The organism is Leisingera sp. ABM4_101, from assembly GCF_056158725.1.
In genome coordinates this window covers 820286-874643 of record NZ_JBSWTV010000002.1, presented here as the reverse complement: position 1 = coordinate 874643, position 54358 = coordinate 820286, and the positions used below count along the sequence as shown (strand labels likewise).

Annotated in this window: 58 protein-coding genes and 1 pseudogene (2 of these 59 cut by a window edge); 37 read left to right on the top strand and 22 right to left on the bottom strand. The window is 61.3% G+C overall.

Going from position 1 to position 54358, the window contains the following annotated elements:
- Together ACXAEK_RS05265 and tdh are read left to right on the top strand one after the other, a co-directional pair.
- Window positions 1–273 carry the 3' end of a glycine C-acetyltransferase gene (locus ACXAEK_RS05265; protein WP_475040271.1) on the top strand. 912 nt of this gene lie to the left of the window's left edge, so the window shows 273 of its 1185 coding nt (coding positions 913–1185); its start codon lies off the left edge, out of view; its stop codon occupies window positions 271–273.
- Between the two features lie 17 nt (window positions 274–290).
- Window positions 291–1319 carry an L-threonine 3-dehydrogenase gene (tdh, locus tag ACXAEK_RS05260; RefSeq protein ID WP_475045198.1) on the top strand — a complete coding sequence of 343 codons (1029 nt, stop codon included), beginning with the start codon at window positions 291–293 and terminating at the stop codon, window positions 1317–1319.
- 134 nt (window positions 1320–1453) lie between these two features.
- On the opposite strand, the gene ACXAEK_RS05255 is transcribed toward tdh, so the two are convergent.
- From ACXAEK_RS05255 to ACXAEK_RS05245, 3 genes are all read right to left on the bottom strand, one after another.
- Window positions 1454–2182, bottom strand: coding sequence for a metallophosphoesterase family protein (locus tag ACXAEK_RS05255; protein WP_475040270.1), 729 nt, complete (start codon window positions 2180–2182; stop codon window positions 1454–1456).
- Window positions 2183–2293: 111 nt separating this feature from the next.
- Window positions 2294–3889: a phosphoglycerate dehydrogenase gene (gene serA, locus ACXAEK_RS05250; RefSeq protein WP_475040269.1), complete on the bottom strand. Its 1596-nt coding sequence runs from the start codon at window positions 3887–3889 to the stop codon at window positions 2294–2296.
- Between the two features lie 163 nt (window positions 3890–4052).
- Window positions 4053–5234, bottom strand: coding sequence for a phosphoserine transaminase (locus ACXAEK_RS05245; RefSeq protein WP_475040268.1), 1182 nt, complete (start codon window positions 5232–5234; stop codon window positions 4053–4055).
- 279 nt (window positions 5235–5513) lie between these two features.
- On the opposite strand from ACXAEK_RS05245, the gene serB reads away from it, so the two are divergent.
- From serB to ACXAEK_RS05225, 4 genes are all read left to right on the top strand, one after another.
- Complete coding sequence (serB, locus tag ACXAEK_RS05240; RefSeq protein ID WP_475040267.1) at window positions 5514–6389, top strand: phosphoserine phosphatase SerB; 876 nt, start codon at window positions 5514–5516, stop codon at window positions 6387–6389.
- Between the two features lie 259 nt (window positions 6390–6648).
- Window positions 6649–6969 carry an ArsR/SmtB family transcription factor gene (locus ACXAEK_RS05235; protein ID WP_475040266.1) on the top strand — a complete coding sequence of 107 codons (321 nt, stop codon included), beginning with the start codon at window positions 6649–6651 and terminating at the stop codon, window positions 6967–6969.
- Window positions 6966–7403 (top strand): SRPBCC family protein, encoded by a 438-nt coding sequence (locus ACXAEK_RS05230; RefSeq protein ID WP_475040265.1) that lies wholly within the window; start codon window positions 6966–6968, stop codon window positions 7401–7403. Before ACXAEK_RS05235 ends, ACXAEK_RS05230 begins: the two co-directional genes overlap by 4 nt.
- A 34-nt stretch (window positions 7404–7437) precedes the next feature.
- Complete coding sequence (locus ACXAEK_RS05225; protein ID WP_475040264.1) at window positions 7438–7758, top strand: YciI family protein; 321 nt, start codon at window positions 7438–7440, stop codon at window positions 7756–7758.
- Window positions 7759–7801: 43 nt separating this feature from the next.
- On the opposite strand, the gene ACXAEK_RS05220 is transcribed toward ACXAEK_RS05225, so the two are convergent.
- Window positions 7802–8800, bottom strand: coding sequence for an asparaginase (locus ACXAEK_RS05220; protein WP_475040263.1), 999 nt, complete (start codon window positions 8798–8800; stop codon window positions 7802–7804).
- 193 nt (window positions 8801–8993) lie between these two features.
- On the opposite strand from ACXAEK_RS05220, the gene ACXAEK_RS05215 reads away from it, so the two are divergent.
- The 3 genes from ACXAEK_RS05215 (at window position 8994) to rlmN (ending at window position 11317) form a co-directional block, all read left to right on the top strand.
- A complete protein-coding gene (locus ACXAEK_RS05215; RefSeq protein WP_475040262.1) occupies window positions 8994–9524 on the top strand; it encodes an invasion associated locus B family protein in 531 nt (176 codons plus the stop codon).
- Between the two features lie 101 nt (window positions 9525–9625).
- Window positions 9626–10021, top strand: coding sequence for a lysozyme inhibitor LprI family protein (locus ACXAEK_RS05210; RefSeq protein ID WP_475040261.1), 396 nt, complete (start codon window positions 9626–9628; stop codon window positions 10019–10021).
- A 108-nt stretch (window positions 10022–10129) separates the two neighbouring features.
- Window positions 10130–11317 (top strand): dual-specificity RNA methyltransferase RlmN, encoded by a 1188-nt coding sequence (gene rlmN / locus ACXAEK_RS05205; protein ID WP_475040260.1) that lies wholly within the window; start codon window positions 10130–10132, stop codon window positions 11315–11317.
- Between the two features lie 42 nt (window positions 11318–11359).
- Here rlmN and ACXAEK_RS05200 read toward each other — a convergent pair whose 3' ends face one another.
- Window positions 11360–12601, bottom strand: a complete 1242-nt coding sequence (locus ACXAEK_RS05200; protein WP_475040259.1) for a type I secretion protein — start codon at window positions 12599–12601, stop codon at window positions 11360–11362.
- A 330-nt stretch (window positions 12602–12931) separates the two neighbouring features.
- On the opposite strand from ACXAEK_RS05200, the gene ACXAEK_RS05195 reads away from it, so the two are divergent.
- On the top strand, window positions 12932–13141 hold the full coding sequence (locus ACXAEK_RS05195) for a hypothetical protein (protein ID WP_475040258.1): 210 nt from the start codon (window positions 12932–12934) through the stop codon (window positions 13139–13141).
- A gap of 30 nt (window positions 13142–13171) precedes the next feature.
- On the opposite strand, the gene ACXAEK_RS05190 is transcribed toward ACXAEK_RS05195, so the two are convergent.
- Window positions 13172–14020: an LOG family protein gene (locus ACXAEK_RS05190; protein WP_475040257.1), complete on the bottom strand. Its 849-nt coding sequence runs from the start codon at window positions 14018–14020 to the stop codon at window positions 13172–13174.
- A gap of 161 nt (window positions 14021–14181) precedes the next feature.
- On the opposite strand from ACXAEK_RS05190, the gene ACXAEK_RS05185 reads away from it, so the two are divergent.
- The 4 genes from ACXAEK_RS05185 (at window position 14182) to ACXAEK_RS05170 (ending at window position 18307) form a co-directional block, all read left to right on the top strand.
- Complete coding sequence (locus ACXAEK_RS05185; protein WP_475040256.1) at window positions 14182–15102, top strand: threonine/serine dehydratase; 921 nt, start codon at window positions 14182–14184, stop codon at window positions 15100–15102.
- A 49-nt stretch (window positions 15103–15151) separates the two neighbouring features.
- Window positions 15152–15751 (top strand): GntR family transcriptional regulator, encoded by a 600-nt coding sequence (locus tag ACXAEK_RS05180; protein ID WP_475040255.1) that lies wholly within the window; start codon window positions 15152–15154, stop codon window positions 15749–15751.
- A gap of 118 nt (window positions 15752–15869) precedes the next feature.
- Window positions 15870–16697 carry a 2,3,4,5-tetrahydropyridine-2,6-dicarboxylate N-succinyltransferase gene (gene dapD / locus ACXAEK_RS05175; RefSeq protein WP_475040254.1) on the top strand — a complete coding sequence of 276 codons (828 nt, stop codon included), beginning with the start codon at window positions 15870–15872 and terminating at the stop codon, window positions 16695–16697.
- Window positions 16698–16939: 242 nt separating this feature from the next.
- Window positions 16940–18307 carry a formimidoylglutamate deiminase gene (locus ACXAEK_RS05170; RefSeq protein WP_475040253.1) on the top strand — a complete coding sequence of 456 codons (1368 nt, stop codon included), beginning with the start codon at window positions 16940–16942 and terminating at the stop codon, window positions 18305–18307.
- Here the strand turns inward: ACXAEK_RS05170 and ACXAEK_RS05165 are convergent.
- On the bottom strand, window positions 18304–18837 hold the full coding sequence (locus tag ACXAEK_RS05165; RefSeq protein WP_475040252.1) for a HutD/Ves family protein: 534 nt from the start codon (window positions 18835–18837) through the stop codon (window positions 18304–18306). The genes ACXAEK_RS05170 and ACXAEK_RS05165 overlap by 4 nt on opposite strands.
- Window positions 18838–18957: 120 nt before the next feature.
- Between ACXAEK_RS05165 and ACXAEK_RS05160 the strand changes: the two genes are divergently transcribed.
- Window positions 18958–19305 carry a hypothetical protein gene (locus tag ACXAEK_RS05160; protein ID WP_475045196.1) on the top strand — a complete coding sequence of 116 codons (348 nt, stop codon included), beginning with the start codon at window positions 18958–18960 and terminating at the stop codon, window positions 19303–19305.
- A gap of 9 nt (window positions 19306–19314) precedes the next feature.
- Here ACXAEK_RS05160 and ACXAEK_RS05155 read toward each other — a convergent pair whose 3' ends face one another.
- The 3 genes from ACXAEK_RS05155 to ACXAEK_RS05145 all read right to left on the bottom strand — a co-directional run bounded on the left by ACXAEK_RS05155 (window position 19315) and on the right by ACXAEK_RS05145 (window position 23127).
- On the bottom strand, window positions 19315–20331 hold the full coding sequence (locus tag ACXAEK_RS05155; RefSeq protein WP_475045194.1) for a transporter substrate-binding domain-containing protein: 1017 nt from the start codon (window positions 20329–20331) through the stop codon (window positions 19315–19317).
- 146 nt (window positions 20332–20477) lie between these two features.
- Window positions 20478–21551: a Hint domain-containing protein gene (locus tag ACXAEK_RS05150; RefSeq protein WP_475040251.1), complete on the bottom strand. Its 1074-nt coding sequence runs from the start codon at window positions 21549–21551 to the stop codon at window positions 20478–20480.
- Window positions 21552–21555: 4 nt separating this feature from the next.
- Window positions 21556–23127 carry a Hint domain-containing protein gene (locus ACXAEK_RS05145; RefSeq protein WP_475040250.1) on the bottom strand — a complete coding sequence of 524 codons (1572 nt, stop codon included), beginning with the start codon at window positions 23125–23127 and terminating at the stop codon, window positions 21556–21558.
- A 330-nt stretch (window positions 23128–23457) separates the two neighbouring features.
- On the opposite strand from ACXAEK_RS05145, the gene dapE reads away from it, so the two are divergent.
- The 3 genes from dapE to rnr are packed head-to-tail and all read left to right on the top strand — an operon-like array spanning window position 23458 to window position 27513.
- Window positions 23458–24609, top strand: coding sequence for a succinyl-diaminopimelate desuccinylase (gene dapE / locus ACXAEK_RS05140; protein WP_475040249.1), 1152 nt, complete (start codon window positions 23458–23460; stop codon window positions 24607–24609).
- A gap of 6 nt (window positions 24610–24615) precedes the next feature.
- A complete protein-coding gene (locus ACXAEK_RS05135; protein WP_475040248.1) occupies window positions 24616–25188 on the top strand; it encodes a TIGR04282 family arsenosugar biosynthesis glycosyltransferase in 573 nt (190 codons plus the stop codon).
- 51 nt (window positions 25189–25239) lie between these two features.
- Window positions 25240–27513: a ribonuclease R gene (gene rnr / locus ACXAEK_RS05130; protein ID WP_475040247.1), complete on the top strand. Its 2274-nt coding sequence runs from the start codon at window positions 25240–25242 to the stop codon at window positions 27511–27513.
- Between the two features lie 31 nt (window positions 27514–27544).
- On the opposite strand, the gene ACXAEK_RS05125 is transcribed toward rnr, so the two are convergent.
- Window positions 27545–27967, bottom strand: a complete 423-nt coding sequence (locus ACXAEK_RS05125; protein WP_475040246.1) for a DUF1801 domain-containing protein — start codon at window positions 27965–27967, stop codon at window positions 27545–27547.
- A gap of 82 nt (window positions 27968–28049) precedes the next feature.
- Here ACXAEK_RS05125 and ACXAEK_RS05120 point away from each other — a divergent pair, with 82 nt between their 5' ends.
- Both ACXAEK_RS05120 and ACXAEK_RS05115 read left to right on the top strand, forming a co-directional pair.
- Window positions 28050–28814: a helix-turn-helix transcriptional regulator gene (locus tag ACXAEK_RS05120; RefSeq protein WP_475040245.1), complete on the top strand. Its 765-nt coding sequence runs from the start codon at window positions 28050–28052 to the stop codon at window positions 28812–28814.
- An 11-nt stretch (window positions 28815–28825) separates the two neighbouring features.
- The gene (locus ACXAEK_RS05115) at window positions 28826–30154 is read left to right on the top strand and encodes a lytic murein transglycosylase (protein WP_475040244.1); all 1329 of its coding nucleotides are present in this window, start codon (window positions 28826–28828) and stop codon (window positions 30152–30154) included.
- Window positions 30155–30279: 125 nt separating this feature from the next.
- On the opposite strand, the pseudogene ACXAEK_RS05110 reads toward ACXAEK_RS05115, so the two are convergent.
- From ACXAEK_RS05110 to ACXAEK_RS05085, 6 genes and pseudogenes are all read right to left on the bottom strand, one after another.
- Window positions 30280–31125: pseudogene (locus tag ACXAEK_RS05110) on the bottom strand (ABC transporter permease); the annotation flags it as partial.
- A gap of 14 nt (window positions 31126–31139) precedes the next feature.
- Window positions 31140–32411, bottom strand: a complete 1272-nt coding sequence (locus tag ACXAEK_RS05105; protein ID WP_475040243.1) for an ABC transporter permease — start codon at window positions 32409–32411, stop codon at window positions 31140–31142.
- A gap of 90 nt (window positions 32412–32501) precedes the next feature.
- Window positions 32502–33602, bottom strand: a complete 1101-nt coding sequence (locus ACXAEK_RS05100) for an extracellular solute-binding protein (protein ID WP_475040242.1) — start codon at window positions 33600–33602, stop codon at window positions 32502–32504.
- Between the two features lie 76 nt (window positions 33603–33678).
- Window positions 33679–34779 carry an ABC transporter ATP-binding protein gene (locus ACXAEK_RS05095; protein WP_475040241.1) on the bottom strand — a complete coding sequence of 367 codons (1101 nt, stop codon included), beginning with the start codon at window positions 34777–34779 and terminating at the stop codon, window positions 33679–33681.
- A gap of 370 nt (window positions 34780–35149) precedes the next feature.
- On the bottom strand, window positions 35150–36544 hold the full coding sequence (locus ACXAEK_RS05090; RefSeq protein ID WP_475040240.1) for an aspartate aminotransferase family protein: 1395 nt from the start codon (window positions 36542–36544) through the stop codon (window positions 35150–35152).
- A 66-nt stretch (window positions 36545–36610) separates the two neighbouring features.
- Complete coding sequence (locus ACXAEK_RS05085) at window positions 36611–37297, bottom strand: GntR family transcriptional regulator (RefSeq protein WP_475040239.1); 687 nt, start codon at window positions 37295–37297, stop codon at window positions 36611–36613.
- A gap of 142 nt (window positions 37298–37439) precedes the next feature.
- On the opposite strand from ACXAEK_RS05085, the gene ACXAEK_RS05080 reads away from it, so the two are divergent.
- The 5 genes from ACXAEK_RS05080 to ACXAEK_RS05060 all read left to right on the top strand — a co-directional run bounded on the left by ACXAEK_RS05080 (window position 37440) and on the right by ACXAEK_RS05060 (window position 42785).
- Window positions 37440–38528: a polyamine ABC transporter substrate-binding protein gene (locus ACXAEK_RS05080; protein WP_475040238.1), complete on the top strand. Its 1089-nt coding sequence runs from the start codon at window positions 37440–37442 to the stop codon at window positions 38526–38528.
- A 117-nt stretch (window positions 38529–38645) separates the two neighbouring features.
- Window positions 38646–39773, top strand: coding sequence for an ABC transporter ATP-binding protein (locus ACXAEK_RS05075; RefSeq protein WP_475040237.1), 1128 nt, complete (start codon window positions 38646–38648; stop codon window positions 39771–39773).
- A complete protein-coding gene (locus tag ACXAEK_RS05070) occupies window positions 39773–40654 on the top strand; it encodes an ABC transporter permease subunit (RefSeq protein WP_475040236.1) in 882 nt (293 codons plus the stop codon). The genes ACXAEK_RS05075 and ACXAEK_RS05070 overlap by 1 nt, the downstream gene beginning before the upstream one ends.
- Window positions 40651–41466 (top strand): ABC transporter permease, encoded by an 816-nt coding sequence (locus ACXAEK_RS05065; RefSeq protein ID WP_475040235.1) that lies wholly within the window; start codon window positions 40651–40653, stop codon window positions 41464–41466. Before ACXAEK_RS05070 ends, ACXAEK_RS05065 begins: the two co-directional genes overlap by 4 nt.
- Window positions 41466–42785 (top strand): NAD(P)/FAD-dependent oxidoreductase, encoded by a 1320-nt coding sequence (locus ACXAEK_RS05060; RefSeq protein ID WP_475040234.1) that lies wholly within the window; start codon window positions 41466–41468, stop codon window positions 42783–42785. Before ACXAEK_RS05065 ends, ACXAEK_RS05060 begins: the two co-directional genes overlap by 1 nt.
- On the opposite strand, the gene ACXAEK_RS05055 is transcribed toward ACXAEK_RS05060, so the two are convergent.
- Genes ACXAEK_RS05055 through fliK form a run of 3 tightly spaced genes read right to left on the bottom strand, consistent with a single transcriptional unit; the run spans window position 42758 to window position 46326 of the window.
- Window positions 42758–43630, bottom strand: coding sequence for a phosphotransferase (locus ACXAEK_RS05055; RefSeq protein WP_475040233.1), 873 nt, complete (start codon window positions 43628–43630; stop codon window positions 42758–42760). The genes ACXAEK_RS05060 and ACXAEK_RS05055 overlap by 28 nt on opposite strands.
- A 52-nt stretch (window positions 43631–43682) precedes the next feature.
- Entirely contained in the window at window positions 43683–44360 is a 678-nt protein-coding gene (locus ACXAEK_RS05050) for a FlgD immunoglobulin-like domain containing protein (RefSeq protein ID WP_475040232.1), read from the bottom strand.
- Window positions 44361–44364: 4 nt separating this feature from the next.
- Window positions 44365–46326 carry a flagellar hook-length control protein FliK gene (gene fliK / locus ACXAEK_RS05045; RefSeq protein ID WP_475040231.1) on the bottom strand — a complete coding sequence of 654 codons (1962 nt, stop codon included), beginning with the start codon at window positions 46324–46326 and terminating at the stop codon, window positions 44365–44367.
- A gap of 128 nt (window positions 46327–46454) precedes the next feature.
- On the opposite strand from fliK, the gene ACXAEK_RS05040 reads away from it, so the two are divergent.
- The 5 genes from ACXAEK_RS05040 (at window position 46455) to flbT (ending at window position 48983) form a co-directional block, all read left to right on the top strand.
- Entirely contained in the window at window positions 46455–46748 is a 294-nt protein-coding gene (locus ACXAEK_RS05040; RefSeq protein ID WP_475040230.1) for a rod-binding protein, read from the top strand.
- A complete protein-coding gene (locus tag ACXAEK_RS05035) occupies window positions 46741–47100 on the top strand; it encodes a flagellar biosynthesis protein FlgN (protein WP_475040229.1) in 360 nt (119 codons plus the stop codon). Before ACXAEK_RS05040 ends, ACXAEK_RS05035 begins: the two co-directional genes overlap by 8 nt.
- A 202-nt stretch (window positions 47101–47302) precedes the next feature.
- Window positions 47303–48127: a flagellin gene (locus tag ACXAEK_RS05030; protein ID WP_475040228.1), complete on the top strand. Its 825-nt coding sequence runs from the start codon at window positions 47303–47305 to the stop codon at window positions 48125–48127.
- A gap of 77 nt (window positions 48128–48204) precedes the next feature.
- Window positions 48205–48576, top strand: a complete 372-nt coding sequence (flaF, locus tag ACXAEK_RS05025; protein ID WP_475040227.1) for a flagellar biosynthesis regulator FlaF — start codon at window positions 48205–48207, stop codon at window positions 48574–48576.
- Between the two features lie 2 nt (window positions 48577–48578).
- Window positions 48579–48983 carry a flagellar biosynthesis repressor FlbT gene (gene flbT / locus ACXAEK_RS05020; RefSeq protein ID WP_475040226.1) on the top strand — a complete coding sequence of 135 codons (405 nt, stop codon included), beginning with the start codon at window positions 48579–48581 and terminating at the stop codon, window positions 48981–48983.
- Window positions 48984–49145: 162 nt separating this feature from the next.
- Here flbT and ACXAEK_RS05015 read toward each other — a convergent pair whose 3' ends face one another.
- Window positions 49146–49388, bottom strand: a complete 243-nt coding sequence (locus tag ACXAEK_RS05015) for a hypothetical protein (RefSeq protein WP_475040225.1) — start codon at window positions 49386–49388, stop codon at window positions 49146–49148.
- Between the two features lie 449 nt (window positions 49389–49837).
- A complete protein-coding gene (locus ACXAEK_RS05010) occupies window positions 49838–51166 on the bottom strand; it encodes a FliI/YscN family ATPase (RefSeq protein ID WP_475045192.1) in 1329 nt (442 codons plus the stop codon).
- Between the two features lie 88 nt (window positions 51167–51254).
- On the opposite strand from ACXAEK_RS05010, the gene ACXAEK_RS05005 reads away from it, so the two are divergent.
- The 7 genes in view from ACXAEK_RS05005 to flgA are tightly spaced (at most 22 nt apart) and all read left to right on the top strand, a layout consistent with a single transcriptional unit that may run on beyond the window.
- Window positions 51255–51644 carry a FlgB family protein gene (locus tag ACXAEK_RS05005; RefSeq protein ID WP_475045190.1) on the top strand — a complete coding sequence of 130 codons (390 nt, stop codon included), beginning with the start codon at window positions 51255–51257 and terminating at the stop codon, window positions 51642–51644.
- Window positions 51645–51655: 11 nt separating this feature from the next.
- Entirely contained in the window at window positions 51656–52048 is a 393-nt protein-coding gene (flgC, locus tag ACXAEK_RS05000; RefSeq protein ID WP_475040224.1) for a flagellar basal body rod protein FlgC, read from the top strand.
- Window positions 52049–52070: 22 nt separating this feature from the next.
- Entirely contained in the window at window positions 52071–52367 is a 297-nt protein-coding gene (gene fliE, locus ACXAEK_RS04995) for a flagellar hook-basal body complex protein FliE (protein ID WP_475040223.1), read from the top strand.
- Window positions 52368–52370: 3 nt separating this feature from the next.
- Entirely contained in the window at window positions 52371–52643 is a 273-nt protein-coding gene (locus ACXAEK_RS04990) for a flagellar biosynthetic protein FliQ (RefSeq protein WP_475040222.1), read from the top strand.
- On the top strand, window positions 52643–53359 hold the full coding sequence (locus tag ACXAEK_RS04985) for a flagellar hook-basal body complex protein (RefSeq protein ID WP_475040221.1): 717 nt from the start codon (window positions 52643–52645) through the stop codon (window positions 53357–53359). The genes ACXAEK_RS04990 and ACXAEK_RS04985 overlap by 1 nt, the downstream gene beginning before the upstream one ends.
- Before the next feature lie 10 nt (window positions 53360–53369).
- Window positions 53370–54155 (top strand): flagellar basal-body rod protein FlgG, encoded by a 786-nt coding sequence (gene flgG / locus ACXAEK_RS04980; RefSeq protein WP_475040220.1) that lies wholly within the window; start codon window positions 53370–53372, stop codon window positions 54153–54155.
- On the top strand, window positions 54155–54358 hold the 5' end (the start) of the coding sequence (flgA, locus tag ACXAEK_RS04975) for a flagellar basal body P-ring formation chaperone FlgA (RefSeq protein WP_475040219.1). Its footprint extends 219 nt past the window's final position; the window shows 204 of its 423 coding nt (coding positions 1–204); the start codon lies at window positions 54155–54157; its stop codon lies off the right edge, out of view. The genes flgG and flgA overlap by 1 nt, the downstream gene beginning before the upstream one ends.

Genomic DNA, 54358 nt, shown 5'->3' with positions numbered 1-54358 from the left:
TACTGGCGCGCGGGGCTGGAAGGCTTGGGCTTTGACCTGCTGCCGGGTGAGCATCCAATCATCCCGGTGATGCTGGGCGAGGCGCAGCTGGCGCAGGATATGGCAGCGCGGCTGTTTGACGAGGGCGTCTATGTCTCCGGCTTCTTTTTCCCGGTGGTGCCGCGCGGCCAGGCGCGGATCCGGACGCAGATGAATGCGGCGCTCACCAAGGAAGAGCTGGACCGCGCGCTGGCGGCATTCGGCAAGGTTGGCAAGGAACTGGGAGTGATCTGATGAGCCGTCCGAACACGATGAAGGCGCTGGAGAAAAGCCATCCCAAGGAAGGCCTGTGGATGGTGCAGGCGCCGGTGCCGGAGATCGGCCCCGACGAGGTGCTGATCAAGGTCAGGAAGACCGGTATCTGCGGCACTGACATCCACATCTGGAACTGGGACGAATGGGCGTCCCACACCGTGCCGGTGCCGATGATCACCGGCCATGAGTTTGCCGGCGAGATTGTCGAGATCGGCCGCAATGTGGAGGATCTGCAGGTCGGCCAGCGCTGCTCCGGCGAGGGGCATCTGATCAAGACCAACTCGCGCCAGAGCCGGGCCGGCAAGTTCCATCTGGACCCGGGCACCCGCGGCATCGGGGTGAATGAGCAGGGCGCCTTTGCCCAGTATCTGAAACTGCCGGCCTTCAACGTGGTGCCGCTGCCGGAGGATATCCCGGATGAGATTGGCGCCATTCTCGACCCGCTGGGCAACGCGGTGCATACGGCGCTGAGCTTTGACCTGTTGGGCGAGGATGTGCTGATCACTGGCGCCGGGCCCATTGGCATCATGGCGGCGGCGGTGGCGAAACATGCCGGCGCGCGGCATGTGGTGATCACCGACATCAACCCGGACCGGCTGGCGCTGGCGGAACATGTGGTGCCGGCGGTGCGCGCGGTGAACGTGGCGCAGGAAGACCTGCAGGATGTGGTGCACGAGTTGGGCCTGAAACAAGGGTTTGACGTCGGGCTGGAGATGTCCGGCAATCAGGCGGCGCTGGACCAGATGGTAGAGGCGCTGGTGATGGGCGGCAAGATTGCCCTGCTGGGCATTCCGCCGGGCAAATCGCCGGTGGATTGGAGCCGCATCGTGTTCAAGGCGATCACCATCAAGGGGGTCTACGGGCGCGAGATGTTCGAGACCTGGTACAAGATGATTGCGATGCTTCAGAACGGGCTGGATGTGAGCCGGGTGATCACCCACCGGTTCGGTGTTGATGAGTTCGCCGAAGGCTTTGCCGCGATGAAATCAGGCTCCAGCGGCAAGGTGGTGCTGGACTGGACGTAAAGCCACGTTAAGGGGGCTTTGCCCCCTCGCGCCTTCCGGCTGGGCTTCGCCCGTTCGGGTCTGAAATGATCCCCCGGATCATTTCCGGGACGACCCTCACCCCCAGAGTATTTCCAGAAAGATGAACAGGCGGATCAGAGTTCTAGCGGCACCCTGCCCGCTTCGGTCAGCAGCCAGCAATCGCGGCCTTCGAACACCGCCGCGGTGAGCGGGCGGCCGTAGCCGGCGCCGCTGTCGAGGTTGATGCGGTTGCCATAGTGGCTGGGCTTGTCCACGGGCGTATGGCCATGCACGATCAGCTTCGGATGCGCGCCGGTGTGATCGTGGAACGGCTGCCGGATCCAGACCAGGTCATTCTCATGCTGCTGGGCAAGTGGCACTCCGGGACGTATCCCGGCGTGCACAAAGGCGAGCTCCGGCGTCTCGTGCATTGCCGGAAGACTGCGCAGGAATTCGGCGTGCGGCGCCGGAATCACTTGCTTGGCCCTGGCGTGCAAATCGTCGAGCCGGGTGCGGTCTTCGAAGGTCAGGCCGTAGCTGGCCAGGGTCTCAACCCCGCCGATCCGCTCATGCAGCCAGTGGTAGCCGATCAGCAAGTGCGGGTCATGGCGGGGCGTGTCCTCCATGAACCATTCAAACATGCGGTCGTGGTTGCCCTTGAGGCAGATCCAGTTGCGGCCCTCGGACTGGCCCTGCATCAGCCGTTCGATCACGCCGCGGCTGTCCGGGCCGCGGTCGGTATAATCGCCGAGGAAGACAATGCGGGCGTCCGCGCCGCCGTCGGCCTCGATCCGCTGCAGCGCGTCTTCGAGCATGGCGAGCTGGCCGTGGATGTCGCCGATGGCGTAGATAGGGCTGGTCATATCAGGATCCTTTGCCGGGAAGGCAGCGCAAGTGAAGAAAACGCCGCCCTTATAGACGGGCGGCGTTTCCGATTGAACCATTTACATGTTCAGCGCTTGACCCGGCCGCACTCAGGCGACGTCGAACTCCAGCGGCTTGATCTGGTTGAACAGGCCGGTTTCCGCCAGCTGGGCGCGGGCCTCGGCCGGGACCGGCTCATCCACGTAGAGCAGCGCGATGGCTTCGCCGCCGGCCTCGGACCGGCCCAGAGTGAAGTTGGCGATATTGACGCCGTGGCCGCCCAAGGTATGGCCAAGGGTGCCGATGATGCCGGGCACGTCCTCGTTGGTGGTATAGAGCATATGAGCGCCCACATCCGCCTCAATGTTGATGCCTTTGATCTGGATAAACCGCGGCTTGCCGTCGGAGAACACCGTGCCCGCAACCGAGCGTTCGCGCTTGGACGTCACCGCGGTCACCTTGATGTAGCCGTCAAAGGAGCCGGATTTGTCCTGGTTGGTGGTGGAGATCTGAACGCCGCGCTCCTTGGCGACCACAGGTGCGGAGACCAGGTTCACCTCCGGGTTGGAGCGTTTCATGATGCCGGCAACAACCGCGCAGTTCAGCGCGTCCAGGTTCATGCCTGCGGCGACACCGTCGTAGAGGATGTTGATCGCCTTGATCGGCTCATCGGTCATCTGGCCCACAAAGCTGCCCAGGTGGTCGGCCAGCTTGATCCAGGGGCCCATGACCTTGGCTTCCTCAGCCGTGACGCTGGGCATGTTGAGCGCGTTTTCAACCGCGCCGGTCAAGAGGTAGTTGGACATCTGCTCGGCCACCTGCAGGGCGACGTTTTCCTGCGCCTCGGTGGTGGCGGCGCCCAGGTGCGGGGTGCAGACCACGTTCGGCAGGCCGAAGAGGGCGTTTTCCTTGGCCGGCTCAACCGAGAAGACGTCAAAGGCGGCGCCTGCCACATGGCCGGAGGTCAGCAGTTCCGCCAGCGCGCCCTCGTCCACCAGGCCGCCGCGGGCGCAGTTGATGATACGCACACCCTTCTTGGTCTTTTCCAGGTTCTCCTTGGACAGGATGTTGCGGGTCTGGTCGGTCAGTGGCACATGCAGGGTGATGAAGTCGGCACGCGCCAAGAGCTCGTCCAGTTCGACCTTTTCGACACCCATCTTGTCGGCCTTATCGGTGCTGAGGAAGGGATCATAAGCAATCACCTTCATCTTGAGGCCGCGGGCACGGTCGCAGACGATGCCGCCGATATTGCCGGCGCCAATCACGCCCAGGGTCTTGCTGGTCAGCTCGACGCCCATGAACTTGGACTTTTCCCATTTGCCGTCATGGGTGGAGGCGGAGGCCTCCGGCAGCTGGCGGGCAACCGCGAACATCATCGCAATCGCGTGTTCGGCGGTGGTGATCATGTTGCCGAAGGGGGTGTTCATCACAATGACGCCGCGCTTGGAGGCGGCTTCCTTGTCGATGTTGTCGGTGCCGATGCCGGCCCGGCCGATCACCTTGAGGTTTTCGGCATTCTCGAGGATCTTTTCCGTCACTTTGGTGGCGGAGCGGATGGCGAGGCCGTCATACTGGCCGATGATTTCGGCCAGCTTGTCCTTATCCTTGCCCACGTCGGGCAGGAAATCGACGTCGATGCCGCGGTCGCGGAAGATCTGGACGGCGGCCTCGGACAGTTTGTCGGAGATGAGTACTTTGGGAGCCATGGGTTTGGTCCTTTATGCGGGATGCCTGCAATAGGCACGGGAGAGGGTTCCGGCCGGCTCGTATGAGCCGCATAGGGCAGATCGCGGCCGCGGGTGGGTGCAAAGCGCCCGCCCTAGGAGGCGGCCAGGCGCTGCCCGGCGTGCCGCCGGGCGGGACGTTTGATCAGGCCGCTTCAGTCTGGGCGGCGATCTCGGCCTCAAAGGCCCATTTGATCCAGGGCATCAGCGCTGCCACGTCGGCGGCCTCCACCGTGCCGCCGCACCAGATGCGCAGGCCCGGAGGCGCGTCGCGGTAGGCGCCGATGTCATAGGCCACGCCTTCGTTTTCGAGGCGTTTGGCCACGGCCTTGGCAAAACCGGCACCGTCCTGAATGCGTTCGTCGGTGAACTTGAGGCAGACAGAGGTGTTGGAGCGGTTTTCCGGCTGTTCGGCCAGGAAGGCGAGCCAGGGGTTATCCTGCACAAAAGACTGCACCGCGGCCAGGTTGGCGTAGGCGCGTTCGCGCAGGCCTTCCATGCCGCCGATCGAGCGGGCCCAATCGAGTGCCAGCAGATAGTCCTCCACCGCCAGCATCGAGGGCGTGTTGATGGTGGCACCCTGAAAAATGCCGTCGATCAGCTTGCCGCCCTTGGTCAGACGGAAGATCTTGGGCAGCGGCCAGGCGGGGGTGTAGCTTTCCAGCCGTTCGACCGCGCGGGGGCTGAGGATAATCATGCCGTGGGCCGCCTCGCCGCCCAGCACCTTCTGCCAGGAGAAGGTGGTCACATCCAGCTTGTCCCAGGGCAGGTGCTGGGCAAAGGCCGCGGAGGTGGCGTCGCAGATGGTCAGCCCTTCACGGTCGGCCGGGATCCAGTTGCCGTTGGGGACGCGCACGCCGGAGGTGGTGCCGTTCCAGGTGAAGACGACATCGTTGGAGAAATCAACAGTGCCGAGGTCAACGATCTGGCCGTAATCGGCGGTCTTGACGGTGGCGTCCAGCTTGAGCTGTTTCACAACGTCGGTGACCCAGCCGGAACCGAAGCTTTCCCAGGCCAGCATCTCAACCCCGCGGGCGCCGAGGAGGTTCCACATCGCCATTTCCACCGCACCGGTGTCGGAGGCGGGCACGATGCCGATCTTGTAGTCCGCCGGGATGCCCAGAATCTCGCGGGTGCCTTCGATCGCGGCCTTCAGGCGCTCCTTGCCCACGGCAGCCCGGTGCGAACGGCCCAGCGGCGCACCGGCCAGTTTGGCAACATCAAAGACAGGAGGTTTGGCGCAAGGCCCCGAGGAGAAACGCGGATTGGCCGGCCGCGTGTTAGGTTCGCGCACGGAAACGTGCGACGCCGGTTGTTCAATAGCCATCAATGCTACCCTTCCAGATAAGCGCCCCTCGTTGGGGAGGGGTGTCCCGCCATCAGAGCTAGGCCGCTGCAGCGCGGCATGCAACCGGAAACTTGGAAAAATACGGCCAATGGAACGCTTTTTGCGACACATTTTTCCACCATCGGAAACAGCCGGTGCAAAATGAGGGCAAGCGGCCTGCCTTATAATGGCCGCTGTTTTTGACGGCTTCCGCCAGGCTGGCCGATCCGGGGACGGGCCGCTATGACAAAGGGAATCCAATTGGAACGGAGCCCGCCGATGTTTGCTGCCACCCTGCTTTGCAACCCTGCCCGCCCGGTGCTGGAGCCTGCGCTGATCGAATCGCTGCGCAATGCCTGGGGCGGTGGCGAGGCGGATTGGCTGGCCCTGGGTGTGGCGGCCGAGTTCCGGCTGGAGCAGATGCCGGAAAACCGCTGGCAGGTCTGGAATGACCTGCAGCAGATGGGCGTGGATCTGGTTATTCAGCCCGCTGAGGGACGGAAGAAGAAAATGCTGCTGGCTGACATGGACTCGACCATGATCCAGCAGGAATGCATCGACGAGCTGGCCGAGGAAGCAGGCGTGGGCGCGCGGGTCAAGGAGATCACCGCGCGGGCGATGAACGGCGAGCTGGATTTCGAGGGCGCGCTGACCGAGCGGGTCGGGCTGCTGAAGGGCCTGCCTGAGACGGTGATTGCCAAGGTGCTGGCCGAGCGCATTACCTTGATGCCCGGCGGTAGACAGCTGCTGGCGACGATGAAGGCGGAGGGCGCCTATGCGGCGCTGGTCTCCGGCGGGTTCACGGCCTTCACCGCGCAGGTGGCGGCGGAACTGGGCTTTGACGAAAACCGTGCCAATACGCTGCTGGTTGAGGATGGCAGGCTGACTGGCGAGGCGGCGCGGCCGATCCTGGGCCGCGAGGCCAAGGTCGAGGCGCTGGAGCAGATCACCGCCCGGCTGGGCATCAGCGAGGCGGAGGTGATGGCGGTGGGCGACGGCGCCAATGATCTGGGCATGCTGAAGCGTGCGGGCGCCGGGGTTGCCCTGCATGCCAAACCCTCTGTTGCGGCGGAATGCGATATCCGCATCAACCACGGCGATCTGACCGCGCTGCTTTATATCCAAGGATATGCGCAGGGCGAATTCAAAGGCTGAGCCTTTCGCAAACAAGCACAGGGCGCCCTCCCGCGCCCGCAGGTGCGGCTGCTGGCGCAGCCACCCCTTGGCGGCCTTGGGCCAGGCTCAGCGCCAGAGGCGCTGAGCCTGGCCCAACGGGAGGAGGTCTGTTCGCAGAACAGGCCGGCGACGGGCGGGAGCACATCTGAGGTCTGCGGCATCTGAGGCCTGCGGCCGGGGCCGGCCGTGCTGGCACTTTTTCCTTTTCATAATTAACAAATGCGTTAATAATCATGCCATGACCCCGCTTCTGAAATCCTTTGCCGCCCTGTCGGATGAAACCCGCATGTCGATCGTAGATCAGCTGATCAGCCAGGGCGAGCTGCCGGCGGGCGAACTCGCCCCGGGGGCGGGCATCTCGGCGCCGGCGATCTCGCGCCATCTGAAGGTGCTGCGCGAGGCCGGGCTGGTCAGCCAGCGGGCCGATGGCACCAGGCGGCTCTACTCCGCCCGGCCGGAGGGGCTGCGGATGATTGCGGATTGGACCCAATCCCGCAAAACCTTCTGGGAGGGCAGTCTGGACCGGCTGGAAGCAGCCCTGATGGAGGACGAGGGATGAGCGGCCTGCAACTGCAACGGATCTTTCCGGTCAGTCCTGAGACGCTGTTTGACTGGGTGACCACACCGGACAAGCTGCTGAAATGGTGGGGGCCTGAGGGCGTCCGGATCCCGGAGCATGATCTGGATTTCAGCCGCACCGGGCCCTGGTATTCAGTCATGCAGAACAGCGACGGGCAGCGGTTCCATGTGTCCGGCCATGTGACCCATGTGGATGCGCCGAAATCGGTCGGCTTCACCTGGGCCTGGCACGGCGAGGACGGCCGCCGCGGCGCTGAGAGCCATGTGACCTTTACCATTGCCGCCGCCGGGGACGGGGCGGTGCTGCTAATCGACCACCGGGATCTGGGCGATGATGAGATCGCCGCCAACCATGAGCGGGGCTGGACCTCCACCCTGCGCAAGCTGGAGGCGTTGCTCCGCCAGGCCACTTGAACCACCAACCCGCAGCAACCAAGGGAGAAGACCAATGCCACAGTTCATTTTTGCGTACCACGGCGGCAAAACCCCGGAGAGCGAGGAGGAAGGCGCCAAGGTCATGGAAGCCTGGAAGAACTGGATGGGGTCGATGGGAGAGGCCCTGAAAATCCCCGGCGCGCCGGTGGGGATGTCAAAGACCGTCAGCAGCGGCGGCGTGGCGGATAACGGCGGTGCCAACCCAATCTCGGGCTACACGGTGGTGGAAGCCGCCGACCAGGATGCCGCCTGTGAAATGGCCAAGGGCTGCCCGATGGTGGTGGACGGCAGCGGCTCGGTCGAGGTGGCCGAAATCATCGAGATGGATATGTAACGCTGATGCCCCGGTCCAGGACCGGGGCATCTTGCTTCAGGCTTCAGAACAGCAGTTCAGCTGCGGGGCGGATCGAACCGCATTCCAGGCCGCGGCGGCTGTAGAGCATCTTGTTCATGTATTTTCGGGTCTCCGGGTGGTCTGCCTCCAGCACGCCAAGGCTGACCAGCAGTGCCGCAATGGCGCATTCGCTGGCACGGGTGGTGCCATCGGCGATCTTGAGCGCGACACCCAGCTTCTGCTCCGGCAGGATGGCGATGAACACGGCCTCAGCACCGGTCTTGATTGCCACTTTGCCGCCCATTGCGCGCATCAGGTTGGTGCAGCAGCGGGTTTCGCCGGCCACCAGTTCGGGATGCGCAGTCATTGCTGCAACCAGCTGCTGCGCCGCCTCTGACGGGCGGTCGGAGCGGTCTGCGGCACTGGCGAACCAGGCCATCGACCGGGCCAGCCCGGTGACGGTGGTGGCAAAGTTCGGGGCCGAGCAGCCGTCGATGCCATAGCCGGGGCTGTCCTGGCCGGTGGTTTCCTCAAACGCTGCAAGGCAGGCCTGCTGCACCGGGTGGCTGACGTCGATGTATTCGGCGCCACCGCCCAGGTACTGGTTCAGGGTCAGGAAGCCCGCGTGCTTACCGGAACAGTTGTTGTGCACCTGGCAGGGGCTGTTGTCGGTCTTGATCAGCTCATTTCGGGCCGGGATGTCATCCGGCAGCTGCGGGCCGCAACGGAAGTCGTCATCACCAAGCCCCAGCTGATCGAGCCACGCATTGACCCGGTCCGTGTGGATATGGGCGCCGTTGTGGGAAGCGCAGGCCAGCGCCAGCTGTTCGGAGGTGAGGCCATAGCGCGCGGCAGCGCCGGAGGTGATCAGCGGCAGCGCCTGGATCATCTTGGCGGAGCTGCGCGGATAGATCACCGCGTCCGGGTCGCCCCAGCTGCGCACCACCTGGCCGCTGCCGTCGCAGATAACGGCATGGCCCAGGTGCAGGCTCTCCAGGATCGGGCCGCGCCAGACTTCGGCCATGGGCACAGGTTTCGCCATGATGTCTCCCCTCATGTTTCCGTGCGGTTTTTCTGGGCGAAAACCTGCCAAAACGCACTTTCGCCCGTGGTGCTAGTTACGTTAGTGTGCTTGTGTAGCGCAAGCGAGGGGATCGGGACCAGACGGCGGTTGAACGCTGCGGGCCCTTTGCTTGGATTTGAGGTAAAAAAGAACAGTCTTGGAGTCGGGACAAATGGCATTGAAACTCGCCCGCGTGGCTGCGGGCCTGTGTCTGGCAGCATTGGCAACCACCGCAATTGCGCAGGAAACGTCGAACAACCGGGTTGCGGCCAAGGTGGACTGGAGCGTCTTTGAAGGCGACAACCCGGCGGAATGCTGGGGTGTGTCTGCCCCCAAGGAGACCGTGAACACCCGCGACGGCCGGGTGGTGGCAGTGCGCCGCAGCGAGATCCAGCTGTTTGTCACCTTCCGCAGCAGCGATGCGCCCAAGGGCGAGGTGAGCTTTACCGGCGGTTATCCCTTTGCACCCGGATCCACGGTGAACATGGCGATCGGCGAGTCCGAGTTTGAACTGTTCACCGAAGGCGAATGGGCCTGGCCGGCAACTCCGGCGGATGATGCCAAGATCGTGACCGCGATGAAACGGGGCGCAAATGCCGTGCTGACGGCCCGTTCCGCCCGCGGCACCCAGACCAAGGACACCTTTTCGCTGCTCGGCTTCACCGCGGCTGTGGAAGACGCTGAAAAGCGCTGCAGCAAGTAGCGCCTGCTGTAATGGGAATTTGGCAAAGCCCCGGTCTTTGACCGGGGTTTTCTTGTTTGAATCCCGCAAGGCGCGTAGCATGGGAGGCGGAGGTGCCTGCCATGCTGAACTCTGCCAGTCTCCCGCTCACTTACCTTACGATTGTTTTGTTCGCTCAACCTGTCATTGCCAACCCGGCCTTGGAGTGCGGCGAGGGCAGCCAGGAGGAAATCGGCTCCTGCGTGGCTGAGGACGAAGAAGGCGTGGAGGCGGCGCTGTTCAATGCATTGGAAGCTGCCATGGTGACGGCGGCGGAACGCGACAACAAGAGTGGCGGCACAGCTGCGGAGGCCGCGCTGATGGAGAGCCAGACCGCGTGGGAGGTCTTCCGGACGGCCCATTGCAGCTATATCGGGATCGCGCATCCGTCGCCTGAAAACGCCGGCATAGCCACCCGCGCCTGCTGGACGGAATTGGGGCGGAAACGGGTGGACGAGCTGGTACGCCTCAGCAAATAGACGGTATCCGCCCGCCAGCTTGCTATCTGTTTCCGCGGATTCCTTTTGATCTCCGTTCGAAATCCTATATAGAGCCGCATCCGCCCACCATCACCCGAGGCTTCAGCCATGACCGCCAGCGCGCCGATCACCCAGGACGTAATGACCCTGCCCCGCAAGGAGCCCGAGGGCGGCAAGATCAATCTTGTCGGCCTGACCCGCGAGCGGATGCGCGAGGTGCTGATTGAGCACGGCACGCCGGAGAAGCAGGCCAAGATGCGGGTCGGCCAGATCTGGCAGTGGATCTATCAGTGGGGCAAACGCGACTTTGGTGACATGACCAACCTGGCCAAGGCCTACCGCGCGCAGCTGGCAGAGGCGTTTGAAATCCGCATCCCCGAGGTGGTAAGCAAGCAGGTCTCGACCGACGGCACCCGCAAGTATCTGGTACGGATCAATGGCGGCCATGAGGTCGAGGTGGTCTATATCCCCGAGGACGACCGCGGCACCCTGTGCATCTCCAGCCAGGTCGGCTGCACCCTGACCTGCTCCTTCTGCCACACCGGCACCCAGAAGCTGGTGCGCAACCTGACCCCGGCGGAAATCGTCGGCCAGGTGATGATGGCGCGCGACGACCTGGAGGAATGGCCCACGCCGGGTGCGCCCAAGGAAGAGACGCGCTTGCTGTCGAACATCGTGCTGATGGGCATGGGTGAGCCGCTTTATAATTTCGACAATGTGCGCGACGCGATGAAGATTGCGATGGACCCGGAGGGCATCTCGCTGTCGCGCCGCCGGATCACGCTGTCGACCTCCGGCGTGGTGCCGGAGATTGCCCGCACGGCTGAGGAAATCGGCTGCCTCCTGGCGATTTCCTTCCATGCCACCACCAACGAGACCCGCGACGTGCTGGTGCCGATCAACAAGCGCTGGAACATCGACGAGCTGTTGCAGGCGCTGGCGGATTACCCCAAGGCGTCGAACTCCGAGCGGATCACCTTTGAATACGTGATGCTGGACGGGGTGAACGACACCGATGAGGACGCGCACCGGCTGATCGAGCATATCAAGCGCTACAACATTCCGGCTAAGATCAACCTGATCCCGTTCAACGAATGGCCGGGCAGCCCTTACAAGCGGTCCTCCAACAACCGGATCCGGGCGTTTGCCAATATTGTCTATCAGGCCGGCTATGCCTCGCCGATCCGCAAGACCCGCGGCGATGACATCATGGCGGCCTGCGGCCAGCTGAAATCCGCGACCGAGCGTGCGCGCAAGAGCCGCAAACAGATCGAGGCCGAAGCCGGGATGAAGTAACCCGGCTCCGGCCTCTGTGCGGCAGGGTCCCCGGCTGCCGTATCAGGTGAACAGGAAGTGGTCCTCGGTGAGCGTTCCGGTGTATCCGGCCAGCTCAATCTCATGGCTGTTAAAGTAGCTGATGAAGGTGCTGCCGTCCGAGCGGGTGATGGACAGGTCGCTGAAGTCGCCGATAGAGGTGCCGGAAAACTCAATCCGGTCATTGCCCCTGCCGAAATCTGTTATGACCTCTTCTTCCCAGTAATCGGCTGACACGAACACGAAAACATCGGCACGCTTGCCGCCAGTCAAATCATCGGAACCCTCGCCGCCGATCAGAAGGTCCTTGCCACCGCCGCCGTTCAGACTGTCGTCGCCCTGCCCGCCGTACAGCGTATCCCGTCCGCCGTTGCCGTTCAAAACGTCCGCCTCGCGGAATTCGCCGGAGTAGTCGGTTTCATCGCGGCCGCCAATCAGCACATCTGACCCTCTGCCGCCGGACAGAGTGTCCTCGCCGTAATTGCCTATCAGCCTGTCGGCACCGCCGCCGCCAAACAGACGGTCATCTGCCTCGCGTCCGATGACGGTATCCTGCCCGCCTTTGGCATAGATCCTGGTTTCCTCCCCAGTGGCCAGCACCGTTTCTGAACGGCTGCTGGCCTTGATCACAACGGTGCCGCCAGAATTGACATAGGCATCCCATCCCGCGGTCCCGTCAGCCCCGCCATAGAGATGCGACAAGGCTTGCACGTCAAAAGTGCCCAGCTCCGTGGTGTTGGTCCAAGAGAAATTGTAGGTCATCACGGTATGCGCCTGGTTATCCAGATGCTCGGCCAGCGTCGGGTCGCCGTCATGCGGATGCTTCAGGCCGACGGCGTGGCCAATTTCATGCAGAACCGTTTCGTAGCCATAGGTTCCCGGGGCCATGCTGCTGCCTTCGATCGCCAGCTCGCCCTGGCTGGTGGAATAACCGGTGGCCCACGCCAGGTCCGCCCATCCTGCAGCGCTGCCGCCGTCATATCCAAAGACATTGATCATCGCCGGGCCGCTGGTTTCAACAAATACCAGCCCCGAGGCCTCCTCAAACTCCGCCAGGGCCTGGCGGAAATATCCGCGCTGAGCGGCGTCGAAAGACCAATACGTATGGGCGCCATATGGATCGTCGCCGGGATCCCCAAGATCACCGCTGCCGACAAAGCTATATGTCACCACAGTTTGGGTGCCGAGATCCGCAAGGCTGTTCCAGCGAAGGCTGCTGTTCGAGGTATATGCCAAAAGAGCCGTATAATCTGAAACTTCCGACATCTGCCGTCTCCATAATGCGCGTTCTGATAAGACTATGTTTGCAATTGTGGCCAAGTTTGGCCCGCTTCTGGCCTATTGCCGAGCAAAGAAAAAGAAATCGCCTTTAACGGCAAGTTACTGCCCGCAAACCGCCGAATGAAGTCCGGTTTCCCGCCGGTTCCCCTGCCTCAGGGCATCTGACTGGGGAACGGATTCGCGATGTGGCCCGGCTGCAACATCAAGGCGGGCATGCCGGGCTGCCGCAATCTTTCCACAGTGCGGCTCGAATTCCGCCGCGGACGGCAAACAGTTTCCAGATTACGGACAATCAACATTCAGAAGGAATCACACATGGCTCCGATGGAACGAAAGACTGCCCCGCTAGACCCCAGCGTTCTGGAACTGATCCGCAACGAACGGGACAAGGCCCTGAGTCCCCGGGAATGGAAATTCCGCCTGCGCGGCTACGGCTATTCGGTGAAGACAGTGGAAGGAGCCCAGATCCTGACCCGTCTGACCACTGGCGACGAAGTCGGCATGCTGCCGCCGGAATTTGCCTAACCCCGGCCGCAGCACATTCATGGCTGCGGCCTAGCGCTCGCGTCCGGGCAGGCTGTCCCGCGGCGGTGCGGGTTCCCAATTGTCGATGATCTCCACAGCCTCCTGCGCGGTATCGACAACGCGGAACAGGTCAAGGTCCTGATCCGAAATAGTGCCAGCATCAGCCAGCGCCTCCCAGTTGACGATCCTGTCCCAGAAATCCTTGCCGAACAGCAGGAACGGCACGCGCTCCATGCGTCCGGTCTGAATGAGCGTCAGGCTTTCAAACAGCTCATCCAGGGTGCCAAAGCCGCCCGGGAACACTGTGATCGCCCGCGCCCGCATCAGAAAGTGCATCTTGCGGATCGCGAAGTAGTGGAAGTTGAAACTCAGATCCGGTGTTACATATCCATTGGGCGCCTGCTCATGCGGCAGCACAATGGAGAGACCGATGGAATGGCCGCCCGCGTCCTGCGCCCCGCGGTTGCCTGCCTCCATCACGCCCGGGCCGCCGCCGGTCACCACCACATTGTGGCGCCCGCCGCTCTCCTTGGACTTTTCCGTCATCAGCCGGGCAAATTCACGCGCTTCATCGTAGAAATGCGACAGATCCGCCAGCGTCTGGGTGCGCGCCTTATCCTTATGCGCAGGATCCGGGATCCGCGCACCGCCGAACATCACAATTGTGCTTTCGATGCCATGCTCATTCAGCATCAGCTCCGGCTTCAGCAGCTCCAGCTGCAGCCGCACCGGGCGCAATTCCTCGCGGCACAAAAACTCCTCATCTGCGAAAGCCAGCCGGTAGGCGGGCGCCTGGGTCTGCGGTGTGGCGGGCACATGTTCAGCCCTGTTCCGATCTGAGTGAGCGTCGCGGAAACGGCTGTGGCGGTCTTCGGTCATGTAAAATTCCAGCAATAAACAACAGGACTCTCTTTGTAGCCGTCCCGGAGCGTTAGCGCCAATCAAGAATGCAGGACCGCGCCGCAACTCTTGCACCCGTATGGCTTGCACATGCCTGCCCTGCGGCTTAGGTCCAGCGCAGCAGGCAGGGAGGAATGCGCATGGATTGGCAAGACGGCATCAGGGCAGCGGCAGACCGCATCCGCCCCTATGTGCAGCGGACTCCGGTGATGCAGGTGCAGGGCTTCGGGCTGGGTTTCCCGGTGGAGCTGAAGCTAGAGCACATGCAGCACACCGGCAGCTTCAAGGCCCGCGGCGCCTTCAACACGCTTTTGAGCCAGACGGTTCCGGCGGCAGGCCTGGTGGCCGCCTCGGGCGGCAATCACGGTGCCGCCGCGGCCTATGCCGCGCATCAGCTGGGGCACAAGGCGCGGATCTATGTGCCCGAAATGGCGGGCCCCGCTAAGATCGCCCTCATTGAGCGCACCGGCGCCGATCTGCAGGTGGTGCCCGGCGCCTATGCCAACGCGCTGGAGCAGGCCAAGGCCTATGAAGCGGAGACCGGCGCCATGCAGGTCCACGCCTATGACGCCCCGGCCACCGTGGCAGGCCAGGGCACATGCTTTGCCGAGTGGCAGGATCAGGGGCTGGAGGCCGATACCCTGCTGATCGCCGTCGGCGGCGGCGGGCTGATCGGCGGCGCGATGGCCTGGTTCCAGGGTGCGAAGAAAATCGTTGCGGTGGAGCCGGAAACCTCCTGTGCGCTGCATACCGCGTTTGAGGCCGGCCAGCCGGTGGATGTGGAGGTCTCCGGCGTTGCTGCCAATGCGCTTGGCGCCAAACGGATCGGCAGCATCTGCTTTGAACTCGCCTCGGAGCAAGGGCTGGCGTCTGTGACCGTCCCGGACAGCGCCATCACCCAGGCCCAGACCGCGCTGTGGCGCGAGCGGCGGATCCTGGCTGAGCCTGCAGGGGCCACAGCCCTGGCCGCGCTGATGTGCGGTGCCTACCGGCCAGAGCCGGACGAACGTGTGGCGGTGCTGATCTGCGGCGGCAATATTGCCCCGGACCCCCTTGGGTAACCCTCGATAATTCTTGCGGGGCGCCCCCCGCCCCGCTATCGCCAAAGGCATGTCCGCAACCATCGCAGATACAATTTACCAGGCGTTGAGTGAGCGCATCATCACCGGCAGCCTGCCTGCCGGCGAGAAGCTGCGCCAAGACCATATCGCGCGGGAATTTCAAGCCAGCCACGTGCCAGTGCGCGAGGCCCTGCTGCGGCTGGAGGCCCACGGTCTCGCCAAATCCGAACCCCGGCGCGGCACCCGTGTTTGCGCCCTGGACCCTTCCGAGATCCGCGAGGTGATCGAGATGCGGGTGGCGCTGGAGGTGCTGGCCCTGACCCATGCCTTTGCCCGGCTGACCGATGCGGATATCGCGGCCGCGGAAGAGGCCCGGCTTGCCTGCGACGCTGCAGAGGATATGGCCGCCTGGGAGCGGTTGAACCGCGCCTTCCATCAGGTGATCCTGGCGCCTTGCGCGATGCCGCGGCTCTTGGCCTCGATCGACGATCTGCACATCGCCGCCGCCCGGCATTTGTTTGCCAACTGGCAGCATCAATGGACCCGCCGGGTTGATACGGACCACGCCGCAATCGTCCAGGCAATGGCGCGCCGCGACCCTGCCGCAGCCTGCGAAATCCTGCGCCGCCACTTGCGCCGGGTGCGCTGAGGCAGGGCAACCCGGCAAAACGCCGTCAGGGGCGGCAATTTGGACGCAATCCGGACATGACCTGCAGGCAGATTGCCGCTATGTAACCCCGAATCTAACCGATGCCGGAGGAACACCCATGTCCAACGCCCAGCTGGAAGCAGCAATCGAAGCCGCCTGGGAGGCGCGCGACACCATCACCCCCGCCACCACCGGCGAGCAGCGTGAAGCCATCGAAGACACCCTGAACGCGCTTGATTCAGGCAAGCTGCGGGTGGCCGAAAAGCTGGACAGCGGCGACTGGCACGTGAACCAGTGGGCCAAGAAAGCGGTGCTCCTGGGCTTCCGCATCAAGGACATGGAAATCCACGAAGGCGGCCCCCAGGCCGGCGGCTGGTGGGACAAGGTCGACAGCAAGTTCAACGGCTGGGGCGAAGAGCAGTGGAAATCCGCAGGCTTCCGCGCGGTGCCGAACTGCGTTGTCCGCAAATCCGCCTATATCGCGCCCGGCGCGGTGCTGATGCCCTCTTTCGTGAACCTCGGCGCCTATGTCGATGAGGGCACCATGGTCGACACCTGGGCCACCGTCGGCTCCTGCGCCCAGATCGGCAAGAACGTGCACCTGTCCGGCGGTGTCGGCATCGGCGGCGTGCTGGAGCCGATGCAGGCCGGCCCCACCATCATCGAGGACAACTGCTTCATCGGCGCCCGCTCCGAGGTGGTCGAAGGCTGCATCGTGCGCGAAGGCTCGGTTCTGGGCATGGGCGTGTTCATCGGCAAGTCGACCAAGATCGTCGACCGCGAGACCGGCGAAGTGATGTACGGCGAAGTGCCGCCTTACTCTGTGGTTGTGGCAGGCTCCATGCCGTCCAAGAACAACATCAGCCTCTACTGTGCGGTGATCGTGAAGCGCGTGGATGAGAAGACCCGCTCCAAGACCGGCATCAACGAGCTGCTGCGCGACTGATCTGCGCTGCAATGCTGGACAACAAGGACGCGCCCCACCCGGGCGCGTTTTTTATTGGGGCTTTGCCCCAAACCCCAGGATATTTTGAGCAAGAGGAAGAAACAGGGTTTCGCTGTTCCTCTTGCCCCAAATATCCCGGGGTGAGGCCGCCAGGCCGAGGGGCAGCGCCCCTTCTCTTCAAAACTCTTGCTGCGTATTAAACCTGCCGCTATTGGTATTATACCTAGACATAAGAGGGTCAGATGCAGACAATATTTGCCCAGCGCGCGCGCCTGCCCGAAGGATGGGCCGGGAATCTCCGCCTGACTGTGAAAGAGGGCCGGATCATGTCGCTGGAAAGCGGCGCCCAGCCGCAAGCCGGGGATGTGCGGGCGGACGTGCTGCTGCCGTCGCTTGGCAACCTGCATTCCCACAGCTTCCAGCGCGCCATGGCCGGGATGACCGAGTACCGCGCCGCGGGCAAGGACAGCTTCTGGACCTGGCGCGAGCTGATGTACCGCTTCATGGACCGCATCACTCCGGAGCAGTATGAGGCTATCGCCGCACTTGTGTTCATGGAGATGCTGGAGGCCGGCTATGCCTCGGTGGGGGAATTCCATTATGTGCACCACCAGCCGGGCGGAGCGCATTTCAACTCCTTGACCGAACTCAGCGAACGGGTGTTTGCGGCAGCCGCCCAGACCGGTATCGGTCTCACCCATCTGCCAGTGCTTTACACATACGGCGGAGCTGGAAAACAGGCTCTGAATGGGGGGCAGCAGCGGTTTGGCAATTCGGTTTCCGAGTTCTCCGAACTGGTCGCGCGCGCCCGGGAGATTGCAGCGCGGGATCTGCCGCAGGACGCCTGCGTCGGCATTGCGCCGCATTCACTGCGCGCCACCTGCCCCGGGGACCTGGCAGAGGTGCTGCAGGTTCAGAACGGGCTGCCGGTGCATATCCATATTTCTGAACAGCCCAAGGAAGTGGCCGATATCAGCGATTGGCTGGGTGCGCGGCCGGTGGAGTGGCTGCTGGACAACGCAGCAGTCGACGGCAAATGGTGCCTGATCCACGCCACCCATATGACCAGCGCCGAGACTATTGGCATGGCCCGCTCAGGCGCTGTGGCGGGCCTGTGTCCGATCACCGAAGCGAACCTCGGCGACGGGCCATTCAACGGGGTGGAATACCTGGCGCAGGGCGGCGCTTTTGGGGTTGGATCAAACTCTAATGTGCGGATTTCGCTGCCCGAGGAGCTGCGCACGCTGGAGTATTCCCAGCGGCTGCGCGATCTGGCGCGCAATGTTCTGGTGCCCGGCGAAGGCTCGGTGGGCGAGACGCTGTACATGGGCGCAGCCAAGGGCAGCGCGCAGGCCCTGGGACGCGATGCCGGGCGGATCGAGGAAGGTGCACTGGCAGATCTGGTGGCGATTGACAGCAGCGTGCCGGCCCTTTGTGCGCTGAAGCCGGAACAGATGCTGGACGGGCTGTGCTTTGCGGCAGGCGGCGACACCGTGACCGATGTCTGGAGTGCAGGGCGCCACGTGGTGCAGCAGGGCCGCCACATCGCCCGCGACAGCGTGGTTGCGGGTTACAGAACGGCAATCAAAGACCTGCTTAACAGTCTCTAAACAGGATGAAACCGCACGTGAATGACAGCGCCGCCTTTGGCAACCTCGCCGCTGGCGGCGGCTTCCGTTGCGAGCCCTTCTCCGGGGCCGAACCGGTCTTTTTCACTGAATTCCAACGTGCCTGATACAACAAAGAAGGCTTGGCTGCCTGCAGTGCCGGTCACCTGCCCCTCGCTCAGAACCTTGATCTCTGCTGACACAAGCTCTGGATCATAGATCACGTTGAAGGCCTTGCAGGCTCCGGCGCGCAGGCGGCAGTCCAGCTCCATGCCGCCGTCAAACGCCAGCGGCTCCAGCGGGCGCGCCTCCAGGCGGGATCCCGCGCTGGAAAGAACGTGACCTGCTCCCTCAACGATGCAATGGATGCGGGACAGGCCGGGAAAGGCGGAGAACGGACCGCTCCGCCCTATGTCTGCAAGGCTGATGCGCCAGATCAACTGACCGTCTTCCCCTTGCGTGGCCAGCTCGCGGGTCTCGCCGCCACCGTTTTTCCACGGCACCGGAGGGGAAGTGTGAGCGGAGAAGCGCATCGGTGTGTCCTCTTGAGTCAAAGAATAAGCCTAGACATAATATTGAAGCCCTAACCGCCGCAAGAGCCGCCCGCAGCAAATGGATTGACCATCCCCCTGCCCCGGCGCTATGGCGGCGGCATGGAAAAGAAGAAACCCTCCCGCCAGCAAGTCTATACCCTGCTTGTCCAGATCGGACGCAAGGACGGGGACGGGCTGCCCGACGGCGCCACCGGTGCTGCGCTGATGATCTATGCCTCCGGCGTGGACGAAGCCGAAGCCGTGCGCGAAACCGTGGCGATCCTCAAGCAGGCCGATACCGCGCCGCTGGATGTGACCGGTTACGGCACCCTCGAAGAGCGCGAGGCGGAGGGCCATGAGATCGGCGATGACGAACGCGCGCTGATGCAGCGGGCGCTGGACGAAAACGCCGTTATCGTTGCCCAGATGACCCCGTTCTTCGACGGCGAAGAACCGGTTTTCCACTAGCCGCAGAAATCAGTTCTGGCTGCCGAACCATTTGCGGTAGAGGCCGTCATAGCTGCCGTCCTCCTGCATGGCCAGGAGCGCCTGATTGACGTCCTCCACCAGCGGGGACCCGGCCGGGAACACCAAGCCGTAGTTTTCGCGCAGGAAGGGCTGGCCGATGGTGTGGCCAAACTGATGGCCGCCCTGCTGCACGTAGTAGTTCAGCACCGGTGCGTCGAAAACCACCGCCGTCACCTCGCCGCGTTCAAACCCCGCAAGCATGCCATCCAGACCGCCATAGGCAGAATAGTCAATCTCGCGCCGGTCCAGGAACCCTGCGGCGGTGGAGCGGCCGATTGTGCCCACGGACTTGCCGTAAAGGTCATTGACCGAGTTCACCGAGCCGCTGATCGCCTCAACCGTCATCACCGCGGTGATCTTGGCGACAAAGACCGAGACGATGAACAGCGACGACACTACCAGCACGACACCGAACATGCGGCCGACCGGTGTGCGCGGCACCCGTTCCTCGAAGCCGCCGTTGACCACCAGGTTCAGCGCCCACCAGAAGGAAGGGAACCAGGCCTCGTTCAGGGGGCGGTCGAAATAGGGCTGGGCGCGGCGCTCGAATACCCACATCAGCATACCGCCGCCAAACAGCAGCAGGAAAGCGATGCCGATGGCCGCCGCCAGATCCCACGACAGCAGCGCATGAAGCAGCGACGGCTGGCGTACCTCATCCGCCTGAACCATGATCTGCAGCCCGCTTTCGAAGATCGGATGGCTGAAATCCATCACCACTTCGCGCGCCGCCGTAATCGAAATATTGGCCGCAGCCATGTCCGCCTCACCGCTGCGCACCCCATCCAGCATTGCGGCAAAACTATCCACGCGGTTGACCTGGTACTGCCAGCCCAGCCGCTCTGCCAGGAGGGCCAGCAGTTCTAGCGAAAACCCTGTATCCTGCCCGTCTTCCACCATCGAGAACGGCGGGCGGGTGACGGTGTTGACCGTCAGAATCTGCGCAGAGAGCAATTGGCCCCACATCAGGAAAAGGGCGGCAGCAATCAGGCGGAGGTACAGCACGGAAACGCTCAAATGGGTCTCGGGAAGGGTTTCAATGTCCTTAGGCTGTTCACCATTTTCACGCAAGCGCCTTGGTCCCGGCTGCCGGAAATGAAACGCAGACTGTGTCAGGCCGTCCGCCGTTCCGCCAGAACTGCAGCATCAAAGGCTCTCAGCACAGGAAATTTGGGCTGGCGGTGTTCCGGCAGATTGGCCGCACCCATGGGTGCCAGCAGGCTGGCTGCCAGCCGTTCGGGATCACGGCGCAGGCGGCCCAGGAACAGGCTTTCTGTCATGGCTCCGGCTGCCAGAATCGGCTCGTGGTCCGGCAGAACCGCTTGCCGGTAGGTGCGCAGCCGCCCGCAGGCCTCTTCCTTGACCGCGGTGCCTGTACCTACCAGGTTTCCGGCTGGCACCAGAACCGAAGGCTGGCCGAACAGGTATTCCACCTCCGAACCGGAAAGCACCAGCCGCTGGAAGGGGGCCACCAGAATATCCTGCAGCAGGCCGAAATAGGGCGCCCTGAGCCGAACCGGCGCAAAGGAGCCAAGGCTTGGAACCTGGCGCTCCGCCATGTGCAGAACCGGCACTGCGTCCCCTCCGCTGGAGAGGACCAGATCGCCGCGTTGGAGACTGCCAAGCGGCTGATAGCCACCCGGTGTGGCAATTGGGGTGCAGGGAAGAAGCGCGGGAGCCGGCCCGGCGGGTTCTAAGGAGCTGGACAGCGCCATGAACTCCACCGACGGCGCCGCATAGCTCAGCGGTCCGGTTAGTGCCAGCAGGTCCCGCAGCCGCCAGGGTTTCGGATTGCGCAGTGCAGCGAGCTGCATATGGCCGCCGTCCGGCCGCTCCAATGTCAGACGCCCTTTCCGTGCCGGGGCATCCCACGCATAGGCAAGCCGCAACTTGCCCGTGCGGCCCAGGCTCGTCGGGTTGAGCGCCTGATGCAATACAGAGCCGCCCTGCTCCAAAACAAAGCTCAATCCCCCGCCAGGCACAGCCTGCAACGCCAGCCGAAGCGGCCACAGACCGTCCTGAGAGTACAACAGCAGCGGTTCCGGACGGGATATTTCCGGCAGATGAAACTCCAGCATCAAGGTACCGCGCACCAGCAGACAGTCTCCGTCTGCTATCCCGTCTCCGGCAAGCACCCGGGTGTCATTCCAGCTGTGCTTGCTGCTGGAGACGGCAAACCAGGGCATGAAGTCAGGCCGCCTGGGTCGCGGCCAGCAACCGGCCTTCATAAGCTTTGAGAGCGGGGCGGGCGGCCGCACTATAGCCTGCGCCGGTCTCGGGATCGAGTTCAGGGAACAGGGTGCAGATCTCCTCCGCCACGGGCCGTTCAAACAGGGTGAGGATCTGCGGGCCGGGCAGAAAGCTTTCGGTTGCCAGCCCTTCGGAATAAATCACCTGGTGGCGATCGAACATCAGATGCACATAGGTCACTTCGCCGCCCGGGCAGCGGGACACGCTGCGGCCGTTGACCAGATCCTTGGCTGCCACCAGCACCTCTTCCTCGCCAAAGAACAGCTCGGCATGGGCACCGCGCACCAGCACCCGGTGCTGCGGCGAAACCAGAAGCTCGCCATGATCGCCAAAGGCGCCCGCGGCAATGCGGACCGGAGCAAAATCTCCTTCAGCCGCAACCGACCGCCCGCCGCTCCAGCAAAGCGGCTGGGCGCCATCGTCGCGGGTTTCCACCAGATCGCCCGGCATCAGCTGCTCGACCGGAACCTCGCCATAGGGCGTGCGGATCCTTGTGCCGGCCACAAAACAAGGAATGGAGCTGGCGTTAACAAAACCAACATCGGAGTTGGCGCCATTGGTCACCTCGTAGGTGAAGTTGAAATCCTCGACATCGCCATCACCGACCAGGGTCAGGGTGCCGTCAGCGTTCAGCTGCACCTCCTGGCCGGTGTTCAGCGTCACCACGGACCCGGCCGTCACCACGGTGCCATTAATATGGGTGATGGTCAGGCTGCCGCCCGCGTTATTCACATCATTGGCCAGCACGTCGATGGTCTTGCTGCTGTCCGGCGCCACAAAGACATTGTCTGTCATTGCCACCAGATCGGTCTGAACAGAGTCGGCAGCAATCAGCAGGTTACTGTCGTAGCGGCTGTCGCTCACATCCGCGATACCAATGCGGATATCGTTCACCTCGCCCGGGTTGACGTTCATCGTCAGGGTCATGGTGATGGTGAACCCGTCCATCTCGGTGTTGAAATCATCACCCGCGTTGTCGACGTAGAGGTTCTCGTTAATCGAAGAACTGATGTTGCTGGGGTTGGCCTGGCCGTTGCCAACCTCCAGAAGCACCTGCTCGCCGTTGACCCAGACCGCCACCACGTCCTGGTAGACCGAGTTCTGGAATTCCGGAAACTCCTCGGAGGAGAAGACGAATTGCATCGTCATCACATCCGAATCGGGGATGAAGCTCACATCCAGATAGGAGGCATCATAGGTGCTGGCGCCCGCCGCGGCGTTGAAATCCGCATTGTTGCTTTCGCCCGGCGTATTGGTCGAGGTCTGGGTGGAGCGGTTGGGATCGCCGTTGGAGCGGGTGAAATGGCTGGCGCGCCCGGTGGACAGGATCACGCCGCTGTCGCTGGGGGTGACGCCGGGTGCCAGCGCATCGCCGCCTGAATAAATCGCCGACGACTGGCTCCAGCCCGAGTAGGAAGCAGCGGTAACGGTGGCCCCGTCGCCGAAAATGGTCTGCGCCATCTGCACCGCAGAGGCGTTTGTCTGATAATTAAGCTCGGCGCCTGTTGCCATGATTTGCCCACCCCTTGCCTGTCAGAGGCCGGACAAACGAGACGCGCAGGCTTGGTGCCTGCTGCTGGATCACAGAGGGGCAGCGGCGTTGCGCTGCCTGGTTCCGGGTGGCCTTTTGCGGCCTGTTATGCTCGTTTGGATGCCCTGCCTCGGGTCATTTATTAACGATGTCTTAACACGCTCTGTGCCTGCGAGTCAGCCACACCCGGTTTCCGCTGCGAAACCGCTGCTTTTACGCCACATTTGCGGCGCCTGCCTGCCGCAGCGTTGAATTGCGCCCTGGCCCAAACCGCGTTAGCCATGGCGGACCGGAATTTCAGGAGCCTATCCATGCCGCAGACCGATCCCGCCCGCCTGACTGCAGACCTGATCCGCTGCCCCTCGGTGACGCCTGAAGAAGGCGGCGCGCTGGTGCTGCTGGAAAAATTCTTGAGCGAAGCCGGTTTTGAATGCGCCCGCACTGACCGCGGCGAGGTCTCCAACTTGTTCGCCCGCTGGGGCGCCAAGGGCCACGCCAAAACATTTGGCTTCAACGGCCATACCGACGTGGTGCCGCTGGGGGATGCGGCTGCCTGGACCATGCCGCCCTTTGGTGCTGAGGAGAAGGACGGTTTCATGTACGGGCGCGGTGCCACCGACATGAAATCGGGGGTGGCTGCGTTCGCCGCCGCCGCTGTGGACTTCGTCAAGGCCACGCCCCCGGACGGCGCCATCATTCTCACCATCACCGGCGACGAGGAAGGCCCTGCGGTGGACGGCACCACCGCATTGCTGGACTACATGGACCGGGAAGGCGAGCAGATGTCGGTCTGCCTGGTGGGCGAGCCCACCTGCCCCAACGAGATGGGCGAGATGATCAAGATCGGCCGCCGCGGCTCAATGACTGCCTGGTTCACGGTGACCGGTGTGCAGGGGCACTCCGCCTATCCGCACCGTGCCAACAACCCGCTGAACGCCATGGCGCGGCTGATGGACCGGCTGGCCACTCGTGAGCTGGACCAAGGGACCGAGCATTTCGATGCTTCAACCCTGGCCGTCGTCACCATCGACACCGGCAATACCGCCACCAACGTGATCCCGGCGCAGGCGACATCCACCGTCAACATCCGCTTCAACGACGCCCATACAGGTGCCGGCCTGACCGGTTGGCTGCAGGGCGAAGCGGACAAGGTGGCAGCGGAATTCGGCCTTGAAATCGGGATGAAGGTGAAAATCTCTGGCGAAAGCTTTATCACCCCGCCCGGCGCGCTGTCGGATCTGATTTCAAAGGCGGTCGAAGCCGAAACCGGCCGCAAGCCGGAACTGTCCACCACAGGCGGCACCTCGGATGCGCGGTTCGTCAAAAACCACTGCCCGGTGGTGGAATTCGGTCTTGTCGGCAAAACCATGCATCAGGTGGACGAGCGGGTCGAGGTCGCGCAGATCCATCAGCTGAAGGCTATCTACACCCGCATTTTGCAGGACTATTTCGCCGATGCGTGATTTCACGTGAAACGTACCCTGATCATCATGGTCAAAGAGCCGCGCCCCGGCCGGGTCAAAACCCGTCTGGGCCGGGACATCGGCGTAATCCCGGCGACCTGGTGGTTCCGTCATCAGTCCGCCCGGATGATCCGGTCCCTGCGGGATCCGCGCTGGCAAATTGTGCTGGCGGTGGCACCGGACCGGGCTGCCGCTTCAAAGGTCTGGCCCGCTGATTTACTCCGCCTGCCGCAAGGCGGCGGTGATTTGGGAGAACGGATGAAGCGGATGCTGCGGGCCGCTCCTGGGCCTGCCTGCCTGATCGGCGCCGACATCCCCGGCATTACCCGGGCCCATATCGCCCGCGCGTTTGCAGCTCTTGGCCACCGTGATGCAGTTTTCGGCCCGGCAGCAGATGGCGGCTATTGGCTGGTGGGGGCCAAACACCCCGCCCGCCTGCCCTGCAACATGTTTGAAAATGTCCGCTGGTCCAGCGAACATGCGCTGGCCGATACGCTGAACACCCTGCCCGGCTGGCGCATTGCGCTCACCGATACCCTGCGGGATGTCGACACCGCCGCAGATCTGCCGCAGCACTGACCCCGCTCTTTTCACCATGACGCCGCCCCCGCGCCATGCTACGCGGGAAGTATGAGCCGCATTCCCTCCAAGGCCGAAATCCTCGACTGGATTTCCGCCAACCCGACCCACACCTCCAAGCGCGACATTGCCAAGGCTTTTGGCATCAAGGGCGCCGACCGCATCGACCTCAAGCGCATCCTGAAGGAGCTGGAGGCCGAAGGGCATTTGCAGAAGCGCAAGAAAACCTACCGTGACCCGGACCAACTGCCGCCGGTGACGGTCCTGCAGGTGAAGGCACCCAACGAGGACGGTGATCTGTACGGGCGTCCCCTGGAATGGCATGGCGAGGGTGTGGAGCCGATTATCCTGATCCTGACCAAACCTTCGGACCCGGCACTGGGAGAGGGCGACAAGATCCTGGTGAAGCTGCAGATGGTTCCGGATCAGGACCACAATTACGAGGCCCGCCTGATCCGCCGGATCGGAACCAACCCAAAGCGGGTCCTGGGTATCTTCCGCAAAGGGTCAGAGGGCGGGCGGATCGTACCGATCGACAAGGCCGCGTCGAATGAGTGGATGGTGGCGCCAGACGCGGTCAATGGCGCCCGCGACGGCGAACTGGTCGAGGCTGAACAGGCCGGTCCCAAGGGCCGCATGGGCCTGCCGCGCGCACGCATCGCGGAGCGGCTGGGCGACCCGACGGCGCCCAAGGCGGTGTCGCTGATTGCCATTCACCAGCATGGCATTCCCGACCATTTCCCCGATCCGGTGATGGCTGAGGCCGATGCCGCCAAGCCGGTGGGCCTGAAGGGCCGCGAGGATCTGCGGGAACTGCCGCTGGTCACTATCGATCCGGCGGATGCGCGCGATCATGACGACGCGTGTTATGCCCACGCCGACGACGACCCGAAGAACCCGGGCGGTCATGTGGTATGGGTGGCAATTGCCGACGTCGCCGCCTATGTGCGCCCTGGTTCGGCACTGGACCGGGAGGCGCGTAAGCGCGGCAACTCAAGCTATTTCCCCGACCGGGTGGTGCCGATGCTGCCGGACCGGCTGTCAGGCGACCTGTGCTCCTTGCACGAAGGCGTGCCGCGGGCCTGTGTCGCGGTGCGGATGCAGGTGGATGCCGAGGGCAATAAGATTGCCCACAAATTCGTGCGCGGGCTGATGCAGTCTGTGGCCTCGCTCAATTACGCCGAGGTGCAGGAGGCGCAGGACGGCAATGCGAACGACAAGACCGCGCCGCTGCTGGATGATGTCATCAAGCCGTTGTTTGCTGCATATGAGGCTCTGACAAAGGCAAGAGCTGCGCGCGAGCCCCTGGATTTGGACCTGCCGGAACGCAAGATCGTGCTGGATGAGGATGGCAACGTGACCTCTGTTGCCTTCCGTGACCGGCTGGACGCGCACAAGCTGATCGAGGAGTTCATGATCCTCGCCAATGTGGCCGCAGCTGAAACGCTGATCAAGAAACGCTCTCCGCTGTTGTTCCGGGTGCATGAGGAACCGGCGCAGGAGAAGCTGGAAAGCTTGCGCGAGACCGCACAGGCTGCGGGCCTCAGCCTGGCCAAGGGGCAGGTGCTGCAGACCCGGCATCTGAATGCGCTGCTGAACCAGGCTGCGGGCACGGATGATGCAGAGCTGATCAACATCTCCACCCTGCGCTCAATGCAGCAGGCCTACTACAATCCGGAGAACTTCGGGCATTTCGGCCTGGCGCTTCGGAATTATGCGCATTTCACCTCACCGATCCGCCGCTATGCCGACCTGATCGTGCACCGCTCGCTGATCTCCTCGCACGGCTGGGGGGATGACGGGCTGGATGAGACTCAGATCGAGCGGCTGGAAGACACTGCCACCCATATCTCCGACACCGAGCGGCGCTCGATGATTGCGGAGCGCGACACCACGGACCGCTATCTGGCCTCCTACCTCAGCGAGCGGGTGGGCAATGAATTCGAAGGCAGGATCAGCGGCATCGCCCGCTTTGGCGCCTTTGTAAAGCTGGACGAAACGGGCGCCGACGGGCTGGTGCCGGTGCGCTCCATCGGGCGGGAGTTCTTCCATTTTGACGCCCAGTCGGGGACGCTGACCGGGGCGGATACCGGACTGACCCTCGCCATCGGCCAGCGGGTGACAGTGCGGCTGACCCAGGCGGCACCTGTCACCGGCGGGCTGGAGCTGGAGCTGCTGGCGCTGGAAGAGGTTCCGATGCCCGCTGGCGGAAGCTCCCGGGGCCGTCGCAGCCCGGCAGGCAGGACCGTAAAACGCAAGGCTGCAAAGTCCAAGCACAAGGCAGCAAAGGTAAAGCGTAAAGTAGAACGCAAACGGCGGAAATGAGCGGCGCCCCATGGGGCAGGCCACGAATTTGTCAGGTTAGAACCTGCAAAGGGGGGCGCTTGCGATATGTCAGCGCCCTGTTGATCAGCCAGCCATGGCGGAGCGGCTCAACTTCCTTGGGGTGATCGAACAGAACAGCCCGGGTTCCATCAAACCGGTCCCAGGCTGGGAACGCTGCTGAGAACTCCGGGATCAGGCGGCTTTGGCAATGCACGTAAAGCGCGAAGCGAGCCTTCTTTGCCAACCCAAGGCGGATGGTGGATCCCATCTTTGTTTCTGCCGTGACATAAGACGGCTGACCCCATCGCAGCACTTCCTCAACCCGTCCGGGCAACGGGTTCTGCGCGGCTGTGTCAAAGATGAGCTGGCGCAGTACCAGCAAACCTTCGCGCGCCAGAGCGTCGTGAACGTCGAACGCAGCCTTGATCTGTTCACTGGAAAAGGGAGGGTGCATGCGGGGTCCTGACCTTGGGTTTGTCAGCAGGTTAACGCATACTGATGACAGAAAACGTCACCATGAGGCGCAATACTGCAGTATGACCAGAACCCATCGCCTGTTCCAGCTGATGCAAGCACTGCGCCTGGGGCCCGGCCCCCATACTGCGGCACGGCTGGGCGGGGAATTGGGGGTATCAGCCCGCAGCATCCACCGCGACATTGCCACCCTGCGGGAGATGGGCGCCGTGATAGATGGCGAGGCCGGCTATGGGTTCACCCTGATCGAGGACAATGCACTGCCGCCTATGGGCTTTCGCGACACCGAGCTGGAAGCCCTGGTGCTGGGGCTGCGTGAGGTGGAGCAAATCGGCGATCCCGAACTGGCGGACGCCGCTTCTGAAGCGCTGCGCAAATTGCAAGCCCGGCTGCCCCCGCGCCAGGCACATCGTCTGCGCCATGCCGTGCTTGCGCCATACCGTTTTGCAAAACCTGTTCCTCCGGCCATTTCGGCGCAGCAGCTTCGGCAAGCCGCCTGGGACGAAGTCGAAGTACGGTTCGGCTATACCGATGGTCAAGGGGCGGTCACAGAAAGGCAGGTTAAACCGCTGAGCGTTGTCTATTTCGACCGCTCCACTGTGCTGATAGCGTGGTGCTGCCTGCGGGAAGCGGTGCGGGTGTTCCGGCTGGACAGGATGCGGAATCTGCATGTAACAGGCCAAAGCTTCCGCCCGCACCGGGTGCCCATGTTGCGGGCGGCTCTGGAGCATCTGCGCGCAGAAAGGCAAGCGGAGGACCGCGCGCCCGGAGACTGTGCCCTTTACCGGGGCCAGGCTGCGGATAGACTAAGCGGGAGCAGTGAATAACGAGGTGTATCATGCGCAGATGGGTTGCGGCGTCTTTGCTGGCAGGAGCGGCCATGGCGGCGGAGGCTGCCCCCGACAGTTCGTTGAGGCCTGCGCAGCGGCCTGGGCTGCCAGAGCAAGAAACAAAAAGGCTCCCCTATGAACTGGCAGCAGCAACAGCCCTTAGACCCGCGGCAAGACCGGCAGCAATTCAGAGCGAACACATGCAGCCGGCCGCAGCGGAACTGAACTTCCAAGGCTGGATTGCCAGCTTCAAGACACGTGCTTTGGCACAGGGCATCAGCGCAGCCGTTTTGGACAGTGCCTTTACTGGTGTGAATTATGACCCTGAGGTCATCCGCCGGGACCGCAACCAGTCTGAGTTCACCAAGACTATTTGGGAGTACCTGGACAGCGCAGCCTCCAGCCTGCGGGTCAAGAACGGCAAAGCGGCGATGCGCAGTCAGCAGGCACGCCTGGCCAGGATTGAGGCTGAATTCGGTGTCGAGAAAGAGATCGTTGTCGCAATCTGGGGCCTGGAAAGCAGCTTCGGCGCATTTCGGGGCAAGATGGATGTGATCCGCTCCTTGGCAACGCTGGCCTTTGACGGACGGCGCGGCGCGTTCTTTGAGGCGCAGCTGGTTGCCGCATTGAAGATCCTGCAGGCAGGTGATGTTGCCGCACGCAATATGACGGGCAGCTGGGCCGGCGCTATGGGGCATACCCAGTTCATTCCGACCTCCTATCTGGATTACGCAGTGGATTTCACCGGCGACGGGAAGCGCGACATCTGGTCCGACAACCCGGCGGATGCGCTGGCCTCGACCGCGGCGTATCTGAAGCAGTTCGGCTGGGTGAAGGGCCAGCCCTGGGGCGTAGAGGTGACCCTGCCCGAGGGATTCGACTATACCCTGGCGGACCGTGACATCGAAAGGCGGCCCTCGGAATGGGCGGCACTTGGCATCAAGGGGCTGGACGGGCGTGCAGTCGGCGATCATGGGAAGGCGTCGATCCTGCTTCCCGCAGGCAGTGAGGGCGCGGCTTTTATGATCTTTGGCAACTTCGCGGTGCTGGAGCGGTACAACACCGCCGATGCTTATGTGATTGGGGTTGGGCATCTGGCGGACCGGATTAGTGGCGGTTCGGAAATCAAAGCGGCATGGCCGCGAGGCGACCGGGCGCTGACCCTGGCTGAGCGGGAGGAGTTGCAGGAGCGGCTGACCCGGGCCGGCTTTGACACCGAAGGGATTGACGGCAAGATCGGGCCAAAGACCATTGGAGCGGTGCGCGCCTACCAAGTGGTGAACGGGCTGACGCCGGATGGCTATGCCTCGCCGCGGCTGCTGGAAGGGCTGAGATAGGCGGGAGGGGGCCCGCCCCCCCTTGGCCTGCCGGCCAATTCATCCCCGGGATATTTTTGGCCAGATGAACAAAGGAAAGGCCCCGCAGTGCGGGGCCTTTGGTGTTTCAAGGTATGGCAAGACGATCAGCTCGGCGACATGCCGCGCAGGCGCTCGGAGCGGCGGCGCAGCATTTCCACCGTGGCCAGCAGCATGATGGAGATCGCCACCAGGATCGTCGCAACCGCCAGGATGGTGGGCGAGATCTGCTCGCGCAGGCCGGTGAACATCTGCCACGGCAGCGTCCGCTGGCCGGCTGAGCCGACAAACAGCACCACCACAACCTCGTCGAAGGAGGTGATGAAGGCAAACAGGCCGCCGGAGATCACGCCCGGCATGATCAGCGGCATCTGGATCCGGAAGAAGGTTGTCACCGGATCGGCGCCCATATTGGCCGCGGCGCGGGTCAGCGAGCGGTCGAAACCGACCAGCGTTGCTGTCACCGTGATGATCACAAAGGGAATGCCCAGTGCGGCATGGGCCAGCACCACGCCCATGTATGTCCCCTGCAGGCCGATGCGGCTGTAGAAGAAATACATTCCGGCCGCGGAGATGATCAGCGGCACGATCATCGGCGAGATCAGGATCGCCATGATCGCCCGGCGGAACGGCACATGCGGCTGGCTGAGGCCGATGGCGGCCAGGGTGCCGAAGGTGACCGAGACGATGGTGGCCATCGGCGCGATCTTCAGCGAGTTCCACATTGAGGTCTGCCAGGAATCATCGCCGAAGAAGTTCCGGTAATGCTTGAACGAGAAGCCCTCGGGATCCAGCCGCAGCATCTCCGGCGTGAAGGTGAAGAAGTCCTGCGCATTAAAGCTGAGTGGAATGATCACCACGATCGGTGCGATCAGGAAGAAGAAGATCAACCCGCAGATCACCCGGAAGGAGTAGTACCAGGCCCGCTGGCCGGTGGTTGCATAAGGAGGAAGTGCGCTCATGTCCGTTACCCCAGCTTCACGTTGTCGATGCCGACGATCTTGTCATAGACCCAGTAGAGCAGCAGGACGACCGCCAGCAGGATTGCACCCAGTGCCGCGCCCAGGCCCCAGTTGCCCGAGGTCGAGATGTGGTAGGCAATCAGATTGGAGATGAAAGTGCCCTTGGTACCGCCGACCAGCGCCGGGGTGATATAGTAGCCCACCGCCAGGATGAAGACCAGAATCGAACCCGCGCCGATGCCCGGCACCGATTGCGGGAAATAGACCCGCCAGAAGGCTGTCCAGTTGGTGGCGCCCAGCGACTTGGCGGCGCGCAGGTAGGACGGGTTGATGGTCTGCATCACCGAATACATCGGCAGGATCATGAAGGGCAGCAGGATGTGGGTCATCGCAATGATGGTGCCCAGCTCATTGTTGATCAGAACCAGCCGGTTGGCATCATCCACCAGCCCGACCCAAACCAGCGTGTCATTGATTACCCCCTGCTGCTGCAGCAGGATCTTCCAGGCTGACGTACGCACCAGCAACGAGGTCCAAAACGGCAGCAATACCAGGATCAGCAACAGATTTGCCTTGCTTGCAGGCAGGTTGGCCAGCAACCAGGCCACCGGGTAGCCCAAAAGGATACAGCTGAAAGTGATGATCAGCGACATCCGCATGGTGCGGATCAGCAGCGTGTTGTAGATCCGTTCGTTTTCCGGGCGGACTTCGGCGCCGTCCGCACCCAGTTTCATGTCCACCGCGTTGAGGAAATAGCCTGTGGTGCGGATGCCGGAATAAGTCTTGATGGTTTTCCAAAGCTCAACATCCGCCCAGCCGTCGTTCAGCTCGATCAGCTTGTCGCGGTAAGGGCCGTCGTTTTCGACATCCCATTTCCTGACCTTGCGGCCGGACTTGCGGAACACCGAAGCGATACCGGGATTTTCATAGTTCAGACGTTTGGCCACCTTGGTATGGGTCTTGGCATTGGCGGCGTCCTTCAGGTCCGCTGCCAGAGCGGCAAAGGCCGCTTCATCGGGCAGCTGGTTCGACCCGGGATCCCAGTCTTCAAGCGCCGCAACCGTGCGCGGCAGCACGTCCTGGACGATGCGGTTGTCCACCGACCGGTACAGCATGTCGGCAACCGGCAGGATGAAGGTCAGCAGGATGAACAGCAACAGCGGTGCAATCAGCAGCAGCGCCCTCAGCTTCTGCATCCGCAGCGCCCGCGCCAGGCTGCGCTTGAGCGGCGTGCCGTCCGCTGCCAGCATCGGGCCGGATTGGCTAATATCAGTCATGGGATTCCCCGTCGGGTCTTTTATTTTGTGGGGCGGGGGCCTGCGGCTTGGCGGCCCCCGCCGGGCCTTTCGCGTTACGGAAAGGTCAGATTACTTGGCCAGCCACGCCTGGAACTTGGCGTCCAGATCATCGCGGTTGTCTGCCCACCATTCGTAGTCATAGACGTGGACGTTGGCGGCGTTGGCCGGGTCGGTCGGCATGTGCGGTGCCATGTCGATGCCCAGTTCGGCGTGCTTGCCGACCAGCGGCGCCGAGGAGGCACGGGCCGGGCCATAGGAGATATAAGCAGCCTGGTCAGCCAGACGCTGGGTGTCGGTCGCGAACTTCAGGAAGTCCAGCACGCGCGCCTTGCGGTCTGCAGGCAGGCCTGCCGGGATCACCCAGCCGTCCAGATCGAAGGACTGCATGTCCCAGAGCATGCCGATCGGCTGGTTCTGTTCAGCAATCGCCGAGAACAGGCGGCCGTTGAAGGTCGAGCCCATCACAACTTCGCCGTCCGCCAGCAACTGCGGAGTTTCCGCGCCGGCGGTCCACCAGACCACATCGTCCTTAATGGTGTCGAGCTTGGCCAGGGCGCGCGCAACACCTTCGTCGGTGCCCAGGACGTCGTAAAGCTCATCCTTGGCCACGCCGTCGCAGTAGAGCGCCCATTCCATGTTGTCGATCGGACGGCGCTGCAGCGAACGCTTGCCCGGGTATTTCTCGGTGTCGAAGATCGCGCAGACCGAGTCCGGCTGGTCGATCAGATCGGTGCGGTAGCCGAAGGTGGTCGAGTAAACGATCTGCGGCACAAAGCAGTCGCTGACGATCAGGTCGCCGAAATCTTCGCTAGCGGAGGTGCCGTCAGGCGCTGCGGCCAGCACTTCGTCATGGTCCAGCTCTTCCGCCAGGCCTTCGTCGCACAGGCGCATGGAGTCGGAAGCCACGGCATCAACCAGGTCCCAAGTCACATTGCCGGCTTCGTTCATGGCGCGGATCTTGGCCACGGCTTCGGCCGAGCTTTCGTCCCAGATGACTTTGACGCCGGGGTTGGCGGCCAGATAGGGCTCAACATAGGCCTTGTGCTGGCTGGCCTGATACGCACCGCCCCAGGATACCAGGGTCAGCTCATTGGCCATTTCCTCGGCAAAAGCCGACGGGGCGCAAAGGGCGGTGGTCACCGCCAGTGCAGACAGTTTGCTGAGTTTCATAAAGAGTCTCTCCTTGTTGAATTCACAAAAGTGAGGCCCCCGGTCGTTCTTCTGCCGGGGGTTCGTCGCGCGGGGATCAAGCGTCCAGCGCGCGGCAGTCTTCCGGCAGCCAGCCGATTTCGATCTGCTGACCGGGCTGAAGACGGACCTGGTCCGGGGCGTTCCGGGTCTTGATGATGAATTCATCGTTTCCGGCCACCCGCAGACGAGTGCGGAAGATGTCACCCATATAGATGAACTCCAGCACTTCCGCCTTGAGCGTGTGGACACCTTCCTGCAGGCGTTCCTTATTATATTCCACCCGTTCTGGGCGGATTGACACACGGGTGCGCTCGCCAGGGCGGGAAACGTTGACCGGCTTGCAGTCGATCAGCTCACCATCGTCCAACTGCACCAGGGCGACGCCGTTGTTAATTTCCTTAACGGTGCCTTCCAGCGTGTTGTTTTCGCCGATGAACTGGGCAACGAAGCTGTTTTCCGGGCTTTCGTAGAGCTGATCCGGCGGCGCAATCTGCTGGATGCGGCCGTCGTCGAACACGGCAACACGGTCCGACATGGTCAGCGCTTCGGTCTGATCGTGGGTCACATAGACCACGGTAATGCCCAAACGGTGCGCCAGGTGGGTGATCTCGAACTGCATCTTTTCGCGCAGCTGCTTGTCAAGCGCGCCCAGCGGCTCGTCCATCAGAACCAGTTCCGGTTCGAACACCAGCGCCCGGGCCAGCGCGATCCGCTGCTGCTGACCACCCGAGAGCTGCGACGGACGGCGGCCGCCGAAGGCGCCCATTTCCACCATGTCCAGCGCCCGCTTCACCTTCTCCTCGCGCTCGGATTTGCCCATCTTGCGCACTTCCAGCGGGAAGGAGAGGTTTTCCGCAATCGTCATATGCGGAAACAGCGCGTAGTTCTGGAACACCATGCCGATGCCGCGCTTGTGCGGCGGGATGTTGTTGATGGACGTGCCGTCCAAGCGGATATCGCCGTGTGTCGCGGTCTCAAAACCTGCCAGCATCATCAGGCAGGTTGTTTTGCCCGAACCGGACGGGCCTAGCATTGTCAGAAATTCACCTTTGGGCATGGTGAGGTTGAGGTCTTTGACAACGAGATTTTCGCCATCATAGCTCTTTTGGACGCGTTCGAATTCAACGAACGCATCAACGTTTGACGCATCAGCCAAAGCAGGCTCCCCGTAGTTTTGTCTATTCGGCAGATTTGCTCTGCACTTTTTCGAAGTTAATCACACCAACGCTACCAAGCGCTAGAGAGGAAAAAAATATTCTTTCCGTGGAGAATTTACGAAATTCATACTCCCGCCCTCTCCCCAAGCTGAAAAGAATATCCTTAACGAACACTAGTCCTGATTCTGCGTGGTATACCAGACTTTTTGCGACGCACCCCGGACGTTTTGCGCCGCCACCTGTGCTGACCCGGTACAAAAACGACTCTTTCCGGACCCGGACCGAAGAAAATGGCCCGGCAGACTCTCCGCCGGGCCGAGTTGAGTCGGCAGGGATTAGCCCCGCATCCAGCGGCGCCGGAGAGAAACCTCAGGCGCTGTGCAGCAGGTCCTGCGCTTTCAGCTCAGCGTAGCATTCATCCAGCGACTTGGTTGCGCGCTCGATCAGCACGTCGATCTGCTCCGGCGTGATCACCAGCGGCGGCGAGATGATCATCCGGTCGCCCACATGGCGCATCACCAGGTTGTTGGCAAAGCAGCGCTCGCGGCAGATGTAGCCAACGGTGCCTGCGTCCGAGGCAAATGCGGCGCGGGCCGCCTTGTCCGGGGTTAGAGCGATGGAGCCCATCATGCCCGCAATCTTGGCCTCCCCCACCAGCGGGTGGTCGGTCAGCGCCTCCCATTTCTCTTTCAGATACGGCGCTGCCACGTCACGCACATGGCCCAGGATGTTCTCCTCTTCCATGATGCGCAGGTTCTCCAGTGCCACGGCAGCTGCCACCGGGTGGCCGGAATAGGTGTAGCCGTGGTTAAATTCGTCGCTTGCGATCACCGAAGCAATCTCGTCGCTGACGATGGAACCGCCGATCGGCGCGTAGCCAGAGCTGAGACCCTTGGCGATGGTCATGATGTCAGGGCGGATGTTCAGGGTTTCGCTGCCGAACCAGTTGCCGGTGCGCCCGAAGCCGCAAATAACTTCGTCGGCGATCAGCAGGATTTCGTATTTGTCGCAGATGCGCTGGATTTCCGGCCAGTAGCTGTCCGGTGGCACAATCACACCGCCTGCGCCCTGTACCGGCTCGGCGATGAAGGCAGCAACACGGTCTTCGCCCAGTTCCAGGATCGCCTCTTCCAGTTCGCGGGCGCGCTGCAGACCGAATTCCTCTGCCGGCATGTCGCCGCCCTCAGCCCACCAGTTGGGCTGGTTGATGTGATGAATATCCGGGATCGGCATGCCGCCCTGGGCATGCATGCCGCTCATGCCGCCCAAGCTGCCGCTGCCGACGGAGGAGCCGTGATAAGCATTCTTACGGCTGATGATGACGGATTTCGACGGCTTGCCCTTCAGCGCCCAGTAATGGCGCACCATGCGGATGTTGGTGTCGTTTGCCTCAGAGCCGGAGCCGGCAAAGAACACATTGTTCAGGTCACCCGGTGCCAGCTCCGCAATCTTGGCAGCCAGCGCGATGGCCGGCACGTGGGTGGTCTGGAAGAAGGTGTTGTAGTAGGGCAGCTCGCGCATCTGGCGGGCGGCAACCTCAGCCAGTTCATCCCGGCCATAGCCGATGTTGACACACCACAGGCCCGCCATCGCATCCAGGATCTGGTGCCCCTTGCTGTCGGTCAGATGCACGCCGTCCGCGCGGGTAATGATGCGCGCGCCCTTCTGCGACAACTCGCCGTTGGCAGTGAAGGGGTGCATATGGTGGGCGGCGTCCAGCGCCTGCAGCTCGGCTGTCGGCATGTGGTTGGTGATAACGGTCATGGGACTCGCTCCTGAGAATGACTGATTGGCATCAGAATATGATCAAATTTCCAGGAGTCAATCGAATCAGTTAGCGCCTTTCAGCCCCTCAACCACATGCTCCATGCCCTGACAGACGTCCCGTTCCATCGCCAAAGCAGCCATTTCCGGGTCATGCCGACGCAGCGCATCCAAGATGTCCTTGTGGCGGTCCGGGAAGCTTTGGGTTCCTAGCCGCCCGCTGACCACCCGCAGCGAGGGACCGAAACGCAGCCACAGGCGGTCGGCAATGTCGCTGAGAATAGGCGCGTTTGCGTATGAATAGAGCGCCGTGTGAAAGCTATAGTTTTGCACCAGGTATCCCGCCACATCACCAGTGGCAATCGCCTTATCCAACGCATTATCTATGCGCACAAGCTCTTCGATGTCCGCTGCGCCAATATGCGGCGTCGCGCGGCGTGCAAGCTCACACTCAATTGTTTTTCTTGCAAAAATCAATTCCTCCAAGTCCTGCGGCCCCAACAGGGGCACAGACACGCGGCGGTTGCCCTGAAACATCAGCGCCCCGTCCGAGATCAGCCGCCGGATCGCCTCGCGCACCGGCGTCATGCCGGCCTCCAGGGTCTCAACCAGGCCCTGGATTGTCACCGCCTGGCCAGGCACCAGTTCGCCAAAAAGAATCTGCGCCCTGAGCTTTTGATAAACGATCTCATGCGCGGGCAGTTTGGCCGGGTTTTCCTGCGCCGGAGCGGCGGGCGAAGTGGTCTCTGACACCTGGGGATTTCCTCCTCGATTTCGGCCAGCTTGCACCATCCTGAGCCAAGTGAAAACATAAAGAGTATTGCCGAATGCGACAAAACTTGATCAAATCCAGTCACAGCCGGACCCGGAAGCCGGCACGCACAGGGAGAATTTCATGACACTTAAAACGATGACCATGACCGCCGTCGTTGCTCTTGGCACGGCTGCCGCCGCCGCGGCGGAAGAGGTTCGCGTCTACAATTGGTCGGACTATATCGACGAAGGCCTGCTGGAAAAGTTTGAAAAGGAAACTGGCATCGACCTGATCTATGATGTCTTTGACAGCAACGAGGTTCTGGAAACCAAGATGCTGGCCGGCGGCTCGGGCTATGACGTGGTGGTTCCGACAGGCTCCTTCATGGCGCGCCAGATCCAGGCCGGCGCGTTCCAGAAACTGGACCCGTCAAAGCTGTCAAACGCCGGTAACATGTGGGATGCAATCAAGGAACGCACTGCGCTGTATGATCCCGGCAATGAATATTCCATCAACTACATGTGGGGCACCACTGGCATCGGTGTGAATGTTGCCAAGGTGAAGGAAGCCCTGGGCGAGGATGCTCCGGTCAACTCGCTGGAGCTGGTCTTTAACCCGGCCAACATGGAAAAACTGGTCGGCTGCGGTGTTCACTTCCTGGACGCCCCGGATGAAATGATCCCGGCGGCGCTGAAGTACATTGGCGAAGACCCCAACAGCATGGACGCGGATGTAGTCGCCAAGGCGGAGCCGGTGCTGATGGCCGTGCGCCCCTACATCACCAAATTCCACAGTTCTGAGTACATCAACGCGCTGGCCAATGGCGACATCTGCGTGGCATTCGGCTGGTCCGGAGACATTCTGCAGGCACGCGACCGCGCAGCCGAAGCAGGCAATGGTGTCGAAATAGAATACAACGCACCCAAGGAAGGCGCGCTGATGTGGTTCGACCAGATGACCATTCCGGTCGATGCTCCAAATCCGGAAGGCGCCCACAAGTTCCTGAACTTCATCATGGATGCGCAGAACATGGCGGCGGCATCCAACTACGTCTACTACGCAAATGGCAACAAAGCGTCCCAGGAATTTCTCGAAGAAGATGTGATCGGTGATCCTGCGATCTATCCGAACGAGGAAACCGTCCAGAACCTGTACATCAAGGAAGGCTACCCGCCGAAGGTTCAGCGCAAGGCCACCCGTATGTGGACTAAGGTCAAATCCGGCACTTGAGCTGCCGCATGCTGACCCGCGAGGCGTTTCACACGCCTCGCAACTCCTGACGCGCTTGGTCTCTCCTCGCGCGGCTGAACGATACATCCGCGCGACAACTCGCAGAAGAGGCCCGGCTTGACTGCTTCCGTATTTGAACCCTGGAATGATCTCGAGGCTAAGCCCTTGATCCACTTCCAGAACGTCACCAAACGATATGGCGAGTTCACCGCCATCGACAATCTGACCATCGACATCTACGAGCGGGAGTTCTACGCGCTGCTGGGCCCGTCAGGCTGCGGCAAGACCACGCTGATGCGGATGCTGGCCGGGTTTGAAACCCCGACCGAGGGCAATATTTTCCTGGCCGGGCAGGATATTGCCCCGGTGCCGCCGAACAAGCGCGCGGTGAACATGATGTTCCAGTCCTACGCGCTGTTCCCGCATCTGTCGATTTGGGAGAACATCGCCTTTGGCCTAAAGCGCGAAGGCATGCCCAAACATGATATCAATGACCGGGTCGAGGAAATGCTGCGGCTGACCCGGCTGGAGAAATTCGCCCGCCGCAAACCGCATCAGATTTCAGGCGGTCAGCGGCAACGGGTGGCGCTGGCGCGGTCGCTGGCCAAGGCGCCGAAGCTGCTGCTCCTGGACGAACCGCTAGGCGCTCTCGACAAGAAGCTACGCCAGGATACCCAGTTTGAGCTGATGGACATCCAGGAGAAGACCGGCACCACGTTTGTGATTGTGACCCACGACCAGGAAGAGGCGATGACCGTGGCCTCCCGCGTGGCGGTGATGGATCACGGCAAGATCATCCAGGTGGCCACGCCGGACCGGATTTACGAGACCCCTAATTCCGTGTATGTGGCTGATTTCATTGGCGACGTGAACCTGATCGAGGGCACCGCCAAACCCAATGGCAGCGACGTTTATGCAATGTCCTGGCACGAGGGTCACGCACCGCTGGCAGTACAGTCGCCCAACGGATTTTCCGACGGGCAAAGATGCCATCTGGCGATCCGGCCCGAAAAGGTCTCAATCAGTGCTGATAAGCCTGAGGCCGCGGACAACGCCGTGCAAGGCCGCATCCTGGATATTGCCTACCTCGGCAATATCTCCACCTACCACGTGGAACTGCCAACCGGCGCAGTGATCAAGGCGCAGACTGCCAACACCCGCCGTATCGCCCGCCGCGCTTTTACCTGGGAAGACACTGTCTGGCTGTCCTGGACCGCCACGGCAGGCGTTCTGCTGGCTGACTGATGCGCCGTTATTTCCTGATCGCCATTCCCTACGCCTGGCTTCTGGCGCTGTTTCTGGTGCCATTTGCCATTGTCCTGAAAATCGCCCTGTCGGACGCGGCCATTGCCCGCCCGCCTTACTTCCCGCAATTCGACTGGGCAGAAGGCATCGCGGCCTTCCTGGCCGAGCTGGATTTCGAGAACTTCGTCTGGCTGACCGAGGATGACCTCTACTGGAAGGCCTACCTCAGTTCGCTGAAGATCGCGGTCATCTCGACATTCTTCACCCTGCTGGCCGGCTATCCGATTGCCTATGGCATGGCCCGCGCCCCGGAAGAATGGCGACCGACGCTAATGATGCTGGTGATCCTGCCGTTCTGGACCTCTTTCCTGATCCGCGTCTATGCGTGGATGGGGATCCTGTCGAACGAGGGCTTCCTCAACCAGTTCCTGCTGTGGACCGGGGTAATTTCGGAACCGCTGACGATTCTCAACACCAATTCCGCGGTCTATATCGGTATCGTATATACCTATCTGCCGTTCATGATCCTGCCGGTTTACTCGGCACTGGAACGGCTGGATGGATCGCTGATCGAAGCCGCCGAGGACCTGGGCTGTTCGCGCCTGTCGGCCTTCTGGCTGGTAACGGTTCCGCTGTCGAAAAATGGCATCATTGCCGGCAGCTTCCTGGTCTTCATCCCTGTTTTGGGTGAGTTTGTGATCCCTTCGCTCTTGGGCGGCTCAGACACGCTGATGATCGGCAAGGTGCTGTGGGAAGAATTCTTCTCCAACCGCGACTGGCCGGTGGCATCTGCGGTAGCGGTGGTCTTGCTGCTGCTGCTTGTCGTCCCGATTGTGCTGTTCCAGCGCAACCAGCAGAAACAGCAGGAGGCAGAGAAATGAACCGTATGAGCTGGTTTAACGCCGTATCGCTGACCCTCGGCTTTGCCTTCCTCTACATCCCGATGGTCATTCTCATCATCTTCAGCTTCAACGAAAGCAAGCTGGTGACCGTATGGGCCGGGTTCTCAACCAAATGGTATGGGGAGCTGCTGCAGAACGAGGCTTTCCTGAATGCCGCCTGGGTGACCATCAAGGTGGCGGTGTTCTCCTCCTCCCTGGCCACCGTTCTGGGCACCATTGCGGCCTATGTGCTGGTACGCGGCGGGCGGTTCATGGGGCGGACGCTGTTTTCCGGCATGATCTACGCGCCGCTGGTAATGCCCGAAGTGATCACCGGCCTGTCACTGCTCCTGCTGTTCATCGGCATCGGGCTGGACCGCGGTGTGTTCACCATCGTGCTGGCGCATACCACATTCGCGATGTGCTATGTCTCGGTCGTGGTTTCCTCCCGGCTGGTGAGTTTCGACCGCTCGCTGGAGGAAGCCGCGCTGGACCTCGGCTGTTCGCCGTCCGAGGCCTTCCGCCTGGTGACACTGCCGATCATCGCGCCTGCAGTGATCTCCGGCTGGCTGCTGGCCTTTACCCTGTCGCTGGACGACCTGGTGATTGCCTCATTCACCTCCGGCCCTTCGGCCACAACCCTTCCAATCAAGATCTTCTCCGCCGTGCGCCTGGGCGTCAGCCCTGAAATCAACGCGCTGTCGACGATCATGATTTCAATCGTCACTGTCGGTGTCATCACTGCTTCGCTGGTGACCAAACACCAAGTGGCCAAGCAGAAGCGCGAGGAAATGGAAGCGGTGCGCACCTGATGCGCCGGATTTTTTCCAGCTACGCCTATGGTCCTGGCCCGCGCAGCAACTGCTGGTGGGACGAGACCGCCGCTGCGCCGGTCTGGCCGGTTCTCGAGGGAAACGTCACCGCAGATGTTGCAATCGTTGGCGGCGGTTTCACCGGCGTTTCAACGGCTCTTCATCTGGCTGAAAACGGCCTCTCAGTAGCCCTGCTGGAAGCGGAAACTCCCGGCTGGGGTGCCTCCGGACGCAATGGTGGGTTCTGCTGCCTTGGCGGATCGAAACTGTCCAGCAGCACGATGCGCAGTTTTTTCGGCAAGACCCCCGCTGACATCTATGACGCCAGCGAAGTGGCCGCTGTGGAACTTGTAAAGCAACTGCTGGAAACACACGGCATTAGCGCCGACATCCACTCACGCGGGGAAACCCAGCTTGCGCACAATGAGAAAGCCGCGCGCTGTCTGTCAGCCCATGCAGAAGAACTGCGCAAGGCCGGTGAAGAGCCAGAGTTCCTTTCCCGCCAGCAACTGGCGGATCATGGATTGAACGGCAGCTTTTATGCTGCGCTGACAACACCGTTGGGCTTTGCCCTGAACCCGCGTAAGTATCTGTTCGGCCTGGCCGCCGCAGCCAGGAGCGCCGGTGCCCTACTCTACCAAGAGAGCCCGGCGCAGTCCGTTAGCCAGACAAGTGGCGGATATGAAATAGCGACCAATAAAGGTCACCTAAGGGTATCCAAGGTCGTCATCGCCACCAATGGATACTCTTCGGAGGACCTTCCAGAATGGCTGGCCGGACGATACATCCCGACACAATCCACGGTCATGGTCACCCGCCCTCTGGCAGAAGACGAACGGCAAGCCCAAGGCTGGTTTTCACATCAAATGGCCTATGACACCCGCAACTTGCTGCACTACTTCCGCCTGATGCCGGACAACAGATTCCTGTTCGGGATGCGAGGCGGGCTGCTGTCTTCGCCTCGGGCAGAAGCGGGAATCCGGCGCAAACTGAGGCAGGATTTCGAGGCGATGTTTCCGGAATGGCATCAGGTCGAAACCACCCATTGCTGGTCCGGCATGGTTTGCCTTTCACGCAATCTGGTGCCTTTTGTCGGAGCGGTGCCCAATCATCCGGGCATGTATGCCGGCCTCTGCTACCACGGCAATGGTGTCGCCATGGGTACCTATGCCGGGCGCCTGCTTAGTGATCTGGTGCGCGGGGTGCAGCCGGATCTGCCCTATTCGCCGGTTGTACAAAAGATGCCGCGGTTTCCTTTTGGGCGTGCCCGAAGGATTCTGATGCCGCCAGCCTATTCACTCCTGGGCCTGATGGACTGAAGCGCCGTGCGTTCCAGGTCATAAGCCTGCCAGTCCAAATCCCCGCCCTGTTCTGCCCGCCACAGGCAATAGGCAGCCATGCGCCAGTGAAACCACGGCCTGAGAGCCAAGGTCCGGCCGGCAATCCTCCGGTCTGGGTAGGCTGTCAGGAAACCATCCTCTTCTGCACATGACAACGGCGCCCCCCGGTACATTAATTGCATAGCCGGAGACAGGAACAACGCCAGATCTTCAGCCGGGTCACCGATTTGCGGGCATTGCCAATCGATCAGCGTCAAGGTGCCGTCATGGGCCAGCAGATTTCCAGGAACAGGGTCGCCATGAATGAGAACGGTCTGCGGCACGGCAGGAATCCTGCCCAAGGGCCGCAACGCCTTCAGTTCGTTCGGCTGTTTGCATACAGCAAGGATCCCCAGCGTTTGCTGTTCCAAAGCAGCGCTGCCATTTGCCCCGGCCGGCAAGCCTGCTGGCGCAGCCAGATCGTGCAACCGGCCTAAAAGCTGCGCCACATGCCCGGTATCTTCCCGCCAGGGATTGCCGTTCACATGAGCATAGCTCAGCCAATAGTGGCCCTCAAATTTGCCTGTTTGCACAAGAGACGGCACCATCCCGGTTCCCGACAGAGCAGTCAGAACTGCAATCTCGCGCTCCGGATCATTGGCAAAAAGCGGGTTTGCACCATCTTGGGCGTAAAGTTTGACCACCAATCCGCCCGCCCGCCAGACATGATTTGAACGCCCCCCCGCCAAGCGCCGGGGAGCGGGCACATATAAACCCGTTTTGCTTAAATACGCAAAGAAGCGGGCTTCAAACTGTTCAGGCAGTGGCAGCAGGACGGCCTCCAAATCTCATCCGCCCTGCTTCTAGACAAGTTTTTCCTGCCCGCAAACCTCAGGATCAGCTGCTAGGATCCCGCAGCGCGCTGACAGAGGATGCCAGCACAACAGAGCCGCCTTCAGTTATCAGGCCGACTTCCCCGCCCTGCATCCGGGTTTCGTTTACTTTGAAATAGATCTCAGCATATTCTTCGAGCAGCAGATCGTCGCCTTTCCGGCTTTCCACAACAAAGGCATATTCGCCCGCTTCCAGCGGGTTTCCGTCCTCGTCCAAGCCGTTCCACTGATACGGTTCAGCTGAAACAGGAAGGCTGATCCGCTGAACTTCGGTGCCGTTTGCGTCTTTAACAACCAAGGTTACGGCGTCAGCGGCAGCAGCTGGATTAGGCGCAATAGTGACCTGGTTGCTGCCATCAAAATAGCCTGGCGCGACCGCCCTGGCTTCCATCCCGACCCAGCCGGACAACGCCGCCATGTTGGCCAGGCCCAGCTGCGACTGCAAGCCTTCCAGCAGCGTATTGCTCTTGGTTTGCTGCTCGACCATGGAGAATTGGGCCAATTGCGCAGCATATTCCGTTGAATCAATCGGTTCCAAGGGGTCCTGATACCGCGCCTGAGCCGTCAGCATTTTCACAAAGGTTTCAAAATCTGAGGTGAGGCCCGCGGTCTGCTGGGACGATGGTGCCAGCGTTGGGGTTTGTCCGGCGCTGGCGCCTGCGGAATTGATTGCTGTTGTCATATGATCAGACCCTCATGTCCACACCGGCGGCTCCCAGCCGGAGATTCTGTGTTACGGATTCAGCAGGCTGCGTATTCTGCCCGCCTGTGTCTGCCGGAGCACGGGACGTTCCGGCCCCGGTGCCCGCACCTTCGTCAGAGCCGCCGCCTCCTGCAGCACCTCCACTGAATTCAAACGAAATATCTTCATAGCCCATGCGCCGGAATTCCTCCGCCAATTCATGAATGTGGCGGCGCATCAAATCTCCAGTCTCCGGCCGTTCAGTCTGGATAATCATAGTGATCCCGGTCTCGCTCGTGATCACGCGCATTTTCACTTGGCCCAGCTCTTGCGGGTTCAGGCTCACTTCGACTTTCTGCTCGCCTTTGGCCGCGAAGGCTTCAGCCAGCTGCGCTGCGATCATCCGTGGCGCTTCAGGGCGGTGAGTCCCATGAGCCCCAATAGACGCTTCCGCCAATAGCTGTGTCAGGCCGGGTGCCTCAGAAAACAAACTCAGGGCAGTTGCCGCCGTTTCATCCGCAGCTAAAGACAGTTCTGCATTCACCTTTGCTGCTGTGATACCTGCCGCTGCAACAGGCTGCGGCAAGGAGACGGCCAGCGGAGGGGCCGTTGGTGCAGCCTGTACCGAGGCCATTCGGATTTCGCTGTCAGCAAGTTGCCGTGAAACGAGCGCGCCCGATCTGGTTTCATGCGTTTCAAGCCTCCCCTCTGAGGGGCCCAAGACAGCAACCTTGTTAGGCGGCGGGGTCTTTCCTTGTACCAGTGTGCTATTCGCTAGAGCCAGGCCTCCAGACGCGGTTGCCTGGGTCAGCCCCTGTGAAGACAGTGAGCTTGAGGGCAGAACATCACCGCGCAACGGATTCAACTGTTGCACACCCGACCCGCGGTCGGAGGAGGCGGCAGGAACAGGATCAGTACCCAGGCCAGCCAACTTCTCCGGTGTGCTTGAACGCTGCACCTCTGTTGGTTGCTTCCTGCTTGTTTCCGGTTGCACAGCCATCCGGCCGGCAGCCTGTGAAGCCGCTTCAGGAGTTGCGCGCGATTCTGATTGAACTGTTTTTTCGCCGCCAGACGCGGCGGTTTTGTCAGCATTTGCCGCAAGAGAGTGCTTGGTATTCGCCAATTCTGCCGGAGCAAATTCAGACCTACGCTCGCCCTGCGAGGCTTCCCCGCGCGTCTTTGGGCCGGTTGTTCCGCTGGCGTCCAGCCCGGCAGCAAGCTGTGCATTGCTTTTAGGTTTCTCAAGCTGGCTTGGTTCTGCATTTTCTCTTGTTTCTGGCGAACCCGCGCCGGCTGAAACGTTCCTTTCCGAACCCTCAGAAACTGAATTTCCAGCCGTTTTCCGACCAGGGAGACTTGTTTGCGAATTGTCTTCAACATGCGCTGCAGCGCGCGGGGGCAGCTCTACAGTTTCAGACAGGCCACCCTGCGCTTTTGCCTCGGTTTGCGGCCTGTCATGCCCGGGCGTTTGCACCGCTTCTTGCCAGGCGTTCTCTTCCGTTTCCACGGAAGCATTGCCTGACAGCTCTATGTCTGCGTCCTGATCAAGGACTTCAGCTTCCTCAGCCTCCGGTTCCGAAACCGCAACAGCACTCTCCGGTACAGAAGCGCTGCCTGCCGGGACTGTATCTGTCTCCAGTTCAAAGACCTCGGCCTCCTCAGCCACAGGTTTCGAAACTTCAAAACTACCCTCTGAAACATCGGTTTTTTGAGTGCCCGCTGACACCGCAGACTGCTCGGTGCTGGAATCACCCGCTTTGCCGGCCGCACCTGTTTCAGATTCGGCCACTGCTTCACCAGGCAGGCTGGAAGAAGCGTTATTACCCGCCTCAACCCCGCTTTCCCGGCCCCCCATGAATTCTGAAAAACTACTGTTTTTGCTTGATTTTTCTTGACTTCCGGAAGGGGCAAACGGCGCCTTTCCAGCAGTGCCGGCATCTAAGCCAATGACCGAGTTCATGTTCATTTTCGTCTTCCGGATATTCTATCTCGACACAGACAGGCTTACCCGAAAGCGGTTACGGCAATTTTAACCGGTTCCTGCGCAATCTCGGAAAAATCGAAGAAACTCGACTTTCAACCGGAGAACCGGAGATGCCAGAAATCCAGACGACCCCCGCCCAATTACCGCGCGCGTCAGCGCCCGTACGGCCCGTGGCAGCTGATCCGCTGCGCGAAGCCGCGATTGAGCTGGAAGCCTCCTTTTTAGCCCAAATGCTGAAATCCGCCGGCCTCGGCGAATCACGCGAGGGATTCGGCGGCGGTGCCGGAGAGGAGCAGTTCTCCAGCTTTCTTATCCGCGAACAAGCCACTCAGATCGCCCGCTCTGGCGGCATCGGTTTGGCAGAATCACTTTATCACGCATTGAAGGAGACCCAAGGTGAGTGACCCCAAACCCCAGCAGCTGATCGACGAGCTTGATCAGATTCTCGACCGCGAGCGCAAAGCCCTGATGGCCGGAGATCTCGCAAAACTCGAGGCGCTTTTGGCGAAGAAAGAAAAGATCATCGGCAAGCTGAATTCTGTGACCGAACTGGAGCGCGAGCCGCTTGCCCAAGTGCAAAGTAAAATATCCCGCAATCAAGAGCTGCTGGGCGGCGCCATGGACGGCATCCGCGCAGTGGCTGCCCGCATGGCCGAATTGCGCCGAATCCGCAAGGGACTGGACGTCTATGACCAGGCCGGTCGCAGGACCCGCTATGGCACCCGGCTGAGCAGCAAATTGGAGAAGCGGGCCTGAATGCAATTTTGGGAAAATTCTAAAAAACCAAATCCCGGCATTAGCACTCCTTTAGCAACTGATGCGCCAATGTCGCCTTGCACCTCATGAGGGGTGGCGCGGAAGCCGGACGGCGGAACGCACAGTCAGAAAGACGTCACACAGCGCCCTTCGGGGCAACGAATAATGGGGCCAAAGCGCCCCGCAGCTAAAGGAAAAAGCTATGACCAGCATTCTGACCAACAACGGCGCAATGGTTGCTCTGCAGACCCTGAAGTCTGTGAACAACAGCCTGGAAGAAACCCAGAACCAGATCTCGACCGGTAAAGAGGTCGGCATGGCGAAAGACAACTCCGCTGTCTGGGCCATCTCCAAGTCGATGGAATCGGACATCGGGGCTTACGAGTCCGTCCAAGATTCTCTGGACTTTGGTGAAGCCACCGTCGCTGTTGCTTCCTCGGGCATGGAACAGATCGTGGAAACGCTGAAAGACATGCGTGAACTGGTGGTTGCCGGTGTTTCGCAGAACGTCGACCACGACAAGATCAATGATGACCTGACTGAAAAGACCGCAACTATCGCCTCTATCATCAAGTCGGCATCGTTCAATGGTGCCAACCTGCTGGACACCTCCGGCGCGACCAACTTTGATGTTCTCGGCGGCTTGGACTCCACTGCCGGCACCGGCGATATCATCAGCATCGCCCATGTTGACGCGGACGCGGACATTTCCCAAGTTCTGGCAAACAATGTTCCGCTGGATTCGACCAATGCGGATGCCGTTCTGACTGATATCGAAAATGCTCTGTCCAGTGCAATCGACCATGCGGCAGCCTTTGGTGCAGCAAGCAACCGCCTGAGCGACCAGCAGGAATTCGTGTCGAAACTGACTGACTCCCTGAAGTCCGGCGTCAGCACCATGACCGACACCAACATGGAAGAGGCATCTGCCCGCCTGAAGGCGCTGCAGACCCAGCAGCAGCTGGCGGTGCAGTCGCTGACCATTGCGAACCAGTCGCCGTCCACACTGCAGCAGCTGTTCCGTTAACAGCCTGACCCGGGGCGCTGATCGCGCCCCGGTCTTCCCTCTCAGAGAACCTGAAGAATAATACGTTAGGAAAACACGTGAATGCCCTTCTGAAGGCGAAGAGTGCCTACTCGGCGGCAAAGGCCCCGACCCGGACAGCAAAGAATTTCGAATACGAAGTAATCGCGCGCGTGACACGCCGCCTGATTACAGCGGCGCAGAAAGGCCGCGATGGGTTTGCTGATCTTGCAGCAGCTTTGAACGACAACCGCAAGCTCTGGTCAATTTTTACCGCTGATCTCTCTTCCAAAGGCAACCCCTTGCCTGATGAGCTGAAGCAGAGCCTCTTTGAGTTGGCAGAATTCACGAGACAGCACACCACCAAAGTGCTTCAGCGCAAGGCCGATATCCGGCCCCTGGTGGAAATCAATACGGCCATCATGCGTGGCCTCCGCAGCGGAGCTACCTGAATATGAGCGGACTTGTCCTGAAACTTGCCCCCAAGGAGCGTGTCCTTGTGAACGGCGCGGTGATTGAAAACGGCGACCGCCGCAGCCGCCTGTCCATTGTCACCCCTGATGCAAACATTTTGCGCCTGCGCGACGCAATACACCCGGAAGAGGCGAATACCCCGGTGCGCAGAGTCTGCTACGCAGCACAACTGATCCTGTCCGGTGACGCAGACCCTGAAGAGGAGCGTCTGCCGATGCTGCGCCGGATTGAGGAATTGAGCCAGGTCTTTACCGATCCGGACAGCCGGGCATCCATCGCCGAAGCAACAGATGCCTTACTCAGCAACAATCACTACCGCTGCTTGAAGGCGCTACGCACCTTGTTGCCGCGGGAAGACCGCTTGTTTGCTGTCAGACCCTCGTAACACACCATCCTGCAATCCCCGGCGGCTGATGGGATTGCGGGTTGATGCCACCAGACTGCAGACAGATCAAAACTCGCGGTTTGGCAATGAAGACGATAAACAGCTGTCCTTCAAAGACAGCTGTTTGCAAAGGCGGACAATCCCGCTTCTCCAAATCTTTATTTATGAAGCTCCCGAGTTCGGCTGAACGATTTTATCTGTCTGGCAGCCGAAGTAGCGACCAGCGGGATCAAAGCAGTTCTGAGGGGCGTTGCACGCAGCAAGCGTGTATTTTCCTTTGCTGAGGAAATCGGAAATGCCGCCAAGGCCTGCCGGTACTTCGGCATCAGCAGCGGGATCTTCTATGACTGGAAGAAACGCGGCGCGGCGCGAGACGACACGGTCCTGAAAAATTCGAAACAGCACCGGTCTCCTCCCCCTTCAGCACCTAAAGCGCAGCCTTCGCCTTGAACCCGGGTGCGTGCTGCTTGGTTTCGGCTTTATTGATCTCCTTTTCGTCGAAGATCTGAAGATCTGCAATCGTAGCTTATGCCGGTGGCCGGGATTCGGGGACAGCTTAGTAGTTTCAGAGCCGGTTGAACTGCATGCAGCGCGAAAACCTCAGGAATAGGCTGCAGTACCGGACCTCTCAGCCAAATGAAATAACGACGCCCGCTGGCAGCAGGCGTCAGTGATTTTCAATGCGCCAATTCCAGTTTTTTGCGCATCGCGGCAACGATAGCTTGCTCCTTATGCAACCCACCGAAGGGATTGCCAGCCGCGTTGTGAATTCAGGTCCTTGGCATTGTGGCGGCGCTGGCCGCATCTGGCACAGCCATGCTATTTTACTATCCATCAAAACGCCGGCCACGGTATTAGCGGCCGGCCTTGGCGCGGCGCAGTAGCAGCAGCAAGCGGTTGAAGCTGCTGGTAATCCCTTCAGGATCCTCTCGGCCGAAAAAGGCATCCAGTTCCGGCCAGAGTTTCACGGCCTGGTCCAGCACGGCATCATTTCCTTCTGCATAAAGACCCGCTCGAATCATTACTTCAGATTGCTCGTAGGCCCCCAGATACTTGCGCACCTCTTGGATTGCTGCATTTTCATCCGCGGTCGCTGCGGCCGGCAGGCTGCGCGACACGGATCTGGAGACATCGATTGCCGGGAAACGCCCGCGTTCCGCAATCTCGCGGTTCAGAACAATATGCCCGTCCAGAACCCCACGCAGGATATCGGCTATCGGCTCATCCATATCGGAACCCGCTACCAGGACACTGAAGACAGCAGTAATGTCACCCTGCCCTTCGCCGCCCGGACCGGCCCTTTCGCAAAGGCCAGTGATCAAAGGCGTGACCGAAGGCGGGTATCCGCGCAGTGCCGGAGCTTCTCCGGACGCCGCAGAAATCTCACGGTGCGCCTCTGCAAAACGGGTAACCGAGTCGGCAAGAAACAGCACGTTTTTGCCTTGATCCCGGAAATGTTCCGCCACTGTCATGGCAGACCAGGCACAGCGGCGGCGCACCAATGCGGACTGATCGGATGTTGCAGCAACAACAACTGCGCGCCGCATGCCCTCAGGCCCCAGCACCTGCTCGACAAAATGGCTAACCTCCCGGCCGCGTTCGCCGATCAGTGCCATCACAACAACATCAGCCTCCATGCTCTGAGCCAATTTCGCCAGCAACGAAGACTTCCCGACCCCGGAACCTGCAAAAAGGCCCACCCTTTGCCCCTGAACAATCGGAAGAATCGTGTTTAGCACGGCCTGCCCGGTGGCCAGCCGTTCCCCCATCGCCCGACGGGCCGCGGCTTTGGGCGGTGCAGCCATCAAATCACGCGGCTCCGGGCCAGGCAGCATCGGGCGTCCGTCCAGAGGTTCGCCAAAAGGATCAATAACCCGCCCAATCCAATGGTCTCCTGGAGCGAACTCAGGTGACGGGTGCAGGAGAACCGGATCGCCGATTGCCGCTCCATCAGGCGCCCTATCTGGTAACATGCTGATATTGCTACCACTAATCTTCAAAACTTCACCATGAAGCTCATCTCGTGGGCCACGGCGCAGAACCAGCCGGTCCCCGATCCGGGCAGCAGAGGCCAGCCCGCCGACTTCGATCTCTCCACCCGCGATTCCGGTAACCCTGCCCATCTGGGTCGTCAGCCTGGTTCCGGCGATTTGACGGGTCAGTGCGTGCAGCTCTGCTTTCATCGAAGCGGCCTCCATTGATGTCCTGAAAACAATTTCTAAAGGAATCGGGGTTAAGCCTTGATTGAAATCGATCAAGGGAGAAGCCCTGGTGTTCACAGAACTGAACGTATTCAAAATTGCCTATTCCATGGCCGCCCACGCCGGCAAGCGCCAGGCGTTGGTATCGCAGAATATCGCCAACGCCGATACGCCAGGTTACCACGCCAAGGATATCAAGCCTTTCAAAGAGGTCTTTGCCGCCGGCGCACGCCCGAGCAGCATGATCGCCACCCGTGGCAGCCATTTGAATGGCACCTCCAGCGATAGCATGGATTGGGCCGTCCTTTCCAATGACGCGGGCGGCGACCCCAACGACAACACGGTGACGGTGGAAACCGAATTGCTGAAGGGCGTTGAGACCGCCCGCCAGCACAAGCGGGCCATGAGCATCTACAAGTCTTCCATGAACGTGCTGCGCGCCAGCCTCGGCAAGAACTGAGGAGCTGAGCGATGAGTGAATTTTCGCGCGCACTTTCCGTCACCGCCAGCGGCCTCAAAGCCCAGGCAGCGCGTCTGCGCCATGTGTCCGAGAACATTTCCAACGCCGACACCCCTGGCTACCGGCGCAAAACCATTCCGTTTGAAGCCGTGCGTGAGCTGCAAACAGACGTGGAGCATGTCCGTACAGGCCGGGTCACTTTGGACCGGCGCGACTTGGAAGAGATCTACGACCCGTCTCATCCGCTGGCAGACGACAGCGGACATTATGAAGGGTCCAACGTCGATCTGATGATCGAGATCGCCGATGCCCGCGAAGCTCAGCGCAGCTACGAGGCAAACCTGAAAATGTTCGAGCAAACCCGCTCCATGTCAGCCTCGCTGATGGACCTTTTGAGACGTTAACAAAAATATTTGGAGATCCAGAATGGATATTCGCAGCCTTTCCGCCGCCAGCGGCTATGCCGCCGCCCGCCCCGCGACCAAAGCAGATCCGGAACATGCCGCAACAGGGGCCGGCCCCCGCCTGAAGGAAAGCTTTGAAAATTTTGCAGCGACCCTGCAAAAGAGCGAGCAAATTTCGGTACAGGCCATGACGTCTGACGCAGACCCTCATGCCCTTGTGCAAGCGCTGGCGCAAACCGAATTGGCCGTCGAAACCGCGGTGACTGTGCGAAACAAGGTCGTAGAGGCATACCAGGAAATCCTGAGGATGCCGGTGTAAGCCATGATGAGCGAAAGCCTCTTCTATGACACGTTGCGCCAGGCCCTATGGGCGGCTGTTACCATGTCGACGCCGATTCTGGTTGTTGCCCTGGTCGTCGGCCTGGCCATCGGCCTGTTTCAAGCACTGACATCGGTACAGGAAATGACCCTGACCTTCGTGCCAAAGTTGGCCGCGATCATGGTCGTGTTCTGGATGACTATGGGCTTCATGACACAAACGCTGGTGGCCTTTTTCAATGGCCATGTCGTTCCGATGATTGCCGGAGGTTCGTAATGGAAAACGCAGGATACGCCACGCTGTCGCGGCAATCCGGCCTGATGCGGGAAATGCGCGTCATTGCCAACAATATCGCAAACTCAGCCACGACAGGCTACCGTCAGGAAGGTCTGATTTTCTCGGAATTCGTGCAATCCTCACCCGGCCAGCAATCGCTGTCGATGTCGCGTGCGAATATCTTCAATACCTCTATGGAACAGGGCCAGCTTACCAAGACCGGCGGCACCTTCGACTTCGCTATAGAAGGCGACGCATTCTTTATGGTGGAAACGCCGCAGGGTGAGCGGCTGACCCGCTCCGGGGCCTTCTCTCCGAATGCCGACGGGGATCTTGTCACCATGGACGGGTACCGGGTTCTGGATGCTGGCCGCGCACCTGTCTTTGTGCCGCCTGATGCAGGCAAGATCGAAGTCGGCTCTGACGGCTCTCTCAGTGCGAACGGGCGCCTACTGGGTCAGCTGGGTTTGTTTAAACCCGTGGAACAGCACACTCTCGTGCGAGAGGACGGCGTCATGTTCCGGGTCGAAGGCGACATTGAGGACAGCTTTGAATTGAAGGTGCTGCAAGGGTTCCTCGAAGGCTCCAACGTGAATGCGGTTTCCGAGGTCACCCGGATGATCGAAGTCCAGCGCGCCTATGAAATGGGCCAGAGCTTTCTGCAGTCGGAAGACGAGCGGATCCGCAATGCCATCAAAAACCTGATCAAGACCTAGGAGAATCCAGATGCGTGCCTTGAAGATCGCGGCGACCGGCATGAGCGCCCAGCAATTGCGTGTGGAGACCATCTCCAACAACCTCGCCAATATGAACACCACCGCCTACAACGCGCGGCGGGCCGAATTTGCAGACCTGCATTACCAGCAGATCTCCCGTGCGGGCACGGTGAACGCGTCCGATGGCACCGTTTTGCCCACCGGCGTGCAAGTGGGTCTTGGCGTCCGGCCGGCAGCGGTCTCGGTGCATCTGTCGCAGGGGGCCCTGCAACAGACCAATAACGACCTGGATCTTGCAATTGACGGCAAAGGCTATCTAGAGGTGACACTGCCATCCGGCCAATCTGCCTATACCCGTGACGGTGCGCTGAAACGGTCCGCTGAGGGCTTGATTGTGACCTCGGACGGGTTCCCAGTCTCACCGGAAATCACCGTTCCTGACGACGCCGTCAGCATTTCGATCAATGCCGAAGGCGAGGTTTACGGGTATTTCGACGAGACATCGGCAGGTCAGCTGCTGGGGCAGTTTACTCTGGCCGGCTTTACCAACCCGAAAGGGCTGGAAGCGATCGGCAGCAACCTGTTCACGGAAACTGAGGCTTCGGGTGCAGCAACTGTATCAACAGCCGGTGAGGACGGGCTTGGTACCCTGCGCCAAGGCTATCTGGAGGCTAGCTCGGTCGATGCGGTCCGCGAAGTGACTGAACTGATCGAAGCGCAGCGCGGCTATGAAATGAACGCCAAGGTCATATCGGCCGTCGACCAGATGATGGGTGCGACGACACAGGTGCGCTGATGAAACTTGTCCTCGCCTGCCTTGCTGCCCTTGCACTTTCCGCCCCGCCTTCCTGGGCGGAATATCTGACCCCGTTGCGTACCATACGCGCAAAGCAGATCGTCAACGCAGAAGACCTTGCCTTCAAGAAAGGCGAAATCCTCGGCGCGCTGACGGATCCGTCAGAAGTGATCGGCCAGGAGGCGCGCGTCGCCCTTTATGCC

What these genes read in the sequence shown, in the direction of transcription:
- serA (WP_475040269.1), bottom strand. Translation starts at nt 3,889, where the DNA reads ATGGCTCCCAAAGTACTCATCTCCGACAAACTGTCCGAGGCCGCCGTC.
- ACXAEK_RS05225 (WP_475040264.1), top strand. Translation starts at nt 7,438, where the DNA reads ATGCCACAGTTCATTTTTGCGTACCACGGCGGCAAAACCCCGGAGAGC.
- ACXAEK_RS05180 (WP_475040255.1), top strand. Translation starts at nt 15,152, where the DNA reads ATGTCCGCAACCATCGCAGATACAATTTACCAGGCGTTGAGTGAGCGC.
- rlmN (WP_475040260.1), top strand. Translation starts at nt 10,130, where the DNA reads ATGACCGCCAGCGCGCCGATCACCCAGGACGTAATGACCCTGCCCCGC.
- ACXAEK_RS05080 (WP_475040238.1), top strand. Translation starts at nt 37,440, where the DNA reads ATGACACTTAAAACGATGACCATGACCGCCGTCGTTGCTCTTGGCACG.
- rnr (WP_475040247.1), top strand. Translation starts at nt 25,240, where the DNA reads ATGAGCCGCATTCCCTCCAAGGCCGAAATCCTCGACTGGATTTCCGCC.
- ACXAEK_RS05060 (WP_475040234.1), top strand. Translation starts at nt 41,466, where the DNA reads ATGCGCCGGATTTTTTCCAGCTACGCCTATGGTCCTGGCCCGCGCAGC.
- ACXAEK_RS05065 (WP_475040235.1), top strand. Translation starts at nt 40,651, where the DNA reads ATGAACCGTATGAGCTGGTTTAACGCCGTATCGCTGACCCTCGGCTTT.
- ACXAEK_RS05195 (WP_475040258.1), top strand. Translation starts at nt 12,932, where the DNA reads ATGGCTCCGATGGAACGAAAGACTGCCCCGCTAGACCCCAGCGTTCTG.
- ACXAEK_RS05050 (WP_475040232.1), bottom strand. Translation starts at nt 44,360, where the DNA reads ATGACAACAGCAATCAATTCCGCAGGCGCCAGCGCCGGACAAACCCCA.
- ACXAEK_RS05115 (WP_475040244.1), top strand. Translation starts at nt 28,826, where the DNA reads ATGCGCAGATGGGTTGCGGCGTCTTTGCTGGCAGGAGCGGCCATGGCG.
- fliE (WP_475040223.1), top strand. Translation starts at nt 52,071, where the DNA reads ATGGATATTCGCAGCCTTTCCGCCGCCAGCGGCTATGCCGCCGCCCGC.
- flgG (WP_475040220.1), top strand. Translation starts at nt 53,370, where the DNA reads ATGCGTGCCTTGAAGATCGCGGCGACCGGCATGAGCGCCCAGCAATTG.
- ACXAEK_RS05255 (WP_475040270.1), bottom strand. Translation starts at nt 2,182, where the DNA reads ATGACCAGCCCTATCTACGCCATCGGCGACATCCACGGCCAGCTCGCC.
- ACXAEK_RS05100 (WP_475040242.1), bottom strand. Translation starts at nt 33,602, where the DNA reads ATGAAACTCAGCAAACTGTCTGCACTGGCGGTGACCACCGCCCTTTGC.
- ACXAEK_RS05215 (WP_475040262.1), top strand. Translation starts at nt 8,994, where the DNA reads ATGGCATTGAAACTCGCCCGCGTGGCTGCGGGCCTGTGTCTGGCAGCA.
- ACXAEK_RS05200 (WP_475040259.1), bottom strand. Translation starts at nt 12,601, where the DNA reads ATGTCGGAAGTTTCAGATTATACGGCTCTTTTGGCATATACCTCGAAC.
- ACXAEK_RS05145 (WP_475040250.1), bottom strand. Translation starts at nt 23,127, where the DNA reads ATGGCAACAGGCGCCGAGCTTAATTATCAGACAAACGCCTCTGCGGTG.
- ACXAEK_RS04985 (WP_475040221.1), top strand. Translation starts at nt 52,643, where the DNA reads ATGGAAAACGCAGGATACGCCACGCTGTCGCGGCAATCCGGCCTGATG.
- dapD (WP_475040254.1), top strand. Translation starts at nt 15,870, where the DNA reads ATGTCCAACGCCCAGCTGGAAGCAGCAATCGAAGCCGCCTGGGAGGCG.
- ACXAEK_RS05190 (WP_475040257.1), bottom strand. Translation starts at nt 14,020, where the DNA reads ATGACCGAAGACCGCCACAGCCGTTTCCGCGACGCTCACTCAGATCGG.
- ACXAEK_RS05230 (WP_475040265.1), top strand. Translation starts at nt 6,966, where the DNA reads ATGAGCGGCCTGCAACTGCAACGGATCTTTCCGGTCAGTCCTGAGACG.
- ACXAEK_RS05235 (WP_475040266.1), top strand. Translation starts at nt 6,649, where the DNA reads ATGACCCCGCTTCTGAAATCCTTTGCCGCCCTGTCGGATGAAACCCGC.
- ACXAEK_RS05165 (WP_475040252.1), bottom strand. Translation starts at nt 18,837, where the DNA reads ATGCGCTTCTCCGCTCACACTTCCCCTCCGGTGCCGTGGAAAAACGGT.
- ACXAEK_RS05105 (WP_475040243.1), bottom strand. Translation starts at nt 32,411, where the DNA reads ATGACTGATATTAGCCAATCCGGCCCGATGCTGGCAGCGGACGGCACG.
- ACXAEK_RS05090 (WP_475040240.1), bottom strand. Translation starts at nt 36,544, where the DNA reads ATGACCGTTATCACCAACCACATGCCGACAGCCGAGCTGCAGGCGCTG.
- serB (WP_475040267.1), top strand. Translation starts at nt 5,514, where the DNA reads ATGTTTGCTGCCACCCTGCTTTGCAACCCTGCCCGCCCGGTGCTGGAG.
- ACXAEK_RS05245 (WP_475040268.1), bottom strand. Translation starts at nt 5,234, where the DNA reads ATGGCTATTGAACAACCGGCGTCGCACGTTTCCGTGCGCGAACCTAAC.
- ACXAEK_RS05010 (WP_475045192.1), bottom strand. Translation starts at nt 51,166, where the DNA reads ATGAAAGCAGAGCTGCACGCACTGACCCGTCAAATCGCCGGAACCAGG.
- flgC (WP_475040224.1), top strand. Translation starts at nt 51,656, where the DNA reads ATGAGTGAATTTTCGCGCGCACTTTCCGTCACCGCCAGCGGCCTCAAA.
- ACXAEK_RS05155 (WP_475045194.1), bottom strand. Translation starts at nt 20,331, where the DNA reads ATGTGGGGCCAATTGCTCTCTGCGCAGATTCTGACGGTCAACACCGTC.
- ACXAEK_RS05160 (WP_475045196.1), top strand. Translation starts at nt 18,958, where the DNA reads ATGGAAAAGAAGAAACCCTCCCGCCAGCAAGTCTATACCCTGCTTGTC.
- fliK (WP_475040231.1), bottom strand. Translation starts at nt 46,326, where the DNA reads ATGAACATGAACTCGGTCATTGGCTTAGATGCCGGCACTGCTGGAAAG.
- flbT (WP_475040226.1), top strand. Translation starts at nt 48,579, where the DNA reads ATGAGCGGACTTGTCCTGAAACTTGCCCCCAAGGAGCGTGTCCTTGTG.
- ACXAEK_RS05210 (WP_475040261.1), top strand. Translation starts at nt 9,626, where the DNA reads ATGCTGAACTCTGCCAGTCTCCCGCTCACTTACCTTACGATTGTTTTG.
- tdh (WP_475045198.1), top strand. Translation starts at nt 291, where the DNA reads ATGAAGGCGCTGGAGAAAAGCCATCCCAAGGAAGGCCTGTGGATGGTG.
- ACXAEK_RS05150 (WP_475040251.1), bottom strand. Translation starts at nt 21,551, where the DNA reads ATGCCCTGGTTTGCCGTCTCCAGCAGCAAGCACAGCTGGAATGACACC.
- ACXAEK_RS05220 (WP_475040263.1), bottom strand. Translation starts at nt 8,800, where the DNA reads ATGGCGAAACCTGTGCCCATGGCCGAAGTCTGGCGCGGCCCGATCCTG.
- dapE (WP_475040249.1), top strand. Translation starts at nt 23,458, where the DNA reads ATGCCGCAGACCGATCCCGCCCGCCTGACTGCAGACCTGATCCGCTGC.
- ACXAEK_RS05170 (WP_475040253.1), top strand. Translation starts at nt 16,940, where the DNA reads ATGCAGACAATATTTGCCCAGCGCGCGCGCCTGCCCGAAGGATGGGCC.
- ACXAEK_RS05120 (WP_475040245.1), top strand. Translation starts at nt 28,050, where the DNA reads ATGACCAGAACCCATCGCCTGTTCCAGCTGATGCAAGCACTGCGCCTG.
- ACXAEK_RS05125 (WP_475040246.1), bottom strand. Translation starts at nt 27,967, where the DNA reads ATGCACCCTCCCTTTTCCAGTGAACAGATCAAGGCTGCGTTCGACGTT.
- ACXAEK_RS05070 (WP_475040236.1), top strand. Translation starts at nt 39,773, where the DNA reads ATGCGCCGTTATTTCCTGATCGCCATTCCCTACGCCTGGCTTCTGGCG.
- ACXAEK_RS05030 (WP_475040228.1), top strand. Translation starts at nt 47,303, where the DNA reads ATGACCAGCATTCTGACCAACAACGGCGCAATGGTTGCTCTGCAGACC.
- ACXAEK_RS05040 (WP_475040230.1), top strand. Translation starts at nt 46,455, where the DNA reads ATGCCAGAAATCCAGACGACCCCCGCCCAATTACCGCGCGCGTCAGCG.
- ACXAEK_RS04990 (WP_475040222.1), top strand. Translation starts at nt 52,371, where the DNA reads ATGATGAGCGAAAGCCTCTTCTATGACACGTTGCGCCAGGCCCTATGG.
- ACXAEK_RS05185 (WP_475040256.1), top strand. Translation starts at nt 14,182, where the DNA reads ATGGATTGGCAAGACGGCATCAGGGCAGCGGCAGACCGCATCCGCCCC.